General features: G+C 72.2%; 63 protein-coding genes (1 of these 63 cut by a window edge). 35 read left to right on the top strand and 28 right to left on the bottom strand.

Translation table 11 applies throughout. The features are described from left to right. From flgA to IM725_RS01175, 4 genes are all read left to right on the top strand, one after another. Positions 1-698, top strand: a 698-nt coding sequence (gene flgA / locus IM725_RS01160; RefSeq protein ID WP_193778730.1) for a flagellar basal body P-ring formation chaperone FlgA, incomplete at its 5' end; no start/stop codon positions are given. A gap of 114 nt (positions 699-812) precedes the next feature. Then, the gene (gene flgM, locus IM725_RS01165; protein WP_193778731.1) at positions 813-1,103 is read left to right on the top strand and encodes a flagellar biosynthesis anti-sigma factor FlgM; all 291 of its coding nucleotides are present in this window, start codon (positions 813-815) and stop codon (positions 1,101-1,103) included. 5 nt (positions 1,104-1,108) lie between these two features. Then, entirely contained in the window at positions 1,109-1,444 is a 336-nt protein-coding gene (locus IM725_RS01170) for a hypothetical protein (protein ID WP_193778732.1), read from the top strand. A 43-nt stretch (positions 1,445-1,487) separates the two neighbouring features. Next, entirely contained in the window at positions 1,488-2,708 is a 1,221-nt protein-coding gene (locus IM725_RS01175) for an MFS transporter (protein ID WP_193778733.1), read from the top strand. 20 nt (positions 2,709-2,728) lie between these two features. On the opposite strand, the gene IM725_RS01180 is transcribed toward IM725_RS01175, so the two are convergent. Next, positions 2,729-3,169 carry a phasin family protein gene (locus IM725_RS01180; protein WP_193778734.1) on the bottom strand — a complete coding sequence of 147 codons (441 nt, stop codon included), beginning with the start codon at positions 3,167-3,169 and terminating at the stop codon, positions 2,729-2,731. 152 nt (positions 3,170-3,321) lie between these two features. After that, the gene (locus IM725_RS01185) at positions 3,322-4,062 is read right to left on the bottom strand and encodes a LytR/AlgR family response regulator transcription factor (RefSeq protein ID WP_193778735.1); all 741 of its coding nucleotides are present in this window, start codon (positions 4,060-4,062) and stop codon (positions 3,322-3,324) included. Positions 4,063-4,274: 212 nt separating this feature from the next. Between IM725_RS01185 and IM725_RS01190 the strand changes: the two genes are divergently transcribed. Continuing rightward, complete coding sequence (locus IM725_RS01190; RefSeq protein WP_193778736.1) at positions 4,275-4,499, top strand: hypothetical protein; 225 nt, start codon at positions 4,275-4,277, stop codon at positions 4,497-4,499. A 6-nt stretch (positions 4,500-4,505) separates the two neighbouring features. Here IM725_RS01190 and IM725_RS01195 read toward each other — a convergent pair whose 3' ends face one another. From IM725_RS01195 to modA, 4 genes are read right to left on the bottom strand one after another with little or no spacing between them, the layout of a single operon-like run. Then, positions 4,506-5,309 carry a TOBE domain-containing protein gene (locus IM725_RS01195; protein ID WP_193778737.1) on the bottom strand — a complete coding sequence of 268 codons (804 nt, stop codon included), beginning with the start codon at positions 5,307-5,309 and terminating at the stop codon, positions 4,506-4,508. After that, complete coding sequence (gene modC, locus IM725_RS01200; protein ID WP_193778738.1) at positions 5,306-6,382, bottom strand: molybdenum ABC transporter ATP-binding protein; 1,077 nt, start codon at positions 6,380-6,382, stop codon at positions 5,306-5,308. Before modC ends, IM725_RS01195 begins: the two co-directional genes overlap by 4 nt. Continuing rightward, a complete protein-coding gene (modB, locus tag IM725_RS01205) occupies positions 6,379-7,062 on the bottom strand; it encodes a molybdate ABC transporter permease subunit (protein ID WP_193778739.1) in 684 nt (227 codons plus the stop codon). The genes modC and modB overlap by 4 nt, the downstream gene beginning before the upstream one ends. Next, positions 7,059-7,706: a molybdate ABC transporter substrate-binding protein gene (gene modA, locus IM725_RS01210; protein ID WP_321576180.1), complete on the bottom strand. Its 648-nt coding sequence runs from the start codon at positions 7,704-7,706 to the stop codon at positions 7,059-7,061. The genes modB and modA overlap by 4 nt, the downstream gene beginning before the upstream one ends. A gap of 30 nt (positions 7,707-7,736) precedes the next feature. On the opposite strand from modA, the gene IM725_RS01215 reads away from it, so the two are divergent. Genes IM725_RS01215 through IM725_RS01235 form a run of 6 tightly spaced genes read left to right on the top strand, consistent with a single transcriptional unit; the run spans position 7,737 to position 11,285 of the window. Next, entirely contained in the window at positions 7,737-8,093 is a 357-nt protein-coding gene (locus tag IM725_RS01215; protein WP_193778837.1) for a DUF1924 domain-containing protein, read from the top strand. Positions 8,094-8,103: 10 nt separating this feature from the next. Continuing rightward, positions 8,104-8,568 carry a diheme cytochrome c gene (locus IM725_RS01220; RefSeq protein WP_227753489.1) on the top strand — a complete coding sequence of 155 codons (465 nt, stop codon included), beginning with the start codon at positions 8,104-8,106 and terminating at the stop codon, positions 8,566-8,568. Next, positions 8,540-9,232: a cytochrome b/b6 domain-containing protein gene (locus IM725_RS01225; protein WP_193778742.1), complete on the top strand. Its 693-nt coding sequence runs from the start codon at positions 8,540-8,542 to the stop codon at positions 9,230-9,232. The genes IM725_RS01220 and IM725_RS01225 overlap by 29 nt, the downstream gene beginning before the upstream one ends. Before the next feature lie 17 nt (positions 9,233-9,249). Beyond that, entirely contained in the window at positions 9,250-9,915 is a 666-nt protein-coding gene (locus IM725_RS01230) for a winged helix-turn-helix domain-containing protein (protein ID WP_193778743.1), read from the top strand. Then, the gene (locus IM725_RS20685) at positions 9,912-10,178 is read left to right on the top strand and encodes a hypothetical protein (RefSeq protein WP_321576181.1); all 267 of its coding nucleotides are present in this window, start codon (positions 9,912-9,914) and stop codon (positions 10,176-10,178) included. The genes IM725_RS01230 and IM725_RS20685 overlap by 4 nt, the downstream gene beginning before the upstream one ends. A gap of 21 nt (positions 10,179-10,199) precedes the next feature. After that, positions 10,200-11,285, top strand: coding sequence for an ATP-binding protein (locus IM725_RS01235; RefSeq protein WP_321576182.1), 1,086 nt, complete (start codon positions 10,200-10,202; stop codon positions 11,283-11,285). On the opposite strand, the gene IM725_RS20580 is transcribed toward IM725_RS01235, so the two are convergent. The 13 genes from IM725_RS20580 to flhD form a co-directional block, all read right to left on the bottom strand. Then, complete coding sequence (locus IM725_RS20580) at positions 11,266-13,338, bottom strand: sensor histidine kinase (protein ID WP_193778744.1); 2,073 nt, start codon at positions 13,336-13,338, stop codon at positions 11,266-11,268. The two genes, IM725_RS01235 and IM725_RS20580, sit on opposite strands and share 20 nt — an antisense overlap. Positions 13,339-13,395: 57 nt before the next feature. Further along, complete coding sequence (locus IM725_RS01245) at positions 13,396-15,174, bottom strand: methyl-accepting chemotaxis protein (RefSeq protein WP_193778745.1); 1,779 nt, start codon at positions 15,172-15,174, stop codon at positions 13,396-13,398. A gap of 44 nt (positions 15,175-15,218) precedes the next feature. Beyond that, on the bottom strand, positions 15,219-15,935 hold the full coding sequence (locus IM725_RS01250) for an RNA polymerase sigma factor FliA (RefSeq protein ID WP_193778746.1): 717 nt from the start codon (positions 15,933-15,935) through the stop codon (positions 15,219-15,221). Positions 15,936-15,947: 12 nt separating this feature from the next. Then, positions 15,948-16,679: a MinD/ParA family ATP-binding protein gene (locus IM725_RS01255; protein WP_193778747.1), complete on the bottom strand. Its 732-nt coding sequence runs from the start codon at positions 16,677-16,679 to the stop codon at positions 15,948-15,950. Further along, positions 16,672-18,099 (bottom strand): flagellar biosynthesis protein FlhF, encoded by a 1,428-nt coding sequence (flhF, locus tag IM725_RS01260; RefSeq protein WP_193778748.1) that lies wholly within the window; start codon positions 18,097-18,099, stop codon positions 16,672-16,674. The genes IM725_RS01255 and flhF overlap by 8 nt, the downstream gene beginning before the upstream one ends. Then, entirely contained in the window at positions 18,096-20,189 is a 2,094-nt protein-coding gene (gene flhA / locus IM725_RS01265) for a flagellar biosynthesis protein FlhA (protein ID WP_193778749.1), read from the bottom strand. The genes flhF and flhA overlap by 4 nt, the downstream gene beginning before the upstream one ends. Then, on the bottom strand, positions 20,186-21,334 hold the full coding sequence (locus tag IM725_RS01270; protein ID WP_193778750.1) for an EscU/YscU/HrcU family type III secretion system export apparatus switch protein: 1,149 nt from the start codon (positions 21,332-21,334) through the stop codon (positions 20,186-20,188). Before IM725_RS01270 ends, flhA begins: the two co-directional genes overlap by 4 nt. A 132-nt stretch (positions 21,335-21,466) precedes the next feature. Then, positions 21,467-22,066 carry a protein phosphatase CheZ gene (locus tag IM725_RS01275; RefSeq protein WP_193778751.1) on the bottom strand — a complete coding sequence of 200 codons (600 nt, stop codon included), beginning with the start codon at positions 22,064-22,066 and terminating at the stop codon, positions 21,467-21,469. An 11-nt stretch (positions 22,067-22,077) separates the two neighbouring features. Further along, positions 22,078-22,470: a chemotaxis response regulator CheY gene (gene cheY / locus IM725_RS01280; protein ID WP_193778752.1), complete on the bottom strand. Its 393-nt coding sequence runs from the start codon at positions 22,468-22,470 to the stop codon at positions 22,078-22,080. Continuing rightward, positions 22,467-23,459 (bottom strand): flagellar motor protein MotB, encoded by a 993-nt coding sequence (motB, locus tag IM725_RS01285; RefSeq protein ID WP_193778753.1) that lies wholly within the window; start codon positions 23,457-23,459, stop codon positions 22,467-22,469. Before motB ends, cheY begins: the two co-directional genes overlap by 4 nt. Positions 23,460-23,469: 10 nt before the next feature. Then, complete coding sequence (gene motA, locus IM725_RS01290) at positions 23,470-24,339, bottom strand: flagellar motor stator protein MotA (protein ID WP_193778754.1); 870 nt, start codon at positions 24,337-24,339, stop codon at positions 23,470-23,472. Between the two features lie 189 nt (positions 24,340-24,528). Continuing rightward, positions 24,529-25,068, bottom strand: a complete 540-nt coding sequence (flhC, locus tag IM725_RS01295) for a flagellar transcriptional regulator FlhC (RefSeq protein WP_193778755.1) — start codon at positions 25,066-25,068, stop codon at positions 24,529-24,531. A gap of 38 nt (positions 25,069-25,106) precedes the next feature. Then, positions 25,107-25,442 (bottom strand): flagellar transcriptional regulator FlhD, encoded by a 336-nt coding sequence (flhD, locus tag IM725_RS01300; protein WP_193778756.1) that lies wholly within the window; start codon positions 25,440-25,442, stop codon positions 25,107-25,109. Positions 25,443-25,754: 312 nt separating this feature from the next. Here flhD and IM725_RS01305 point away from each other — a divergent pair, with 312 nt between their 5' ends. The 5 genes from IM725_RS01305 to IM725_RS01325 all read left to right on the top strand — a co-directional run bounded on the left by IM725_RS01305 (position 25,755) and on the right by IM725_RS01325 (position 30,690). Continuing rightward, complete coding sequence (locus IM725_RS01305; RefSeq protein WP_193778757.1) at positions 25,755-26,930, top strand: flagellin N-terminal helical domain-containing protein; 1,176 nt, start codon at positions 25,755-25,757, stop codon at positions 26,928-26,930. Positions 26,931-27,185: 255 nt separating this feature from the next. Then, positions 27,186-28,358: a flagellin N-terminal helical domain-containing protein gene (locus tag IM725_RS01310; protein ID WP_193778758.1), complete on the top strand. Its 1,173-nt coding sequence runs from the start codon at positions 27,186-27,188 to the stop codon at positions 28,356-28,358. Positions 28,359-28,377: 19 nt separating this feature from the next. Beyond that, positions 28,378-29,826, top strand: coding sequence for a flagellar filament capping protein FliD (fliD, locus tag IM725_RS01315; RefSeq protein WP_193778759.1), 1,449 nt, complete (start codon positions 28,378-28,380; stop codon positions 29,824-29,826). A gap of 91 nt (positions 29,827-29,917) precedes the next feature. Further along, the gene (gene fliS, locus IM725_RS01320) at positions 29,918-30,340 is read left to right on the top strand and encodes a flagellar export chaperone FliS (RefSeq protein ID WP_193778760.1); all 423 of its coding nucleotides are present in this window, start codon (positions 29,918-29,920) and stop codon (positions 30,338-30,340) included. Next, entirely contained in the window at positions 30,337-30,690 is a 354-nt protein-coding gene (locus tag IM725_RS01325; protein WP_193778761.1) for a flagellar protein FliT, read from the top strand. The genes fliS and IM725_RS01325 overlap by 4 nt, the downstream gene beginning before the upstream one ends. A 33-nt stretch (positions 30,691-30,723) precedes the next feature. On the opposite strand, the gene fliE is transcribed toward IM725_RS01325, so the two are convergent. After that, positions 30,724-31,062 carry a flagellar hook-basal body complex protein FliE gene (gene fliE, locus IM725_RS01330; protein ID WP_193778762.1) on the bottom strand — a complete coding sequence of 113 codons (339 nt, stop codon included), beginning with the start codon at positions 31,060-31,062 and terminating at the stop codon, positions 30,724-30,726. Positions 31,063-31,216: 154 nt separating this feature from the next. On the opposite strand from fliE, the gene fliF reads away from it, so the two are divergent. The 15 genes from fliF to IM725_RS01405 all read left to right on the top strand — a co-directional run bounded on the left by fliF (position 31,217) and on the right by IM725_RS01405 (position 44,979). After that, positions 31,217-32,923: a flagellar basal-body MS-ring/collar protein FliF gene (fliF, locus tag IM725_RS01335; protein WP_193778763.1), complete on the top strand. Its 1,707-nt coding sequence runs from the start codon at positions 31,217-31,219 to the stop codon at positions 32,921-32,923. Between the two features lie 11 nt (positions 32,924-32,934). Next, positions 32,935-33,942: a flagellar motor switch protein FliG gene (fliG, locus tag IM725_RS01340; protein WP_193778764.1), complete on the top strand. Its 1,008-nt coding sequence runs from the start codon at positions 32,935-32,937 to the stop codon at positions 33,940-33,942. Further along, a complete protein-coding gene (locus tag IM725_RS01345; protein ID WP_193778765.1) occupies positions 33,923-34,624 on the top strand; it encodes a FliH/SctL family protein in 702 nt (233 codons plus the stop codon). Before fliG ends, IM725_RS01345 begins: the two co-directional genes overlap by 20 nt. Positions 34,625-34,655: 31 nt before the next feature. Beyond that, positions 34,656-36,074, top strand: coding sequence for a flagellar protein export ATPase FliI (gene fliI / locus IM725_RS01350; protein WP_193778766.1), 1,419 nt, complete (start codon positions 34,656-34,658; stop codon positions 36,072-36,074). Then, complete coding sequence (locus IM725_RS01355) at positions 36,074-36,514, top strand: flagellar export protein FliJ (protein WP_193778767.1); 441 nt, start codon at positions 36,074-36,076, stop codon at positions 36,512-36,514. Before fliI ends, IM725_RS01355 begins: the two co-directional genes overlap by 1 nt. A 28-nt stretch (positions 36,515-36,542) precedes the next feature. Next, on the top strand, positions 36,543-37,739 hold the full coding sequence (locus IM725_RS01360) for a flagellar hook-length control protein FliK (protein ID WP_193778768.1): 1,197 nt from the start codon (positions 36,543-36,545) through the stop codon (positions 37,737-37,739). A gap of 100 nt (positions 37,740-37,839) precedes the next feature. Further along, positions 37,840-38,439, top strand: a complete 600-nt coding sequence (locus IM725_RS01365) for a flagellar basal body-associated FliL family protein (protein WP_193778769.1) — start codon at positions 37,840-37,842, stop codon at positions 38,437-38,439. Between the two features lie 7 nt (positions 38,440-38,446). After that, positions 38,447-39,454 (top strand): flagellar motor switch protein FliM, encoded by a 1,008-nt coding sequence (gene fliM, locus IM725_RS01370; RefSeq protein WP_193778770.1) that lies wholly within the window; start codon positions 38,447-38,449, stop codon positions 39,452-39,454. Between the two features lie 17 nt (positions 39,455-39,471). Beyond that, positions 39,472-39,894, top strand: a complete 423-nt coding sequence (gene fliN, locus IM725_RS01375; protein ID WP_193778771.1) for a flagellar motor switch protein FliN — start codon at positions 39,472-39,474, stop codon at positions 39,892-39,894. Between the two features lie 30 nt (positions 39,895-39,924). Next, entirely contained in the window at positions 39,925-40,200 is a 276-nt protein-coding gene (fliO, locus tag IM725_RS01380) for a flagellar biosynthetic protein FliO (protein WP_193778772.1), read from the top strand. Then, positions 40,197-40,937 carry a flagellar type III secretion system pore protein FliP gene (fliP, locus tag IM725_RS01385; protein WP_193778773.1) on the top strand — a complete coding sequence of 247 codons (741 nt, stop codon included), beginning with the start codon at positions 40,197-40,199 and terminating at the stop codon, positions 40,935-40,937. The genes fliO and fliP overlap by 4 nt, the downstream gene beginning before the upstream one ends. After that, on the top strand, positions 40,934-41,203 hold the full coding sequence (gene fliQ / locus IM725_RS01390) for a flagellar biosynthesis protein FliQ (protein WP_193778774.1): 270 nt from the start codon (positions 40,934-40,936) through the stop codon (positions 41,201-41,203). The genes fliP and fliQ overlap by 4 nt, the downstream gene beginning before the upstream one ends. Before the next feature lie 10 nt (positions 41,204-41,213). Then, a complete protein-coding gene (gene fliR, locus IM725_RS01395; protein WP_193778775.1) occupies positions 41,214-41,966 on the top strand; it encodes a flagellar biosynthetic protein FliR in 753 nt (250 codons plus the stop codon). Positions 41,967-42,989: 1,023 nt separating this feature from the next. Beyond that, entirely contained in the window at positions 42,990-44,324 is a 1,335-nt protein-coding gene (locus IM725_RS01400) for a glycosyl hydrolase family 8 (protein ID WP_193778776.1), read from the top strand. A 127-nt stretch (positions 44,325-44,451) separates the two neighbouring features. After that, the gene (locus tag IM725_RS01405) at positions 44,452-44,979 is read left to right on the top strand and encodes a GNAT family N-acetyltransferase (protein WP_193778777.1); all 528 of its coding nucleotides are present in this window, start codon (positions 44,452-44,454) and stop codon (positions 44,977-44,979) included. A 4-nt stretch (positions 44,980-44,983) separates the two neighbouring features. Here the strand turns inward: IM725_RS01405 and IM725_RS01410 are convergent, their stop codons facing one another. The 3 genes from IM725_RS01410 to IM725_RS01420 form a co-directional block, all read right to left on the bottom strand. After that, the gene (locus IM725_RS01410) at positions 44,984-45,994 is read right to left on the bottom strand and encodes an inorganic phosphate transporter (protein WP_193778778.1); all 1,011 of its coding nucleotides are present in this window, start codon (positions 45,992-45,994) and stop codon (positions 44,984-44,986) included. Positions 45,995-46,001: 7 nt separating this feature from the next. Then, positions 46,002-46,649 (bottom strand): DUF47 domain-containing protein, encoded by a 648-nt coding sequence (locus IM725_RS01415; RefSeq protein ID WP_193778779.1) that lies wholly within the window; start codon positions 46,647-46,649, stop codon positions 46,002-46,004. Positions 46,650-46,737: 88 nt separating this feature from the next. Then, complete coding sequence (locus IM725_RS01420) at positions 46,738-47,106, bottom strand: DMT family protein (RefSeq protein WP_193778780.1); 369 nt, start codon at positions 47,104-47,106, stop codon at positions 46,738-46,740. Between IM725_RS01420 and IM725_RS01425 the strand changes: the two genes are divergently transcribed. Then, positions 47,105-47,782, top strand: a complete 678-nt coding sequence (locus IM725_RS01425; RefSeq protein WP_193778781.1) for an RluA family pseudouridine synthase — start codon at positions 47,105-47,107, stop codon at positions 47,780-47,782. The two genes, IM725_RS01420 and IM725_RS01425, sit on opposite strands and share 2 nt — an antisense overlap. Before the next feature lie 16 nt (positions 47,783-47,798). On the opposite strand, the gene IM725_RS01430 is transcribed toward IM725_RS01425, so the two are convergent. The 3 genes from IM725_RS01430 to IM725_RS01440 form a co-directional block, all read right to left on the bottom strand. Continuing rightward, entirely contained in the window at positions 47,799-48,059 is a 261-nt protein-coding gene (locus IM725_RS01430) for a hypothetical protein (RefSeq protein ID WP_193778782.1), read from the bottom strand. After that, a complete protein-coding gene (locus IM725_RS01435) occupies positions 48,052-48,252 on the bottom strand; it encodes a hypothetical protein (RefSeq protein ID WP_193778783.1) in 201 nt (66 codons plus the stop codon). Before IM725_RS01435 ends, IM725_RS01430 begins: the two co-directional genes overlap by 8 nt. Positions 48,253-48,438: 186 nt before the next feature. Further along, a complete protein-coding gene (locus tag IM725_RS01440; protein ID WP_193778784.1) occupies positions 48,439-49,377 on the bottom strand; it encodes an SDR family oxidoreductase in 939 nt (312 codons plus the stop codon). Between the two features lie 41 nt (positions 49,378-49,418). Here IM725_RS01440 and IM725_RS01445 point away from each other — a divergent pair, with 41 nt between their 5' ends. From IM725_RS01445 to IM725_RS01455, 3 genes are all read left to right on the top strand, one after another. Next, a complete protein-coding gene (locus IM725_RS01445) occupies positions 49,419-50,498 on the top strand; it encodes a CDP-6-deoxy-delta-3,4-glucoseen reductase (protein ID WP_193778785.1) in 1,080 nt (359 codons plus the stop codon). After that, positions 50,495-51,472, top strand: a complete 978-nt coding sequence (locus IM725_RS01450) for a Bug family tripartite tricarboxylate transporter substrate binding protein (RefSeq protein ID WP_193778786.1) — start codon at positions 50,495-50,497, stop codon at positions 51,470-51,472. Before IM725_RS01445 ends, IM725_RS01450 begins: the two co-directional genes overlap by 4 nt. 94 nt (positions 51,473-51,566) lie before the next feature. Further along, positions 51,567-52,151 carry an outer membrane beta-barrel protein gene (locus IM725_RS01455; protein WP_193778787.1) on the top strand — a complete coding sequence of 195 codons (585 nt, stop codon included), beginning with the start codon at positions 51,567-51,569 and terminating at the stop codon, positions 52,149-52,151. Between the two features lie 40 nt (positions 52,152-52,191). On the opposite strand, the gene IM725_RS01460 is transcribed toward IM725_RS01455, so the two are convergent. Then, on the bottom strand, positions 52,192-52,908 hold the full coding sequence (locus tag IM725_RS01460) for an ABC transporter ATP-binding protein (RefSeq protein WP_193778788.1): 717 nt from the start codon (positions 52,906-52,908) through the stop codon (positions 52,192-52,194). Continuing rightward, a protein-coding gene (locus IM725_RS01465) for an ABC transporter ATP-binding protein (RefSeq protein ID WP_193778789.1) crosses the window boundary here: on the bottom strand, positions 52,905-52,978 show its 3' portion. Its footprint extends 730 nt past the window's final position; only the last 74 of its 804 coding nucleotides appear in the window; its start codon lies off the right edge, out of view; its stop codon occupies positions 52,905-52,907. Before IM725_RS01465 ends, IM725_RS01460 begins: the two co-directional genes overlap by 4 nt.

Genomic DNA, 52,978 nt, shown 5'->3' on the forward strand with positions numbered 1-52,978 from the left:
CCACCCTCCCCTTGCGGGCCGTCCCCCTGCTGGCCTGCGCGGCGCTGCTGGCGGCCGGGCCCGCGCGGGCCCAGGCCGTGGGTGGCGACGACGAATCGCTGCGCGGCTTCGTGGCCCGCCAGGTGGCCGCCCTGCATCCCGAGGCCACCCGCTTCGACGTGCAGCTGGGCACCGTGGAGCGCGCCGCGCTCGCGCCCTGCCGCCGCGCCGAGCCCTTCCTGCCCGCCAGCGCCCGCCTGTGGGGCCGCTCCTCGCTGGGCCTGCGCTGCACCGACGGCGCGACCTGGAGCGTGCTGGTGCCGGTGACCGTGCGCCTGTGGGGCCCGGCCCTGGTGGCCGCGGCGCCCCTGGCCGCCGGCAGCCTGCCCCAGGCGCAGGACGTGCAGGAGCAGGAGATCGAACTCACGCGCGAGGGCTCCGGCGTGCTGCACGACGCGTCCCAGGTGGCCGGCCGCCAGCTGGTGCGCCCGGTCGCCCCCGGCCAGGCGCTGCACGCCGAGATGTTCCGCCTGCCCCAGGTGGTGCAGGCGGGCGACCCGGTGCGCCTTCGCATCCAGGGCCAGGGCTTCGTGCTGACGGCCAGCGGCCAGGCGCTGGGCAGCGCGGCCGAGGGCCAGCCGGTGCGCGTGCGCAGCGAGCTGGGCCGGGTGCTCAGCGGTACCGCGCACGAGGGCCGCACGGTGGACGTGGCGCTCTAGGCCGGCCGGGAAAGCCTGAAATGGCCCGTTTTTTTCCGCTTTACCACCCTACAGTTCCCGCCCGGGCTGCCGAATAATGTGCTGCAGGCCTGTCCCCAGGCCCCGGAGAACCCCATGAAGATCGGATCATCCATCGACCTTTCGCCGGCAGCGGACACCCAGCTGCGGGCCGGCAGGTCCGCCCCGTCCACGGCCGCCGCCGCCCCGGTGGCGGGCGCCAGCGACCAGGTCAGCGTGTCGGCCGCGGGCGCCCAGCTGGGCGGCCTGGGCAGCAGCGACTTCGACCACGCCAAGGTGGAGCAGATCCGCCAGGCCATGCGCGAGGGCCGCTTCCACGTGAACGCCGGCGCCATCGCCGACCGCCTCATCGCCGACGCCACCGCCCTGCTCGGGCCGCGGGCCTGAACGCCATGACGCTGGACTGGCGCGTGGCCGTGGCGGCGGTGGACGCCGCCCTGGACCGCCAGGAGGCGGCCTTGCTGAACGGCCTTGCCGACGACCTGCCGCGCCTGTCGCGCGAGCTGCAGGCCGCCGTTGGCGCCCTGGCCCGCAGTGGCCGGCCCGGCGCCGAGGCGCGCCCGGCCCTGGAACAGCTGGCCCAGCGCGCCCAGGCGCAGCAGGGCATCGTGGCGCGCCGCGGCGCGCAGGTGGAGCAGGCGCTGGCCGCCATCGGCCAGGCCCTTCCCGCCCTCGCGACCCGGCACGCCCAGCGCACCTACGGCGCCAGCGCCTTCGCCGGCGCCTGAGCGCCCGGCCCGGCGCGGGCTTGTGGCAAGCTCGCGCTCTCCCATGAATTCCTCCCCTCCCGCCCCGCAGGGCGGCGCGAACGCACCCGCGGGTGCCATCCACCGCACCATCGCCCTGCTTTCGGCCGCCGCCTTCCTCAGCGGCGTGGCGCTGCGCATTTGCGACGGCCTGCTGCCCCGGCTGGCCGCCGACTTCCAGCTGAGCGCCGGCAGCGCGGGCCGGGTGGTGATCATGTTCTCCATCGCCTACAGCCTGATGCAGCTGCTCTTCGGCCCGCTGGGCGACCGCCTGGGCAAGGCGCGCATGGTGAGCTTCGCCGTGACCGGCTGCGCCGTGCTCGCGGCCTGCGCCGGGCTGGCGCCGGGCTTCGATGCGCTGCTGGCGGCGCGCGTGGGCTGGGGCATGGCCGCCGCCGGCGTCATCCCCCTGGCCATGGCCTGGATCGGCGACGCCGTGCCCTTCGAGGAGCGCCAGCCCACGCTGGCCCGCCTGCTGCTGGGCACGCTCTCGGGGATGATGGCCGGCCAGCTGGCGGGCGGGCTCTTCGGCGACAGCGCGCTGGGCTGGCGGGGTGCCTTCCTGAGCCTCGCGGCCTGCTACGCCGTGGTGGGCGCGCTGCTGCTGTCGCAGCGCCGGGCCATGGCCGCGGCCTCGCCGCCGCCCGGGGCCGGCCACGTGCCCATCCAGCGCCAGTGGCGCGCGGTGCTGGCCTCGGCCTGGAGCCGCACCGTGCTGCTGGCCGTGCTGGCCGAGGGCGTGTTCCTGCTGGGCGCGATGCCCTACCTGCCCACCTTCCTGCACCAGCGCTTCGGGCTCAGCCTCTCGGCCGCGTCCGGCATGGTCGCGCTCTATGCCCTGGGCGGGCTGGTGTACGCGCTCTCCGCTCGGCGCCTGGTCGCCGCGCTGGGGCAGCGGCGCATGGTGGCCATCGGCGGCTGCGTGATGGGCCTGGGCTTCCTGGCGTGGTGGCTCTCACCCTGGGCCTGGGCGGCGGCGCCGGTGGCGCTGGCCGTGGGCTTCGGCACCTACCTGTACCACAACACCCTGCAGACCCTGGCCACGCAGATGACGCCCGAGGCGCGCGGCACGGCGGTCGCGCTGTTCGCCTTCGCATTCTTCTTCGGCCAGGCGCTGGGCAGCTCGGCCTTCGGATGGGCCTTCGACCACTTCGCCGCGGCGGGGCTGCTGCTGCCGCCCGCGCTGGGCCTGCCGCTGGCGGGCTGGGCCTTCGCCGGGGCGCTGGCGCGCCGCGAACGGGCCTGAGAGGGCGCGCGGCCGCCGCCTCAGTCCAGGCTGGCCGAGAACGGCGACTGCCACACATCGAAGGCCGACTGCAGCGGATTCACCGCGCGGGTGCCCAGCATGCGCATGGCGCACTGGCCCAGCTTGACCTGCGACTGCAGCGCGATGGAACTCATTTCCATCCAGTAGCGCGCGCCCTGCTCCAGGTCGAACTTGCCGACCTCGGCCTCCAGCGAGATCGCGTCGGCCGGGGCGGCCTGCGCCAGCCGACGCGAGGCCGACTGGTGGAAGGCGGCGGCCTCGCGGGCGGTGCGGGCCTGCATCTCGCGCAGGGCCTCGAAGCTCTCGAAGAGCGCGGACATCATGTCGGTCGCGACGACCAGTTCCTGGCGCCACAGGTCGCCGGTGGCGCCGGCCGCCGCGCTGGCCATCGCGCCATTGCCCCGGGCCGGCCGTGCCGGCGCCTTGCTTGCAGTGCTCATGCTGTATCCCTTCTGGCTGGACGGACGAGGTGCCGCCGGTGGGCGCGTGGCCGCCCGGCGGATGTCGCTTCCAGTGTGGGTGGGCCGCCGGCCGCCCGCCATGACCTGGCGCAAGGAATGCGGCAGGGCCGGCCCCTCCGGGCCCGTGCAGCTCAGCGGAAGCCTTCGCCGAAGAAGTCGGACTCGTAGGGCCGCGACACGGGCAGGCTCTCGGCGCGCCCGCGCAGCCGCAGCACCAGGCGGCCGCCCGGGTCGCGCCGGGCCAGTTCGATGCGCTTGAGGTTGACGATGCAGCCGCGGTGGATGCGCAGGAAGCTGGCCTTGTCCAGGGCTTCCTCGACGCTGCCGATGCCCATGCGCAGCAGGCCCTCCCAGCCCTCGCGCACCATCACACGGGTGTACTTGCGGTCGGCCAGGAAGTAGTCGACCTCGGCCAGCGGCGACCACACCAGCGCGGTGCCGCGGAACATGCACAGGGCCGAGCGTTCCTGCGCGCGCACCACGGGCGCGGGCTCGGCGAGCAGCGCCTCGGCCTTGGCCAGCGCCTGCGCCAGGCGCTGCGCGCGCAGGGGCTTGAGCACGAAGTCGACCGCGTCGCAGTCGAAGGCGCGCACCGCGAAGATGGGGTCACCCGTCACGAAGATGCAGGGCACGCGGCGTGGCTGGGCCTGCACGATGTCCAGCGAGGTCGCGTTGCCCATGCGCACGTCCAGAATGGCGAGGTCGGGCGGATCGCCGGCCAGCGCCTCGCGCACCTGGGCCGCATCGCTGGCCCGCACGAGCTGCCAGTGCGGCCTCAGCCGCGCCACCGCGTCGGCCATCGCAGCGAGTTGCTGGCGGTCGTCCTCGCCCAGCAGGACCCGCAGCGGACCCTCGGCAGTGTCTTCGCGCATCCCTGGGGTAGCGGCCATGTTCAAGGCATTACAGCACATGCGGATGAGCTGGTGAGTGGTGTCCTACCCGGGCTGCGCACGGCGGACGACAGGCGGCCCCCGGGGGCCGCCGCAGACTTCGCGCTGAAAGGGGGGCGATCACTATGCATCCGTGGCGCTTGGGGTTCGGCAGCGTGGTGATGGCGGTGTCGGCTGTGACGTGGATCACACGCGTGCCCGCTTCCGTGCAGCCCGGCGCGCGCGGCTTCGTGCTGGCCTCGGCCGGGCGCACCGCGCCGGCCGCGGTGGGCAACGCGCGCTGCAGCGTGCCCGCCCGGGACGGCGGCGCCGCGCCGCTGCTGACGCCGCTGGAGCCGCAGGTGCTGCCCTCGCGAACCGTGGTGCTGGTGGACAGCCCGGTCGCGCTGGCCAGCAACGCCACCCCCCACGCGCACTGAGCGCGTCTAGCCCCGCACCGCCAGCAGCACCGCCGAGGCCGGGAACACCGCCACCGCGGGCGCAGCGACGCGCAGGCCCAGCGCCTGCACGCCCTCGTGCGTGACGCTGGCACTGATGACGTCGCCGCCCGGCAGCGTGAGCACCACCAGGCAGGACACCGCGCCCTTCTCGATGCGGGCCACGGTGCCGGCGAGCTGGTTGCGCGCCGACAGCTTCCAGCCGCCGAGCTCGCCGAACAGCACCACCGAGGAGGCTTTGACCAGCGCCAGCGCCTCCTGGCCGCTGGCCAGGCCCAGGGTGCGCGCGGCCTCGGCCGTGAGCGTGGCGGCCAGGGTCGCGCCGGATTTCAGCGCGATGGACACCTCGGCCGACACCGGGCCGGTGACGACCGCGGTCAGGGTGCCCGCGAACTGGTTGCGTGCGCTGGTCTTCATGGTCATCCTCCTCAACAGGCCGGCGAGCGCCGGCGATTCATCCAGGGCCTCTTCCTCGCGGCGCAGGAAACGCTCCATGCGCTGCTCGAGCCGCCGCCAGGCGGCCAGCAGTTCCAGGCCGGCCGGGGTCAGGCGCGTGCCGCCCCCGCCGGCGCCGCCGGTGGCCGCCGCGTAGAGCGGCTCACTCGCCAGGTTGGAGGCGGTCTCCAGCACCAGGCGCGCGCCCTTGTGGCTGAGGCCGGCGACACCGGCCGCGCGGTGCACCGAGCCCGAGTCGTGGATGGCCTGCAGCAGCACGAAGAAGCGCGCGTCCAGCCGCCCCGCCAGCCGCAGCTGGGCCGAGAGCAGGCCGCCGCTCTGCGCGGGCTGGCTCATTCCAGCAGCGCCACGCTCTTGACCAGCGCCCAGACCGGCTGGCCCGGGGCCAGCGCGAGCGCGGCGACCGAGCGCCGCGTGAGTTGCGCCAGCAGCTGCACGCCGCCAGCGCGCACGCGCACCAGCGCCAGGGCCGGGTGCGCGTCGTCGGCGATCGCATCCACCACGCCCGCGAGCTGGTTGCCGATGCTGCTGCGCTCGGGCGGCGTGAGCGCCAGGCTCACGTCGCGCGCCAGCACGCGCACGCGCACCGGCGCGCCCACCGGCTGGCCCGGGTCGCGGGCCCAGAAGTCGCACGGGCCCTGCGGCACGTGCAGCCGCGCGAGCTGCCACTGCGCGTCGCGCGCCGCCACCTCGCCCTGCAGCACCACGCCGGCCTCGTCGCCCAGCGCCAGCGGCGGGTCCAGCCGGGCCAGCACCTGCGAGAGCGGCCCGCTGGCCTGCACGCGGCCGGCCTCCATCAGCACCAGGTGGTCGGCCAGGCGCGCCACCTCGTCCATGGCGTGGCTCACGTAGACCACGGGCAGCGCCAGGTGCCGCTGCAGCCGCTCCAGCCAGGGCAGCACCTCGGCCTTGCGGCGCGGGTCCAACGCGGCCAGCGGCTCGTCCATCAGCAGCAGGCGCGGGCTGCCCGCCAGCGCCCGCGCGATCGCGACCCGCTGGCGCTCGCCGCCCGAGAGCGTGGCGGGCGCGCGCTGCATCAGCGGCGTGATCCCCAGCAGCTCCACTGCCTGCGCCAGCGCCATGCGCCGCTCGGCCGGCGGCGTGCGGGCCAGCCCGTACTGCAGGTTGGCCTGCACGCTGAGGTGCGGGAACAGCGCGGCCTCCTGGATCACGTAGCCCAGGCCGCGGCGGTGCGTGGGCACGAAGCAGCCGGTGGCATCGTCCTGCCAGGGCACGCCGTCGACGACGACGCGCCCCTGGGCCCGCTCCAGCCCCGCCAGCGCCCGCAGCAGGGTGGTCTTGCCGCAGCCCGAGGGGCCGGCCACCGCGCTCACGCCGCGCGAGGGCAGCTGCAGCGCGGCCTCCAGGCCGAAGCCGGGGCGCGCCAGGCGCAGCGCGAGCTCGATCATGCGGCGCGCCCGTGGCGGCGGCCGTCGCGCCGGTACAGCGCCAGCAGCACCGCGAGCGAGAAGGCGAACAGCACCGCCGCCAGGCCGTGCGCCTGCGCCAGCTCGCCCGCCTCCACGTGGTCGTACAGCAGCACCGACAGCGTGCGGGTGCGGCCCTCGATGTTGCCGCCCACCATGAGCACGATGCCGAACTCGCCCACCGTGTGGGCGAAGCCGAGCACCGTGGCCGTGAGCAGGCCGGGCCGCGCCAGGGGCAGCGCGACGCTGAAGAAGCGGTCCGCCGCGCCGGCGCGCAGCGTGGCCGCGGCTTCCAGCACGCGCTCGTCGATGGCCTCGAAGGCCTGCTGCAGCGGCTGCACCACGAAGGGCAGCGAGCACAGCACCGAGGCCACCACCAGGCCACCGAAGCTGAAGGGCAACAGGCCCAGGCCCAGCGCCTGCGTGGCCCGCCCGGCCAGGCCCTGCGGGCCCATCAGCACCAGCAGGTAGAAGCCCAGCACGGTGGGCGGCAGCACCAGCGGCGTGGCCACCAGCGCGGCGGCCAGCGCCCGCAGGCGCGAACGCGTGCGCGCCAGCCACCAGGCCAGCGGCGTGCCCAGCAGCAGCAAGAGCAGCGTGGCCACGCCCGCCAGCGCGGCGGTGAGCCGCGCGGCCTGCCATTCGGCGGCGCCGAAGCTCATGGCAGACCGTAGCCCCAGGCCTGGATCTCGGCCCGCGCGGACGGGCCGCGCAGCCAGTCCAGCAGGGCGCGCGCGGCCGGGTTGGCGGCGCCGGGCTGCAGCAGCACCGCGTCCTGGCGGATGGGCGCATGCAGGTCGGCCGGCACCGGCCACAGCGAGCCGCCCGCGGGCTTGCCGGGCACGCTCACCTGCGACAGGGCCACGAAGCCCAGCTCGGCATTGCCGCTGGCGACGAACTGGAAGGCCTGGGCGATCGATTCCCCCACCACCAGCCGGTCGGCCAGCGCCGCCTCCAGGCCGCGCGCGTGCAGCACCTGCATCGCCGCCTCGCCGTAGGGTGCGAGCCTGGGGTTGGCGATCGCCAGGTGGCGAAAGCGCCCCGTGGCCAGCACCGCGCCCTGGGCGTCGACCAGGCCGGGCGTGGCGCTCCACAGGGCCAGCCGCCCCAGCGCGTAGGTGAAGCGGGTGCCGGGCACCGCCAGCCCCTGCGCTTCCAGAAAGCGCGGCGTCTGCTCGTCGGCCGCCAGCAGCACGTCGAAGGGGGCGCCGGCCTGCACCTGCGCCCGGAACTTGCCGGTGGCGCCCGGCGTGATGCGCACCGCGTGCCCGGTCGCGGCCGTGAAGGCCTGGGCGATGCGGGCCATGGGGGCGGCGAAGTTGGCGGCCACTGCGAGCTGCACCTCGCCGGCGCGGGCCAGGCCGAGACGCCTGCCGCGCTGGCGGCCGCCTACGCCCGGGAGGCTGGCGCACCGCCCTCGGCCGAGCGCGGCCAGCAGTTCTTCACCACCCGCCATGGCGCCGAATGGGCCTGTGCCAGCTGCCATGGCGCGGTGCCCGTGCAGGCCGGCCGCCATGCCGCGACCGGCCGCACCATCGCCGCGCTGGCGCCCGCCGCCAACCCGGCCCGGCTGACCGATCCCGCCAAGGTCGAGAAATGGCTGGGCCGCAACTGCAAGGACGTGGCCGGCCGGGCCTGCAGCGCGCAGGAGAAGGCCGACGTGTTGACATGGCTCAACACGCTGCAGCCCTGAGGCGATGACCATGAAATCCCGCAACCACCCCGTGACCCGCCGGTTCGCCGGGCTCGCCGTCTGGGCGCTGTGCGGCGCGGCGCTGGCCGAAGGCGGCCGGCCCGCGGTGCCCCTGCTGCCCAGGTACGTGCAGGAGTGCGCCGCCTGCCACGTCGCCTACCCGCCCGGCATGCTGCCCGCAGCGTCCTGGGAGCGCCTGATGAAGACCCTGCCGCAGCACTTCGGCAACGACGCCTCGCTGGACGCCGCGACCCAGCGCGATCTCTCGCGCTGGCTGCAGGCCAACGCCGGCGGTGGCGCACCGCCGCCGCAGGACCGCATCACCCGCAGTGCGTGGTTCGTGCGCGAGCACAACGAGATCCCGGCCGCCGTGTGGCAGCGGCCCGCCATCCGGCAAGCATCCAACTGCGCGGCCTGCCACACCCGCGCCGACCAGGGAGATTTCAATGAACACACCGTCCGCATCCCCCGCTGACGGCCGCGTCCTCGTCTGGGACGCCCCCGTGCGCGTCTTCCACTGGCTGCTCGCGGCCAGCTTCGCCGGCGCCTGGCTCACGGCCGAATCCGAAACCTGGCGCCTCGTGCACGTGACGCTGGGCTACACCCTGGCCGGCCTGGTGGCCTTCCGCGTCGTCTGGGGTCTGGTTGGCACGCGGCACGCCCGCTTCAGCGATTTCGTGCGCGGCCCGGCCGACATCTGGCGCTACCTGCGCTCGCTGGCCACGGGGCACCCGGAACCCCATGCCGGACACAACCCGGCCGGCGCCCTGGCCATCGTGGGCCTGCTGGTCCTGGCGGCGGCCACGGCGGCTACCGGCTGGGCCAACGATGTCGACCTGGGCGGCGAGTGGGTGGAGGAGCTGCATGAAGGCCTGGCCACTGCCATGCTGGTGCTGGTCGTCGTGCACGTGGCCGGCGTGCTCATCGGTAGCTTCGCCCACCGCGAGAACCTGGTGCGCGCCATGGTCACCGGCCGCCGCGCCGCGCCGCCGGCCGAAGCCATACGCTCCGCGCGCCGCTGGGTGGCGGTGCTGCTGGTCGCCGCCGTGGCGGGCTTCTGGGCCTTCCAGTGGCAGTCCGCCGGCTCGATCACCGGGGCGACGGGCCAGGCCGGCGTCGCCCGCGACGCCGACGACTGAGAACGGGGCCGCGGGCGATGCGCATCCTGCTGGTGGAAGACGACGTCCTGCTGGGCGACGGGCTGCGGGCCGGCCTGCGCCAGCAGGGCTTCACGGTCGACTGGGTGCGCACCGGCGACGCGGCCGAACGTGAGCTGCGCAGCGGCGCCTACGCGGCGGCCGTGCTGGACCTCGGGCTGCCCAACCTGGACGGGCTGCAGGTGCTGGAATCGGTGCGCCGCGCCGGCGTGGCGGTCCCCGTGCTGGTGCTCACCGCACGCGACGCGGTGCCCGACCGCATCCGCGGCCTGGACGCCGGGGCCGACGACTACATCGCCAAACCGGTGGACCTGGGCGAGCTGGGCGCGCGGCTGCGCGCGCTGGTGCGCCGCGCCCATGGCCAGGCGCACGACCTGCTGCGGGCCAGCGGCGTGCAGCTCGACCCCGCCGCGCGCAGCGTCACCCAGCACGGCGTGCCGGTGCCGCTGGCCTCGCGCGAGTTCGACCTGCTGGAGGCGCTGATGCGCAACCCGGGCCGCGTGCTCACCCGCGAACAGCTGGAGCAGCACCTGTACGCCTGGGGGCGCGAGGTCGAGAGCAACGCCGTCGAGGTGCACGTGCACCACCTGCGCCGCAAGCTGGGCGCCGGCATGATCCACACCGTGCGCGGCGTGGGCTACATGCTGGCCGGCTCGCCCGCATGAACGCGGCCCCGGCCGCGGGCCGCACCCGCACCCCGTCGATCCAGCGCCGCGTGCTGGCCCTGGTGCTGGCCGCGTCGGCGGCCCTGTGGCTGGGCGCCGCCGCCCTCACCTACCTGGACGCCCGCCACGAGCTCGACGAGCTGCTGGACGCCCACCTGGCGCAGGCCGCCGCCCTGCTCGCCGTGCAGCAGTCCGGCGAGCAGGAGGCGCAGCGCGACGACGCGCCGGTGCTGCACCGCTACGCGCCGCGCGTGGCCTTCTAGGTCTTCGACGAGGGCCGGCTGGTGCTGCGTTCGGCGAACGCACCGGTCACGCCGCTGGTCGCCGCCGACCCGCGGGCCGGCGACCACTTCAGCAGCGTGGACGTGGACGGCCAGCCCTGGCGCGTGTTCCAGGCCACGGCCCGCCAGGGCGAGCTGCGGGTCATCGTCGGCGAACAGGCCGCCGCGCGCGGCGCCATCCTGCGCGCCGTGCTGCGCAGCACGCTGTGGCCGCTGCTGGTGGCGTTGCCGCTGGGCGCGCTGGCGCTGTGGTGGAGCGTGCGCGCCGGCCTCGCGCCGCTGCATGCGCTGGGCGTCGCCCTGGCGCGGCGCTCGCCCGACGACGCGCAGGCCTTCACGCTGCCGGCCGCACCGGCCGAGATCCGGCCGGTGCTGGACGCGCTCAACGGCCTGCTGGAGCGCATCGCCGTCCTGCGCGCGGCCGAGCGGCGCTTCATCGCCGACGCCGCCCACGAGCTGCGCACCCCGATCGCCGCCATCCGCGCCCAGGCGCAGGTGGCGATGGGCGAGCCGGACGCCGCGCTGCGGACGCACGCGCTGCAGGCCACCTTGGCCGGCTGCGACCGCGCGGCCCGGCTGGCCGACCAGCTGCTGCAGCTCTCGCGGCTCGAATCCGGCGCGGCGCTGGCCTGTCAGCCGCTGGACCTGGCGGCGCTGGCGCGCCAGGCCCTGGCCGATGCGACACCCGCCGCCCTGGCGCAGGGCCAGGTGCTCTCGCTGGAGGCGGCCGGGCCGGTGACGATGCAGGGCGACGCCACGCTGCTCGGCCTGCTGCTGCGCAACCTGGTGGACAACGCGGTGCGGCACGCCGGCCCGGGCGCGCAGGTGGTGGTCACCGTGGAGGCCGGGGCCGGCCGGGCGCGCCTGGCCGTGGACGACAGCGGCCCCGGCGTCGCCGAGGAGGCGCTGCAGCGCCTGGGCGAGCGCTTCTTCCGCGTGCTGGGCACGGCCGCGAGCGGCAGCGGGCTGGGCCTGTCCATCGTGCAGCGCGTGGCCCAGGCGCATGGCGGCACGCTGGCGCTGCGCCGCTCGCCGCTGGGCGGGCTGGGCGCGCAGGTGCTGCTGCCGCTCAGGCCGCCGGCAGGGTGAAGAAGAAGGTGGCGCCGCGGTCCACCGCGGCCTCGGCCCAGACCCGGCCCCCCAGCCGGGTGATCGCCCGGTGCACGATCGCCAGGCCGATGCCGCTGCCGGGGAACTCGCTCACGGTGTGCATGCGCTTGAAGGGCTTGAACAGGCCGGCGGCATGCGCCATGTCGAAGCCGGCGCCGTTGTCGCGCACGTAGCAGCCCACCATGCCCGGCTCGGCGGGCTCGAAGGCGCCGATCTCGATCACCGGCTGTGCCACCTGCGAGGAGTACTTGAGCGCGTTGTCCAGCAGGTTGGCGATGGCGGTGCGCAGCAGGGCCCGGTCGCCCCGGGCCTCGGGCAGGCTGCCGATGCGCCAGGTCACCTCCTGCCCGGCCTGCGGCCCATGCCCCCACTCGGCGACCATGCGGGTGAACTTCTCGTGCAGCCCGATGCGCACCGGGTGCAGCTCGGCGCGGCTGATACGCGCCAGCGCGAGCAGGCTCTCGATGATGGCGTTCATGTCCTGCGCCTGCCGCCGCACCGCCTCCACCCAGCGGCGGGTGCGCTCGGGCGCGTGCGCCAGCTCGCTGGAGAGCAGGTCGGCGTAGGAGACCAGCCGGCCCAGCGGGCTGCGCAGGTCGTGCGCCGCCGAGTACGAGAAGGCCTCCAGGTCGGCGTTGGCGATGCTCAGCTCCCGGGTGCGCTGCTGCACCCGGTGCTCCAGGTCCTGGTTCAGCGCCTGCAGGGCCTCGCGGTCGGCACGCTGCTGGGTCACGTCCTCCACGTGCGAGAGGATCAGCGGCGGTGCGTCCGGGGCCTCGCGCATCAGCGAGGCCCGGATGTGCAGCCAGGCCTCGCTGCCGTCCTTGCGCAGGATCTGCCGCGTCTCCTCGATGCGCTCCAGCGTGCCGGAGGCCAGCTGCTGCAACAGCGCGCGGCGGTTGGCGCGCACCGGCTCGGGCGTGTGCAGTTCGCTGGGCATGGCCAGCAATTCCTGCAGGCTGTAGCCCAGCAGCGTGCACATCGCCGGGTTGGCATGCAGCCAGCGCCCCTGCACGTCCATCAGCACGATGCCGATGCTGGAGGCTTCCATGGCGGTCGCATAGCGGCGCTCGAAGCGGGCCGCGTCCAGCATCGCGCCGTCCAGCCGGCGCAGGTAGCGCGCCAGCAGCACCACCAGCAGCACCAGCCCGCCCGCGAGCACCAGCGCCACCAGGGCCCGGCTGCGGGCCCGTGTCCAGACCGGGGCCAGCAGGGCCGACTTGTCCAGGCCGCGCGCGATGATGAGGCCGGAGCCCGCCATCACGCGCCAGCTGAAGACACGCAGCACGCCGTCCACGGCCGAGCGCACCTCGGCGCTGCCGGTCGGACCGGTGCGGGCCAGCACGAGCTCGCGCACGCGCGGGTTGGCGGGCAGGCGCAGCAGCGCGCGGCCGGTGGCCGGGTCCAGGATCACGGTGGTTCCCCGGTACACCGAGGAGGCCGGGCCCAGGGCCTGCGCCAGCTGGGGCAGCCGCAATTCGGCGCGCACATAGCCCGGCACCGCACCGCGCACTTCGCACCAAAGCGGCAGCACGAACTCGCCGTCCACCGCGCTGGGCTCGGCAAAGCCCAGCAGCAGCTCGCGCTCGCCCAGGTGGGCCACGGCGATGCCGACCTGCGTGCCCGCGCGCAGGCCGCGGCGGCGCACCGGGAAATCGGCCGAGGACGCGAGCACGCCGCCCACGCCGTCGGTGTAGAGCAGGCGCGCCGCGCCGGTGGCATCCCAGAGCTCGCGCCGCAGCTGCTCGTGCAGCACCGCCTCGTCGGAATGCGCCGGCAGCAGCTGGGGATCTTCCAGCAGCAGGGCGGCGGAGATGGTGGCGTTGGCGGCGTCACGCAGGGTGGCCGACCAGGCGCTCTCCAGGGCCTGCAGCTCGGCCGCCGAGCGGGTGTCGCTGTCCTGCAGCACGGCGTCGTGGTCGCGCCAGGTGTCCAGCACCGTGACGCCGATGACCGCGGCCAGGAGGATGCCGGTGAGCAGCGCGAGGAATCTCTCGCGCCCCCGGCGGGACTGCTTCAGGCGGGACTGCATGTTGAGCTGGAGTATGTCGCCAACTCATGCATGCGGCCAAGCCCCGCCCCCCTGCGTTCAGAAACTCTGCCAGTCGTCGTCGGTGCCGGTGCGGGCCGCCGCCGGGGCGGCGGCCGGCAGGGCGGGCACGGTGCGCGAGGCCGGCGCGCGGCTGGCTGCGCCCGGCCGGGGGGCGGCCAGGGCCGCGGGCCGGGGCGCGGCGAGGCCGGCGGGCCGCGCGGCCGGCCGGGCCAGCGCCAGGGTGGGCGCCATGGGCGCGTTGGCCGCCGGGCTGCCGGCGACGCGGAACACGGAGACCGCGCCCACCAGCTGCGCGGCCTGGGACTTCAGGCTGTCGGCGGCGGCGGCGCTCTGCTCCACCAGCGCGGCGTTCTGCTGCGTGGCCTGGTCCATCTGGTTCACGGCTTCGCCGATCTGGGCCACGCCGGCGCTCTGCTCGCGGCTGGCGGCGGCGATGCCCGCCATCAGCTGCGTCACGCGCGAGATGGAGTCGACGACCTCGCCCATGGTCGCGCCGGCCTGGTCGACCAGGGCCGTGCCCTGCTCCACCCGGCCCACGCTGTCGGTGATGAGGGCCTTGATCTCCTTGGCGGCGTCGGCGCTGCGCTGGGCCAGGTTGCGCACCTCGCTGGCGACCACGGCGAAGCCGCGGCCCTGTTCGCCGGCGCGGGCGGCTTCCACCGCCGCGTTCAGGGCCAGGATGTTGGTCTGGAAGGCGATGCCGTCGATGACGCTGATGATGTCGGCGATCTTGCGCGAGCTCTCGTTGATGCCCTTCATGGTCTGCACCACCTGGCCGACCACCTCGCCGCCGCGCGCGGCGACGCCCGAGGCCTGCTCCGCGAGCGCGTTGCCCTGCTCGGCGTTGTCCGCGTTCTGCTGCACCGTGCCGGCCAGCTGCTTCATGGAGGCGGCGGTCTGCTGCAGCGCGGAGGCCTGCTCCTCGGTGCGGCTGGAGAGGTCCTGGTTGCCCTGCGCGATCTGCGCGCTGGCCGTGGCCACGCCGTCGGCGTTGCCGCGCACGCCGCCGACGATGGCCGACAGGCTTTCCTGCATGCGGCGCAGCGCGGCCAGCAGGCTGCGGTCGTCGCCCGGACGGGTGTGGATGGCCAGGCTCAGGTCGCCGTCGGCGACGCGCCGGGCCAGCGCCACGGCGTCGGCGGGCTCGCCGCCGATCTGGCCGGTGACGTTGCGCACGATCAGCAGCGCCAGCACGCAGGCGATCACGAGCGACAGCCCGCCGATGGCGAAGATCCAGGTGCGGGCGGTGTCGTAGGCATGCGCCGCCTCGGCGGCGGCCACCTTGCTGCCCTTGTCGTTGATGTCGACCAGGGCGCCCAGCTCGCTGGCCATGGCGGTGAAGGCACTGCTGGAATCGCCGTGGAACAGCGCACGGCCGGCGGGCGCGGCCTTCTCGCCGCCGCGCGCGAGCTCGATGAGCCGGGGCCGCAACGCGATCCAGGCCTGGCGGTGCCTGGCGAACTGCTCGAAGTGCTGCCGCTCGTCGGCCGAGCTGATCAGGGGCTCGTAGCGCGCGAGCAGGCCCTGCTGCACCACGCGCAGCTCGTCCAGCTTCTTGACCTGCGAATCCAGGTCGGCCGCGTCCAGGGCCAGCAGCAGGTTGGCTTCCGCGCGGCGCAGCTGGTTGGCCGTGGTGCGGATCTCGCCCAGCACCTTGATGCTGGGCAGCCAGTTGCCGGCGATGTCCTGCGCGGCGGCGTTGACCTGGACCAGCCGGTTCAGGGCGACGCCGCCGACCAGCAGCGTGAGGGCCAGCATGACGGCGAAGGCGAGTCCCAGCTTGGTGCTGAGTTTGGTGGAACGGGTGGCATTCATGACGGGGCTCCGGGGATCGGGAGGGGACAGGTGCGCGTGTGGGCCTACCACGCCTTGAGGCGGGCCCGCAGCCGCGCCACCGATTGGCTGTGCAGCTGGCAGACCCGGGATTCGGTCACGCCGAGCACGGCGGCGATTTCCTTCAGGTTCATGTCGTGCTCGTAGTACATGCTCATCACGTACTGCTCGCGCTCGGGCAGGTCCTCGATGGCCGCCACCAGGGCCTCGCGGAAGCGCCGGTCGGAGAGCTTGGCGGCCGGGTCGGCCGAGGCGTCGGGCTCGACGTGGCGGTCCAGGTAATGGGTGTCGTTGTCGTCGGCTTCGTAGTCGTCGGTGTAGACCAGCTGCGCGCCGCGCACGTCCACCAGCATGTCGTGGTAGTCCTCCAGCGTGACGCCCATCTGCTTGGCGATCTCGCTGTCGCTGGGCGCGCGGCGCAGCCGGTGCTCCAGCACGCGCACCGCCTCGGCGATGTCGCGCTGGCTCTTGCGCACCGAGCGGGGCACCCAGTCGGTGCCGCGCAACTCGTCCAGCATCGCGCCGCGCACGCGTTGCAGGGCGAAGGTCTCGAACTGCGCGCCATGGCCGGCCTCGTAGCGCTGCATGGCCTCCATCAGGCCCATCACGCCGGCCTGCACCAGGTCGTCCAGCTCCACGTTGGCCGGGAGCCGGCCCACCATGCGCGTCGCGGCACGGCGCACCATGGGCAGGTACTGCTCGATGCTGGCCTGGGAGTCCAGGGTTCCTTTGGCGGTGTACATGGTTCTTCTTCCTCAGTGCAAAGGCATGACGGCGGTTTCGAGCAGGGACTGTGCGGCCAGGCGCAGCCCGGCGGCATCCGGGGAGTCGACGCGGCCGGCGTAGCGCACGTCCACGTCCAGGAAGCGCAGCGCGGCCGCGGCGATGCGGGCGTGGTCGGTGCGGGCCTGGGCCTCGTCGGCCGCGCCCTGCACCACGCAGGCGAAGCGGCGGTAGCCGAAGCCCTCGGCCAGCTGCTTGACCAGCCCGTAGGCGTGCACGGTGCCGGCGGTGCCGGGAAACAGGCTCACGATGGGCACGCTCTCCTGCGGCGCGGCCAGGCAGGCGAGCTCGCCGGCGGGCATGGCGAGCAGCAGCTCGTCGAAGCCCTGCTGCAGCCGCGAGAAGGCCTCCAGCAGGCGCCAGGAGGGTTCGCCCGAGGCGGCGAAGGCTTCCACGCCGCGGTCGGCGCGCAGCACCCAGACGCCGCCGGCGGCGGGCTGGGCCACTTCGTCGAAGGCATGGTCGCCCTGCAGCAGGTCCATCAGTTCCAGGCGCGGACGCAGGCCGAAGGCCGAGGTGACCGCGCCGCGGCCGGCGTCCACCACCAGGGTGCGGCGCCCCAGCGAGGCCAGGGCCTGCGCCAGCTGGGCGATCCAGGGCGCTGGGCCCTGGTGCTCGGCCAGGGGGAAGGCCAGCACGCCCAGCGCCGGCGGCGCCATCAGCGCGCGCAGGCCGGCCGCCTGGTCCAGTCCGCCATCAAGCATGACGCGCTCCGGGGCCGCTGCGGCCGTCGCTGGGGGTGGTGACCAGCAGGCCCAGTTCGGCGTCGTCGGCCGCCCAGGCGCTGCTGGCCGGCTTCATCAGCGCCTTCTGAACCAGCACGCGGGCGTCGGCGGCATGCCAGTCCTCGGGCACGCGCTGGCCGTTGGCGAAGCCTTCCACCCGCAGCTTGTGGCGGATGGCGACGTCGACGGCGGCGCCGGTCTTCACGGCTTCGTCCAGCTTGCTGATCACGCAGCGCGTGCCGTTGCCGGCGCCATAGGCGACGGCCACCTCGTCCAGGGTTTCGGCCTGCGCGGCGGCGTTGAGCACCACCATGCGCTGCAGGCGGCCGGCCGGCAGCGCGGCGAAGAGTTCGGACAGGCGCCGGTCGCGCTGGCCCACGCCCACCGTGTCCACCAGCACCAGCTTCTTGCCGGCGAAGAGGTTGAGCAGGTCGGCCAGCGAGGCGCCGTCGCGCGCGGTGTGCACCGGGATGTTGAGCAGGCGGCCGAAGGCGCGCAGCTGGTCGCTGGCCGCCATGCGGTAGGTGTCCACCGTGATCAGGCCCACCGAGGCCGCGCCGTGGCGCGCCGCGAAGTGGGCCGCGATCTTGGCGCAGGTGGTGGTCTTGCCGACGCCGGTGGGGCCCACGAGCGCGAAGGCGCCGCCCTGGGCCAGCAGGGAGTCTTCCTCGCCGGTGCAGCGCAGGTTGTGCGAGAGAACGTCCAGCAGCCACTTCTCGGCCTGCGCCTCGCTGCCGTCCTGCGGCGCGCGCTGCACCAGCTGGCGGGCGATGGCGGTGGAGAAGCCGTTGCCCAGCATCAGGCGCAGCAGGTGCGTCTGGGTGGGGCTGCGGCGCACGCTGTCGAACCAGGACAGGCCGGCCAGCTGCGAGCTGATCATGCTGCGCATGGCGCGCAGCTCGGCCATCAGCGCCGCCGGGTCGGGGCCGATCTGCGCGGCCTCCTCGAAGGCGCGCACGGCGGCCGGCTGCGGGCGCAGAGACTGCATCTCCTGCGACAGCGCCTCGGCGGCGAAACGGCCCGGCTCCACCGGCGCGACGCGCGGGACGGCTGGCGGCGGCTCGCTGGCCTCGAAGGACGGCGCGGGCGGCAGGGCCGCCGGCTGGGCGGCGCCGGCGAGCAAGTCCTGGCGCTGGCGCTCGCGCACGAATTCCTGGAAGGACACGGTGCTCATGGGCGCGGCGGCATCGGCGGGCGTGGCCTCGGCCCGGCGCACCGAGCGCACGGGCGCGGCGGCCGGCGCAGGCAGGGCCGCGGCCTCGGCGCTGGGCATGGCCAGGATCTCCACGCCGCCCGGCACCGGGCGGTTGGAAAGCACGACCGCGAGGTCGCCGAAGGCGGCCCGGGCCTGGGCCATGGCCTCGCGGGCGTTCTTGCCGACAAAGCGTTTGACGTTCATGGTGTCACTCCGATCACGCGCTGGATCTGGATGGAATGGCTGCGCGGAATTTCCGAATGGGCGAGCACGTGCAGCCGGGGGGCCTTGCGGCGAAGCAGTCGCGCCATGGCGCTGCGGATGCGGTCAGGCACCAGCAGGCAGGCGGGCAGGCCCGACTCCTCCTGTGCCTTGGCGGCCTGGGCGGCCTGCTCGCAGAGCAGCTCGCCCATGGCGGGGTCCAGGGGGGCCGGCGACTGCGGCGCGAGCGCCTGCACCAGCACCTGCTCCAGGCCGGGTTCCACGGCCAGGATGCCGAGCTCGCGCACCGGGCCGTACAGCGTCTGCACGATGGCGGGGGCCAGGCCCACGCGCACCAGCCGCGTCATCTCCTCGGCGTCCTGCACATGCGCGTTCTCGGCCAGCAGCTCGAGGATGCCGCGCAGGTCGCGGATGTGGATGGTCTCGTCCAGCAGGTTGCGCAGCACCTTCTGCAGCGTGGCCAGCGGCACCATCTTGGGCACCGTCTCGTCGACCAGCGCGGGCGCGAACTTCTTGGTGTGGTCCAGCAGCTCCTGCACCTCGCCGCGGCCCAGCAGCTCCGCCGCGTGGGACTGCATGACGTGGTTCAGGTGCGTGGCCAGCACCGTGGCGGCGTCGACCACGGTGTAGCCGGCGGCCTGCGCGCCCTCGCGCAGCCGGGCCTCGATCCAGACCGCGTCCAGGCCGAAGGCCGGGTCCTTGGTGGCGGTGCCGGCCAGCGGCACCTTGATGTGGCCGGGGTTGATGGCCATGTACATGCCCGAGAAGGCCTGGCCCTCGCCCACCACCACGCCCTTGAGCAGGATGCGGTAGGCCGAGGGGTGCAGCTCCAGGTTGTCGCGGATGTGCACCGCCGGGGGCAGGAAGCCGACCTCGCCGGCGAACTTCTTGCGCACGCCCTTGATGCGGGCCAGCAGGTCGCCGCCCTGGTTCTTGTCCACCAGCGCGATCAGGCGGTAGCCCACTTCCAGGCCCAGCGTGTCCACCGGGGTGACGTCCTCCCAGCTCGCCTCGGCGTTGGCCTGCGGCACCGGGGGCGCGGCGGTCGGGTCGGCGGCCTTGGGGCGGGCGGCGATGCGGGCCAGCGCCCAGGCGCCCCAGCCGCAGGCACCGGCCAGCACCAGGAAGGGGATGTGCGGCATGCCGGGCACCAGGCCCAGCACCGCGAGCACACCGGCCGTCAGGCCCAGCGCGCGCGGGATGGAGAAGAGCTGCGCCGCCACCTGCTTGCCGATGTCGTCCTCGCCCACGCGCGAGACGATCAGGCCGGCGGCGACGGAGATCACCAGCGCCGGCACCTGGGCCACCAGGCCGTCGCCGATCGCCAGCAGGGTGTAGTTCTCGACGGCGGTGCCGAAGGGCAGGTTGTGCTGCAACATGCCGATGGCCAGGCCACCGATCACGTTGATGAACAGGATCATGATGCCGGCGATCGCATCGCCGCGCACGAACTTGGAGGCGCCGTCCATGGAGCCGTAGAACTCGGCCTCCTGGGTGACTTCGCTGCGGCGCTGGCGGGCCTGCTTCTCGTTGATGCTGCCGGCGGCCAGGTCGGCGTCAATCGCCATCTGCTTGCCGGGCATGGCGTCCAGGGCGAAACGCGCCGACACCTCGGCGATGCGGCCCGCGCCCTTGGTGATGACCACGAAGTTGATGATGGTCAGGATCGCGAACACCACGATGCCGACCGCGAAGCTGCCGCCGATCAGGAAGTGGGCGAAGGATTCGATCACCTGGCCGGCGGCGCCGGTGCCGGTGTGGCCGTTCAGCAGCACCGCGCGGGTGGAGGCCACGTTCAGCGACAGGCGCAGCAGCGTGGTCACCAGCAGCACGCTGGGGAAGCTGGCGAATTCCAGCGTGCGCTGGGTGTAGCTGGAGACGATCAGCACCACCAGCGCCAGCGCGATGTTGAAGGAGAACAGCAGGTCCAGCGCGAAGGGCGGCAGCGGCACCAGCATCATGGCCAGCACCATGACGATGAGCGCCGGCGCGCCCAGGGCGCGCGGGTGCGGCATCAGGGCCATCAGGCCGGGCTTGCCGGCGGCGGGCGCGGGCAGCGTGGGCGTGCTCATGCCTCAGCCTCCTCGGCGGCCTGTTCCTTGGGGTCCATGCCGGCCGGCACCTCGATGACGGGCTCGGCCGGCGGACGCAGCGCGGTGCGCAGGCGGTACACCCAGGCCAGCACCTGCGCGACGGCGTTGTACAGCTCGACCGGGATCTCGCGCCCGACCTCGCCATGGCGGAACAGCGCGCGCGCCAGGGGCGGCGCCTCCAGCACCGGCACGCGCGAGGCGGCGGCCACCTCGCGGATCTTGAGCGCCAGCAGGTCCGCGCCCATGGCCACGATGCGCGGCGCGCCCGGGCTGTGCTCGTCGTACTGCAGCGCGACGGCGTAGTGCGTGGGGTTGGTGACGACCACGCTGGCCTTGGGCACGTCGGCCAGCATGCGGCCGCGCGAGAGCTCGCGGGCGCGGCGGCGGCGCTCGCCCTTCATGTGCGGGTCGCCCTCGGATTCCTTGTTCTCCTGGCGCGCTTCCTCGTGCGTCATGCGCATCTCGGCGCGGAAGTTGAAGATCTGCAGCGGCACGTCGGCCAGGGCCGACAGCACGCACACGCCCACCAGCAGGGTGAGGCCGCTGGCCAGCCAGGCGCTGCCCTCGGCCAGGCCCTGGGCCAGCGGCACGCGGGCCAGCAGGTCGATATCCTGCGCGTGATGGGCGACGTACCAGGCGCCGCCGCCGACCAGGCCGGCGGCCATCGCGACCAGGCGCAGGTGGCCCAGCAGGTGGCGCCAGCCCAGCATGCGCGAGATGCCGGCCAGCGGGTTGACGCGGTCGAATTTCGGCTCCAGCGCCTGCAGCGTGAAGTTCCAGCCGCCCACGGCCACGGCCGCGGCGGCCAGCGCCAGCGCGAGCGCGCCGGCGACCGGGACGATCAGTTCCAGGCCCTGCAGGCCGAAGGCGGCGAGCCGGGGGGCCAGGCGGCCGGTCTCGAAGGCGGCCTGGCGATCGAAGGTGAGGCCGGCGGCCACGATGGCCAGGGCCTGGCGGCCCAGCCAGGGGCCACCGGCGGTGAGCAGGCCCAGCATGCCCAGGATGGCGGCCAGGTGCGCCAGTTCGCGCGAGCGCGGCAGCTGGCCCTCTTCACGGGCTTGCTGCAGACGCCGCTCCGACGCCGGGAGGTGGCGGTCTTCGCGACTGGCTTCGGAGGCGGACATGGAACGCTGGCTTGCAGGGGTAGTGCAGCCATTGTTCTGTCGCGCGCGACTTCCTTAAGGGTGGAAGAAAGGGGGGAAACCGGGGTTTCTCGGCGCCCCGGGTCGCCGGCGGCCCGCGGGGCCGCGGGCGGATCAGAACCCCAGGCTCTCCAGCAGGTCGTCCACCCCGGCCTGGTCGGTCACCACGTCGGTGCGGCCGGTGGCATCGGCCACCGGGCCGTCCAGCATGCCGTGCTCGGCCACCACCTCGGGCGGGGAGGCGTCCAGCAGGAGCTTGAGCAGCTTGTCCTCCAGGTCGGCGGCGGTCTGCACCACCTTGCCCACGGTCTGGCCGGTCAGGTCATGGAAGTCCTGGGCCATCATGATCTCCGTCAGCTGGGTGTGCGTCGCCTCGGCGTTGTCGCGCACGAACTTCGTGAAGTCGCGCAGCGCGCCGGCGGGGGGCCGCCCGCTGTCCAGCATGGCCTCCACCCGGGTGACTTCGTCCAGCAGCAGGCCCTGCCGGGCCTGGGCCGCGTCCACGGTGTTGAGCACCTTCTCGGCCGCCTCGCCCGTCACGCGGGCGATGAAGGACAGGCGCGAGCGGGCGTCCGGCAGCCGGCCCAGCGAGGACTGGATCTGCTTGTCGTAGCCCAGCTCGCGCAGGGCGTCGTGCAGCTGGCGGGTGATCTCGCCCACCCGCTGGTAGAAATGCTGGGCCTCGTCGGGCTTTGCGGTGAGTACTTCGGCCATGGGGTGCTCCTTCAGGCCGCGGCCAACTTCTGCAGGATCTTGGTGACCTTCTCTTCCAGCGTCGCCTTGGTGAAGGGCTTGACGATGTAGCCGGAGGCGCCGTTCTGTGCCGCGAGCACGATGTCCTCCTTGCGCGCCTCGGCGGTGATCATCAGCACCGGCAGGGATTTGAGCTGGGGATCGGCACGAATCTGCGACAGCAGCTCGAAGCCGTTCATGTTCGGCATGTTGATGTCGGACACGACGAAATCGAAGTCGCCGCCGCGCAGCTTCTGCAGGGCCGCCACGCCGTCCTCCGCCTCGTCGGCGTTGGCGTGGCCGGCTTCCTTGAGCAGGTTGCGCACGATGCGTCGCATGGTGGAAAAGTCGTCGACGATCAGGAACTTCAGATCGGGGGTGCTCATGGCTTGGCTCCGGGGACGTTGGAAGGGGTGGCGTCGGGCTGGGCCGCCGCAGGGGCGGCCTCGCCTTCGCGCTGGCTGAGGATCTTCTCGAGGGCCTGGGCCTCGGACACCGGCACTTCGGTGCCGGAGGCCCAGCGGGCGCTGCCCAGCTGGCCGAGGACCAGGATGGAAATGCGGCGGTTCAGCGGACTCTGCGGGTCGGCCGCGTCGAAGGGCACGGAGGAGCCCAGGCCGAGCACGCGCACCACGCGGTCCTCGGCCAGGCCGCCGGCGAGCAGCTCGCGGCGCGAGGCGTTGGCACGGTCGGCCGACAGCTCCCAGTTGGAGTAGCCGCGTTCGCCGCCGCTGTAGGGCGAGGCGTCGGTGTGGCCGGACAGCACCACGCGGCCGTCCGCATCATTGACCAGGCGGCCGATGTTGCGCAGCAGCTCGCGCATGTAGTCCTTCACCCGGGCGCTGCCGCTGTCGAACATGGGGCGGCCCTGCTCGTCCACGATCTGGATGCGCAGCCCGTCCGGCACGATGTCCATGCGCAGCTGCTTCTTCAGGCCCGCCAGCACGGCGTTGGCCTGCATGGCGCCCTCGATCTGCGATTGCACCTTCTTCATGCGGTTGGTGTCGGCGGCCTCGACCTCCGAGCGCAGGGCTTGCAGGTTGAAAGTCTTGCTGGGCGCCTCGATCTCGCCGCGCTTCACGCTGCCGTTGGTGCGGGTGAGGATGGTGCCGCCGCCCTTGATGATGGAGGAGGAATCGCCCGAGCCCGAGCCCCCGGTGAGCGCCACCTTGAGCGGGCTCTGGAAGTAGGCGGCGATGCCCTGCAGGTCGCCCTGGGCGGTGGAGCCCAGCAGCCACATCAGCAGGAAGAAGGCCATCATGGCGGTGACGAAGTCGGCGTAGGCGATCTTCCAGGCGCCGCCATGGTGACCGCCGTGGCCGCCCTTCTTGACGCGCTTGATGATGATGGGCTGGAGTTTTCCGGGGGCGCTCATGGTGCTTCCTTCAGGCGGGCTTCTTCTGGCCCTTGACGTGGCCTTCCAGCTCGGCGAAGCCGGGACGCTCGGTGGAATACAGCACCTTGCGGCCGAACTCCAGGGCCACCGCCGGGGCGTAGCCCTGCACGCTGGCCAGCAGCGTGGCCTTCACGCACTGCAGCTCCTTCGTGGCCTCGTCGACCTTCTGGTTGGCCAGCTGGGCGAGCGGGCTGACGAAGCCGTAGGCCAGCAGGATGCCCAGGAAGGTGCCGACCAGGGCGCCGGCGATCATCTGCCCCAGCACGGCCGGCGAGGCGCCGACCGAGGCCATGGTCTTCACCACCCCCAGCACGGCGGCCACGATGCCGAAGGCCGGCAGGCCGTCGCCCACGGTCTGGATCGCGCTGGCGGGAACCGAGGCCTCGTGGTGGTGGGTCTCGATCTCGTTGTCCATCAGGTTCTCGATCTCGTGCGCGTTCAGGTTGCCCGAGACCATCATGCGCAGGTAGTCGGTGATGAACTCCATCAGGTGGTGGTCGGCGCTGATGATGGGGTACTTCCTGAACAGCGCGCTCTCTTCCGGCTTCTCGATGTCCGACTCGATGGACATCAGGCCTTCCTTGCGTGCCTTGACCAGCACGTCGTAGAGCAGCGACATCAGCTCCATGTAGCGCGCCTTGCTGTACTTGGAGCCCTTGAGCAGGCTGGGCACGAACTTGAAGGTGGCCTTGATGGTCTTGCCGCTGTTGCCGACCAGGAAGGCGCCGATCGCGGCGCCGGCGATCACGAACAGTTCGTGCGGGGCGGCGTGGACGATGACGGCGAAGTTGCCGCCGGCCAGGGCATAGCCCCCCAGCACGCACCCCAGCACCATCACATAGCCTGCAATCACGAACATGGATGAATCACTTCCCTTGTGGCGGCAGCGGCGGGACTGCCGGGCTGCACAGCCAAGGTTTCGGCAGCAGGGCGGGGTTCTTGAGCGGGAGGGCCTGGCCGGGCTGCCGAAAACACGGGACGAAAAAAAACCCCCCATGGCGGGGGGCGGGAGAGAAGCAGGCGAATCGGTTCCGGGGCCGGGCGCGTGTCAGCGGATGGCGCCGACGCGGCGGCTCTTGCCGGCGCGGGCGGGCGGCTCGCACAGGCCGCACACGAAGGGCTTGTAGCGGTTGTCCCACTCGTGGGTGTGGGTGACGAACTGGCCGTTGCAGTGGCCGCAGCGGGTCAGGCACAGCATGTCGCTGTCGACGAACTTCACCAGGCGCCAGGCGCGGGTGATGGACAGCTGCGGCTCCACGCCCATGATGCGCGATTCCTCGCAATACAGCTGCCAGGCCTTGATCAGGAGGTCCACGCTCTCCAGGGCGCTGGTCTTGTTCAGGTTCTCGTGGATGTTCATGAACAGCGAACTGTGGATGTTCGGCTGCCACGAGATGAACCAGTCGGTGGAGTACGGCAGCTGGCCCTTGGAGGGCGACTCGCCGGTGACTTCGCGGTACAGGCGGACCAGGCGCTCGTGCGACAGGTTGGTCTCCGCCTCGAGCACTGCCATGCGCGCGCCCAGCTTGATCAGCTCGATGGCGCGGGTGACGTCCAGGTTCTCGTCCAGCAGGCTCTTGGATTTCATGGCTAGCTCCTCGGGATGCGTAAGATGCGTGGGCCGCCTCAGTTGGCGAGGCCGGCGCCGACCTGGCCGGCCATCAGCACGCTGGCGTGCAGGCGGTCCACGTTGGCGTCCATCTCGGCGCGGGGGGCGTGGCTGTCGGTCAGCAGGCCCCAGATCAGCTCGTCGCCGAAGCGCACGGTGCACAGCAGCACGTTGCGCGAGGCCACGCGCACCAACTGCTGCGGGGACATCTGCATCAGCAGCTCGGCGACGTCCTCGGTGATGCCCAGGCGGTACAGGGCCTGGGCCTTGTCGCCGCGGATCATGGCCTGGGCGAGCATCAGGTACGAGAGGTTCAGGTCACGGATCTCGTTGGTGAGTTGGTGCGAGGTCATGGGGGCTCCGGAGTAAGTTGTTTCGGATTGCTGCTTCAATGTGACGAAGTGTGAGCAACGTAAACGCAAACTGAATACGCGCTTTGCTCATGACCCCTAAGGAAATTGCCTAGGGGTTGAAAAACAGGCAAGCACGCCCTCAAGCCCTTGTGACGGCGAACGGCCGCCGGGGACTTGACAAGCCGCAAAAGAAATTCCTCAAGCCGCGCGGCAACGCGCCGAAGACTGCTGGCAACGGGGCGTACCCCGCCAGGGCCGCGACAGATTCGCGGTGTTCAACCAGGGCCCAGGCCCGTTTTGAGGATCTCGTCCATGTCTTCCATCATCAACACCAACCTCGCGTCGCTCAACACGCAACGCAACCTGTCGACCTCGCAGTCCTCGCTGAACGTGTCGATCCAGCGCCTGTCCTCCGGCCTGCGCATCAACAGCGCCAAGGACGACGCCGCCGGCCTCGCCATCGCCGAGCGCATGAACGCCCAGGTCCGCGGCCTGACGGTGGCCGCCCGCAACGGCAACGACGGCGTCTCCCTGGCGCAGACCGCCGAAGGCGCGCTGGGCAAGATCGGCGACATGGTGCAGCGCATGCGTGAACTGGCGGTGCAGGCTTCGAACGCGACGAACAGCGCGAGCGACAAGCAGGCCCTGCAGGGCGAAGTGACGCAGCTGAAGTCGGAAATCGATCGCGTCTCCCAATCGACCAGCTTCAACGGCACGCGCCTGCTGGACGGCAGCTTCACGGCCGCTTCCTTCCAGGTCGGCTCCAACGCGGGCGACACCATCACCGTCGGCCAGATCGCCGACGCCCGCCTGCAGACCCTGGGTGGCGTCCAGACCACCAGCACCGTGGGCTCCGCCGTGACGTCCACCACCACCGGCCTGGATCTCACGTCGGCCGAGCTGACCATCACCTATGGCAGCGGCTCGACCCAGAAGATCGAAGTCGGCGCCGCCTCCTCGGCCAGCGAGCGCCAGGCCCAGATCGTGGACGCGGTGAACGCCAGCTCCAGCACCACGGGCGTCACGGCCTCCTTCGACAGCACCACCAACAAGGTGACCCTGAGCTCCGCGCAGAGCGCCGGCGTGACGGGTACCACCTTCTCGGTGCAACAGACCGGCAGCGGCACGGGCACGACCGGCTTCACCACCACGGCAGCCACCAGCGGCACTTTCGTGAACTCGGCCATGGACTCGCTCGACGTCTCCAAGGACCCGATGAGCGCCATCAAGCAGTGCGACGAGGCACTGAACACCATCAACGGTGCCCGCGCCAACCTCGGTGCCCTGCAAAGCCGCTTCGAGAGCGCGGTCTCCAACATCCAGATCGCGTCCGAGAACACCACGGCGGCCCGCTCGCGCATCATGGACACCGACTACGCCGCGGAAACCGCGAACCTGTCGCGCAGCCAGATCCTGCAGCAGGCCGGCAACGCGATGCTGGCCCAGGCCAACCAGCTGCCCCAGCAGGTCCTCGCGCTGCTGCGCTGATCGCCTAGTAAGGCAAGGAAGGTGGCCCCTCGCCGCCCTCTGCACGGACCGGTCTCCCGCCGAAATGGCGGGGGATTGGGCCGTTTCTCCGCGTTTTGGCAGGCTGGGTTTTGCCCGAAAGTCCGGATACCCACCCCGCCATGGCACTTGCCATGGTGGCGGGCGTTCCGGAAACCTGCGCGGACGGCGCCAGCGACAGTCGTGCGTCTCGGCCCAGGCGGTCCGGTTGAAAACCTGTTTTCGATTGGAGCCACCATGCCTTCCGTGATCAACACCAACCTGGCTTCGCTGAACACCCAGCGGAACCTCAACACCTCCCAGTCCTCGCTGAACACCTCGATCCAGCGCCTGTCCTCCGGCCTTCGCGTGAACAGCGCCAAAGACGACGCCGCAGGCCTGGCCATCGCCGAGCGCATGAATTCCCAGGTGCGCGGCCTGAACGTGGCCGCCCGCAACGCCAACGATGGCGTCTCGCTCGCGCAGACGGCCGAAGGCGCGCTGGGCAAGATCGGCGACATGGTTCAGCGCATGCGTGAGCTGGCAGTGCAGGCTTCGAACGCCACCAACAGCGCCAGCGACAAGCAGGCCCTGCAAGGCGAAGTGGGCCAGCTGAAGGCTGAAATCAGCCGTGTTTCGCAGTCCACCACCTTCAACGGCACCCGACTGCTCGACGGCAGCTTCTCGGCCGCCACGTTCCAGGTGGGCGCCAATGCAGGCGACACCATCACCGTGGGCAACATCACCGACGCGCGCCTGCAGACGCTGGGCCAGATCAACAACTACACCGCCTCGTCCACCGCGCTGGGCGCAACGCCCAACCTGGCCGCCAGCTCGCTGACCATCACCTACAACGGCGGCACCACGCTGGCGGTGAACATCGCGGCGGCCTCCTCCTCCAACGACCGCCAGGCGCAGATCGTGGATGCGATCAACGCCAGCTCCAGCACCACCGGGGTCACGGCGGTCTACGACGCCACCAACAAGGTGGTCAACGTGAGCTCGACCCAGGGTCAGTTCACGATCGCCCAGACCACCGCATCGACCACGACCGCTCCCGCGGTGGGCGACACGGGCTTTGCCGTGGCGGGCGTGGCCAGCAGCACGACCCCCACCTCGATGACAATGGACACCCTGGACGTGTCCCAGGACCCGATGTCCGCCATCAAGATGTGCGACGCCGCCCTGAACTCCATCAACGGCGCCCGCGCCAACCTCGGCGCCCTGCAGAGCCGCTTCGAAAGCGCGGTCTCCAACATCCAGATCGCCGCGGAGAACACCACCGCCGCCCGCTCCCGCATCATGGACACCGACTACGCCGCGGAAACCGCGAACCTGTCGCGTGCCCAGATCCTGCAGCAGGCCGGCAACGCCATGCTCACGCAAGCCAACCAATTGCCCCAGCAGGTGCTCCAGCTGCTCAAGGGCTGACCCAGAGAAGGACTGATCCATGGTCTCCTCCGTCTCCTCCAGCGGCGCCCTGATGTCCAGCGCCGGCATCGGCAGCGGCCTCGATGTCAACAGCATCGTGACCGCGCTGATGTCGGTGGAGCAACAGCCGCTGACGATGTTGCAGGCCAAGGCATCGACCATGAACACCGAGGTGTCCGCCCTCGGCCAGCTCAAGAGCCAGATCGCCAACCTGAGCGACGCGGCGAACAAGCTCACCACGGCTTCCAACTGGAACCCCATCGGGGCCACCAGCAGCGACACATCCAGCGTGGACGTGAGCGCGGACAACACCGCCAGCGCGGGCCAGCACTCGGTGCAGGTGCAGCAGCTCGCGTCGGCGCAGGTGCTGGCCAGCGGCGCCTTCGCCAGCAGCGCCACCACGGTGGGCACGGGCACGCTGACGCTCCAGCTGGGCAGCACGGCCGCCGACGGCAGCTTCACCCCCGGCGCCGCGGCCGCGGTGAACATCACGATCGGCGCCCAGAACAACACCCTCTCCGGCGTGCGCGACGCGATCAACGCCGCCAACGCGGGCGTCACGGCCAGCATCGTCACCAGCCCGGCCGGCGCCCAGCTGGTGCTGCGCAGCGCCAGCGGCGCGGCCAGCACCGTGAAGATCACGGCGGCCGACGACGACGGCAACAACACCGACGCGAACGGCGTCTCCGCCCTGGCCTACGACCCCGCCGCCGCCGCCGGCAGCGGGCGCAACCTCACGCAGACCCAGGCCGGCCAGGACGCGAAATACACGCTGGACGGCATCGCGCTGACCAACAGCTCGAACACCGTGACCGGCACCCTGCAGGGCGTGACCCTCACGCTCAAGCAGGTCAATGCCCAGCCGGCCACCGTGACCACCAGCGTGCAGACCTCGGTGATCCAGGGCAACGTGAACAGCTTCATCGGCGCCTACAACGCCCTGAACACCTTCCTGCACCAGCAGACCCAGGCCGACCCGACCGGGAAGGCCAACGGACCGCTGCAGGGCGATTCGGGGGCGCTGATGGTGCTGAACCAGATGCACCAGATGCTGTTCGGCACGGTGAGCGGCCTGGGCTCGCCCAACAGCCTGAGCGCGGCCGGCATCTCGCTGCAGGCGGACGGATCGCTCTCCCTGGATTCGTCCAAGTTCTCCAAGGCCAGCCCCGCTGCCCTGCAGGCCCTCTTCTCCCAGGCCCAGACCGGCGGCGACCCGAACACCGCCGGCATGGCCGTGCGCTTCAAGACCTGGGCCCAGGCCCTGAGCGGCTCTGATGGCGGGGTGCAGGGCGAACTGGACAGTCTCGCGCGCAGCCAGAAGGACAACCAGAAGCAGCAGGACGACCTGCAGACCCGCCTGGACGCCACCCAGGCCCGCCTGCAGGCGCAGTACCAGGCCCTGGACACCACCATGTCCAACCTGAACGCGCAGATGGCGCAGATGAAGCAGGCCCTGGGCCTGGCCTGAGGCCGGTGGCCACCCAGGCGGGCGGGTCGCCGGCGTCCGGGCTCAAGCTCCGGGCCATGGTGCCGAAATAAACGGCAAGGAAGTACAAACCATGTTCACTGCGCCGCTCCAGCCCATCGAACAGTACCGCCAGGTCAACACCGTGACCGCGGTGTCGCAGGCCGACCCGCACCAGCTGGTCATGCTGCTGTTCGACGGCGCCATGGCCGCCGTGCTGCAGGCCCGCCACGCGATCGCCACCGGCGACAAGGCCGTCAAGCACGCCACCATCTCCAAGGCCATGCGCATCATCGACGAGGGCCTGAAGGCCTCGCTCGAGAGCCACGGCGACCCCCAGCTGGGCGACAACCTGCGCGCGCTCTACGAGCACATGGTCTCCCGCCTGTTCATCGCCAACCTGCACGACAGCGAGGTGCCGCTGGAGGAGGTGGCACGCCTGCTGGGCGAACTGCGTTCGGCCTGGGCCGACATCGCACCGCGGCCCGTGGTCAACCGCACGGACCTGCAGGCATGAAGGGGATCACCATCATGGACAGGCATGCGCCCAGCGAGCTCCTGCGCCACTACGCGGCGCTGGAAGCCGCCAGCCACGACATGCTGCGCGCCGCGCGCGAAGCCGACTGGGACACGGTCTGCCGCCTGGAGGGCGCCTGCGCGGTGGTGATCGCCCGCCTGCGCGACCTGGTCGCGCAGCGTGCGCCGGATGCGCACGAGCAGGCCGAGCGCATGCGCATCCTGCGCACCATACTGGCCAACGACGCCGAGATCCGGCGCATCTGCGCCGCCCCGCCGGCGACGGACCCCTCGGCCATGGCCTCCATGCAAGAAGGCTGGGTCGCGGAACCCAGCCCCTGGATGCACTGAACCCCCGCGCCCGCGCCGCGGGCCGCAGGCCGCTCAGACCTGCATGTTCATGATGTCGCTGTAGGCCGAGACCAGCCGGTTGCGCACGTGCAGGGCCGACTGGAAGCCGATCTGCGACTTCTGCATCGCCACCATGGCGTCTTCCAGGCTGACCTTGGACGGGTCGGCCTGGAAGGCTTCGGCGAGTTCGCCGGCCTGGTTCTGGGCGCTGCTGACCGACTGCAGCGCCTGCTGCAAGGCATTCGAGAACGACACCTGCGTGCCGGCCGCGGCCGGCGCGACTGAGAGGCCGCCGCCCTGGGCGGCCTGGTTGCGCTTGAGGGCGTCGAGCAGGGGCGAGGGCAAGCCGGTGGAAATGGATGAAATGGCCATGGCGTCAGCTCCTGGGGATGGGGTGACTGTAGGGGCCGGGTACCGGACGCAGTGGCCCGAACAGGACGGCAAAACCGGCGCATATCGGCAGAAGAGTCCTTGACTTGAGGGCCAAGAATGCAAGGGCAGGAAAAAAGCACACCAACGCCCATCCATGGACAACCGCATCCCCCCCGCCCCCGCCGCCGTCGTCAGCGATGCCGTGCAAATCGGCTCGGTCACGCACCGCCTGATGGCCCTGCCCCAACGCAGCAAGCTGGCCCTGGCCGGCGCCGCCGTCGCCCTGGCGGTGCTGGTGGCCACCGGCATCTCGGCCGGCCGCGAACCCGAGTGGCGCGTGCTCTACGCCAGCGTGGGCGACAAGGACGGCGGCGCCATCATCACGGCGCTCGGCCAGCTCAATGTGCCGCACAAGTTCTCCGAAGGCGGCGGCGCCATCATGGTGCCGGCCGACAAGGTGCACGAGGCCCGCCTGCGCCTGGCCTCGCAGGGCCTGCCCAAGGGCGGCACCGTGGGCTTCGAGCTGATGGAGAACCAGAAGTTCGGCACCACGCAGTTCCAGGAGCGGCTGAACTTCCAGCGCGGCCTGGAGGGCGAGCTGGCGCGCTCCATCATGTCGCTGTCGGCCGTGCAGGCGGCGCGCGTGCACCTGGCGCTGCCGGCGCAGACCGCCTTCCTGCGCCAGGAGCAGAAGCCCTCGGCCTCGGTGCTGCTCACCCTCTACGGCGGCCGCAGCCTGGAGCGCGGCCAGGTCGCCGGCATCGTGCACCTGGTCGCCTCCAGCGTGCCCGAGCTGGACCCCCGCGCCGTGAGCGTGGTGGACCAGAACGGCAGCCTGCTGTCCGACACCGGCGAGGCCGTCGCCGGCCTGGACAACGCCCAGCTGCAGTACGTGCGCCAGACCGAGCAGGGCCTGTCGCAGCGCATCATCGCCATCCTGGAGCCCATCGTGGGCGCGGGCAACGTGCGCGCGCAGGTCACCGCCGACATCGACTTCACCCAGACCGAATCCACCGCCGAGCTGTACGCGCCCAACCAGGGCGGCGCCCCGGCGGCCGTGCGCAGCCAGCACCTGTCCGAAGCCCCGGGCGGCCCCGGTTCGGGCGGCCTGGGCGGCGGCACCCCCGGCGCCCTGTCCAACCAGCCCCCGGCCACGCCCACCTCGCCGGTGAATGGCGCGCCGCAGGCCCTCACGCCGCCCACGCCCCCGGTGGCGGGCGCCACGGGCGTCAAGCGAGACGCGCAGACCAACTACGAGGTCGACAAGACGGTGAAGGTGGTGCGCAACGCCACCGGCAGCCTGAAGCGCCTGAGTGCGGCGGTGCTGGTGAACAACGTCGCCCGCGCCGCGCCCGACGGCAAGGCCGCCGCCGCCCAGGCCCTGAGCGCGCAGCAGATGGAACAGGTCAACGCGCTGGTGCGCGAGGCCATCGGCTTCAGCAAGGACCGCGGCGATTCCGTGCAGGTGGTCAACGCGCCCTTCACCGCGCCCGTGCCCGTGCCCGGCACCGAGCTGCCCTTCTGGCGCCAGCCCGAGACCCTGGACATGGCGCGCAGCTTCGCGCCCTGGATCGGCCTGCCCCTGCTCGCGCTGATCGTGATCCTGGGCTTCGTGCGGCCGGCCATGCGCGCGCTGCGCAGCCCGCCGCCGCGCCGCCTGGTCGAAGCCACCGTGGCCGACCCGCTGGCCCTGGACGCCCCCGCCATCGCCGAGGGCGGCGCACCCGCGCTGCCGCCCGCCGCCCAGGCCGCGCGGGCCCAGGGCCGCACCCAGCAGCTCGAGGCCATCCGCCAGATCGCCCGCCAGGACCCGGCCACCGTGGCCAACGTGGTCCGCAACTGGGCCAGCCAGCCCACCTGAGGACCAGCGACATGGCCAGTGCATCGGAAGACGAAGGCCTGCACGCGGGAGCGATCCTGCTGCTGGCGCTGGGCGAGGACTGCGCCGCCGAGGTGTTCAAGCACCTCTCGCCCAAGGAAGTGCAGCGCCTGGGCGAGCGCATGGCGCGCCTGACCACCGTCGCCGCCTCGCAGTTCGAGGAGGTGCTCGCGCGCTTCGAGAACACCGTGGACACCCACCGCTCGCTGGTCAGCGACACCGGCGCCTACGTGAGCAACGTGCTCAAGCTGGCGCTGGGCGACGACAAGGCCGGCCTGCTGATCGACCGCATCGTTCAGGGCCGCGACGTGAGCGGCATCGAGAGCCTGAAGTGGATGGATTCGGGCGCGATCGGCGAGCTGATCCGCAACGAGCACCCGCAGATCATCGCCAGCATCCTGGTCCACCTGGACCGCGACCACGCCTCGGGCGTGCTGCAGGAATTCGACGAGCGCCTGCGCAACGACGTGGTGCTGCGCATCGCGACGCTGGACGGCATCCAGCCGAACGCCCTGAAGGAACTCAACGACGTGCTGTCCAAGGTGCTGGCCGGCGGCGACCGCGTGCGCAAGGCGCCGCTGGGCGGCGCCAAGACGGCGGCCGAGATCCTCAACTTCCTGGGCAGCTCCGTGGAATCCTCGGTGCTGGGCGCGATCCGCAACGAGGACGCCGACCTGGCCCAGCGCATCGAGGAACAGATGTTCACCTTCGTGGACCTGCTCAAGCTGGACAACAAGGGCATGCAGCGCCTGCTGCGCGAGGTGCAGGGCGACCAGCTGGTCACCGCGCTCAAGGGCGCGGAGCCCGAGATGCGCGAGAAGGTGTTCAGCAACATGAGCTCGCGCGCGGCGGAGACGCTGCGCGAGGACCTGGAGTCGCGCGGGCCGGTGCGCCTTTCCGACGTGGAGACGCAGCAGAAGGAAATCCTGAAGATCGCCAAGCGCCTTTCGGACGAAGGCGAGATCATGCTGGGAGGCGGCAGTGACGAGAGCTTCGTCTGAGGCCGCGGCGCCCGCCGCCGCACCCGCCAGCCGCGTGATCGCGGCCGAGGCGCTGGGCGAGGTCAGCCCCTTCGACCTGAGCGAGCTGCAGGGGGGCCAGGTGCCGCGCCGGCGGCTGACCATGCGCGACCTGTCCAACGACGTGGCGCGCGCCGCCTACGCCCTGGGCCACCAGCGCGGCCACGCGCAGGGCGCGCAGGCCGGGCTGCAGCAGGGCTTCCGCGAAGGCTCGCGCGCCCTGGAGGATTACCAGTCGCGCACGGCGGCCGACCTGGCGCGCCAGGTGCAGCAGCTGATGGACGGCTTCCGCGCCGAGATGGCGGGACTGGAATCGCAGGTGGCGAGCGACCTGGTGTCGCTGGCCATCGACATCGCGCGCCAGGTGCTGCGGCGCGAGCCCGCCACCGACTCCCAGGCCCTGCTGCCGGCCGCCCGCGAGGCCCTGCGCACGCTGGGCGAGAACGCCGGCCAGCTGGAACTGCAGCTGCACCCCGCCGACGCCGGCCTGCTGCGCAAGGGCTTAGCGGCCCAGGGCGTGCAGGCCCGCATCCAGGAGGACGCGAGCCTGCCGCGCGGCAGCTGCCGCATCGAGGCCGACACCGGCGTCGCCGACGCCGGCTTCGAGGCCCGCTGGCAGGCCGTGATGGCCGCGCTGGGCCGCGACGAGGAGCCGCTGCCGTGATGCACGCTTCTCAAGCCCCTGGGGGCGCCGCATGAGCGTGCTGGCCCAGAAGCTCTCCGAACACCTGCGGGCGCACAGCCGGCTGGTCGCCCCGGGCAGCATCCCGCTGGACACCGGCGGCCGCCTGGTGCGCGTGTCCGGCCTCGTCATGGAGGCCACCGGACTGCACCTGCCGCTGGGCAGCATCTGCCGCGTCACCGACGGCGCTCGCAGCACCGAGGCCGAGGTCGTGGGCTTCGGCAACGGCCGCCTGCACCTGATGCCCACCGGCGACATCCAGGGCCTGTCGCCCGGCGCGCTGGTGGAGCCCCTGCGCTACCCCTTCGAAGGCCTGCATTTCGGCCGCGCCCTGCCCGAGCGGCCCGCGCACGCCAACCGGCTGCGCCGCCTGCCCATGGGCGAGGCGCTGCTGGGCCGCGTCATCGACCCCTCGGGCGCGCCGCTGGACGGCCGCGGCCCGCTCTTCGGCACCCGCACCGAGCCGCTGGACCGCGAGCCCATCAACGCCATGGACCGCGACCCGGTGCGCGAGCCGCTGGACGTGGGCGTGCGCGCGATCAACGCCCTGCTCACCGTGGGCCGCGGCCAGCGCCTGGGCCTGTTCGCCGGCTCCGGCGTCGGCAAGTCGGTCCTCATGGGCATGATGGCGCGCTACACCCGCGCCGACGTGACCGTGGTCGGGCTGGTCGGCGAGCGCGGCCGCGAAGTGAAGGAATTCGTGGAGGACATCCTGGGTGAGGAGGGCCTGCGCCGCGCCGTGGTGGTGGCGGCCCCGGCCGACCTGCCGCCGCTGATGCGCATGCAGGGCGCCTCCTACGCCACCGCGCTGGCGGAATATTTCCGCGACCGCGGGCTGAACGTGCTGCTGCTGATGGATTCGCTCACCCGCTACGCCATGGCGCACCGCGAGATGGCGCTGGCGCTGGGCGAGCCGCCGGCCACCAAGGGCTATCCGCCCTCGGTGTTCGCGCGGCTGCCGCAGCTGGTGGAGCGCACCGGCAACGGCCTGCACGGCTGCGGCTCCATCACCGCCTTCTACACCGTGCTGACCGAGGGCGACGACCCGCAGGACCCGGTGGCCGACAACGCCCGCGCCATCCTGGACGGCCACATCGTGCTCTCGCGCGCGATCGCCGAGCAGGGGCACTACCCCGCGATCGACATCGAGCAGTCGATCTCGCGCGTGATGCACAACGTGACCGATGCGCAGCAGCTGCGCGAGGCGCGCATGCTCAAGGCGCTGTATGCGCGCTACCAGCGCAACCGCGACCTGCTGGCCGTAGGCGCCTACGTGCCCGGCGCCGACCCGCAGACCGACCTGGCCATGCGCATGCAGCCGCAGATGGCGGCCTTCCTGCAGCAGGACATGCGCGAGGGCGCCTCCATCACCGACAGCCGCGCCGCGCTGGCGGCGATCATGGCCCTGGCCGTGCAGCAGGGGGCCGCCTGATGGACCACCTGCTGCCCACGCTGATCGAGGGCGCCACCGCCGCACGCGACAAGGAGTCCGCGCGCCTGCAGCAGCTGGTGCAGGCGCTGCGCCAGTCCGAGGCCACGCTGGCCCGGCTGCGCGAGTTCCGCGTCGAGTGCCTGGCGCGCTCGGCGGCCGGCAGCCTGGGCCGGGCGGACGCGGTCTCGCTGCAGACCTACCAGGGCTTCATGGCCCGGCTCGACCAGGCCTTGCTGCTGCAGGGCCATGACCTGGAGCGCAAGCGCCAGGCCGTCACGCTGCAGCAGCAGCGCCTGGCCGCCAGCCAGCAGAAGCTGCTGGCCTTCCAGACGCTGGTGCGCCGCCGCGCCGCCGTGCACGCCCTCAAGGAATCGCGGCGCGCCCAGCGCGAATGCGACGAATTCGCCGCCCGCGCGCTCGCCCGCGCCACGGGCCCCTGACCCCACCTGCCGAGACGCCATGACCTCCATGACCTCCCCTGCCGCCCACGGCGCCCCTGCCAGCCACGCGCGTGCCGGCGCGGCCCAGGCCGGTGCCGCCCACGGCGCCCGCGCCGTCGCCTCGCTGACCGATGCGGCCGATGGCGGCGGTGATGCCTTCTCCGCCATGCTGGACGCGCTCGCGGCCGCCACCGGGGACGCCGGCACGGACGGCGCGCTGGGCACGGCCGCCGGGGCCGCCACCCCCAACAGCGCGGACGCGGGCACCGCCACCAGCGGCGCAGGCACGGCCCTGGCCGCCGTGCCGGGGCAGCTCCCCCTGGGCACCCTGCCCCTGCCGCACTGGCTGGCGCTCGCGCAGGCCCAGGCCCAGGCGCAGGGGCCTGGCACCGCACCCGGCTCACCGGGCCATGCACCGGCCGGCCACGGCAGGGGCAGCGCCACGGGCACCGCAGCCACCAGCGCCCTGGCGGACGCTGCCGATGGCGTCGCCTCGGGTCCGGCGGCCGCGGCGGCCGCGCACCACACCGACAAGGCCCTGGCGCAGCCCCCCGGGCTCGCGATCGCCCTGGACCGCGCGGCGCCCGCCGCGGACCCCGCCCTGCAGGCCGCCCCGGCCTTCGCTGCCGCGCTCGCCGCCGCCGGCGATGCGGCCCGCGGCAGCGCGCCGGCCAAGGAGCAGGCCGCCCCCGGCGGCCCGGACGCCACCGCACTGGCCGCCGCGCTGGGCCCGGGGCAGGCCGCTATGCCGGACGTGGCCGCCGGCACGCCCGTGCACCAGGCCGCCCTGCCCTCGCACCCGCTGGACGCCCGCTTCGCGGGCGACCTCGCGGCGCAGGTGGACCTGATGGCCGGCGCCGGCGTGCAGCAGGCCGAGCTGAGCCTGAACCCGGCCGACCTGGGCCCGATCCGCATCGAGCTCACGCTGCAGGCCCAGGTGGCCGACATCCATTTCAGCGCCGCCCACGCCACCACGCGCGAGGGCATCGCCCAGGCCCTGCCGGCCCTGCGGGAAATGCTGGCCGCGCAAGGCCTTTCGCTGGGCCAGGCGGGCGTCGGCCAGCACGCGCAGGCAGGCCAGCAGGACGCGCAGGCGCAGGCCCAGGCCGCGCGCGCGACGCGCAGCCGCGCCGCCGCGGGCCCGTCCGCCCTGGGCGCCGCCGCGCCTGTGCGGCACAGCGTGACCCTGCGGCCCGGCGCCGGCGTGCTCGACCTCTACGCCTGAGCGCCGCGGGGCGCGCCGAAAACACCCGGGTTTCCGGCCCTTATCCCGGGTTTGCCGGCGGCACTGCGTTCGCACAATGGCTTCCATCCAGGAGCCTTCCATGTCCGACGCCGCCACACCCCCGAAGAAGAAAAGCAAGCTGCTCCTCATCGCCCTGGGCACCCTGCTGCTGGCCGGCGGCGCCGCCGGGACCACCTGGTACGTGATGGGCGGCAGCCACCACGAAGCCGCGGCCGAGAAGAAGGAGCCGCCCAAGAAGCCGCTCTACACCACGCTGGAGACCTTCACCGTCAACCTGCAGGACCCGCGCGGCGAGCGCTTCGCCCAGGTCGGGGTGACGCTGCAGTTCGAGGACCCCGAGCTGGAGATGAAGATCAAGGACCGCCTGCCGGCGATCCGCAACGAGATCCTGCTGCTCCTGTCGTCCAAGGAGATGGAGGACCTGCTGAGCGTGGAAGGCAAGCAGCAGCTGGCCGAGCAGATCCGCGAACGCTCGGCGCTGGCGCTGGGCATTCCCGTCGTGCAGCACAACTACACCCGCGTGCCGCCGGCCATGGCGGCCGCCTCCGCGGCCTCCGGCGCCGCGGCGCCCGCGGCCCTGGCCGCCGCCGAGACCCCCAAGGCCGAGGGCGGCACCAAGGTCGCGGGGGTCGAGAACCCGATCCGCGGCGTGCTGTTCTCGCAGTTCATCGTCCAGTAAGACGCGCATGGCCCAGCACGCCCTCTCCCAGGAAGAAGTCGACGCCCTGCTGGCTGGGGTGAACGGCGAGGACAGCGCGAGCGACGACGCGCCGCAGGAGGCGGGGGGCGTACGCAGCTACGACCTCTCCAGCCAGGAGCGCATCGTGCGCGGGCGCATGCCCACGCTGGAGATCGTGAACGAGCGCTTCGCCCGCAACTTCCGCATCGGCGTCTTCAACTTCATGCGCCGCAACCCCGACATCTCGGTCGGCCCGGTGCGGGTGCAGAAGTTCAGCGCCTTCCTGCGCAACGTGGCGGTGCCCACCAACATCAACATCATGCACGTGCGGCCGCTGCGCGGCTCGGGCCTGCTGATCTGCGATCCCAAGCTCGTGTTCACGGTGATCGACAACCTGTTCGGCGGCGCCGGCCTGCCCACGGCGCGCATCGAGGGCCGCGAGTTCTCCGCCACCGAGCAGCGCATCATCCTGCGCCTGGTGGAAGTGATCGCCGGCGAGTACGCCAAGAGCTGGTCCAGCATCTACCCGATCGAGCTGGAGTACGCCCGCTCGGAGATGCACACGCAGTTCGCCAACATCGCCACGCCCTCGGAAATCGTGGTCACCACCAGCTTCGAGATCGAGTTCGGCGACAGCGGCGGGGCCATGCACATCTGCATCCCCTATTCCACCTTCGAGCCGATCCGCGAGATCCTGTACTCGCCGCTGCAAGGCGACAACGGCGGCCCCGACCGCCGCTGGCTGTCCCTGCTGACGCAGCAGATCCAGTCGGCCGAGGTCGAGATCGCCGCCGAGCTGGGCTACAGCCAGGCCACGGTGCGCGAGCTGATGTCGCTCAAGGTGGGCGACTTCGTCGAGCTGGACCGCGCGCCCACGCTGACCGCCAAGGTCGACGGCGTGCCCGTCTTCGAATGCGACTACGGCACGCTGGGCCCGCACTACGGCCTGCGCATCCGCGAGTTCCTCACCCAGCACGCGCTGCCCAACGACGGCAGCGCCCCGCTCAAGCCCTGACAGCCCAAGGAAGCACCATGTCCACCGCAGAGACCACCCCCCAGGACGAGATGGCCGACGACTGGGCCGCAGCGCTGGCCGAGGCCGAGGCCACCGGCGGCGCGCAGAACGCCGTGGCGACCGCCGACAGCCCAGCCGTCTTCCCGCGCCTGGGCGCGGGTGCGCCCGGCGCCCAGCGCGAGGACATCGACCTGGTGCTGGACATCCCGGTGCAGCTCACCGTCGAGCTGGGCCGCACGCGCATCCCGATCAAGCACATCCTGCAGCTGGCGCAGGGCTCGGTGATCGAGCTGGATGCCCTGGCCGGCGAGCCCATGGACGTGCTGGTCAACGGCTTCCTCATCGCCCAGGGCGAGGTGGTGGTCGTCAACGACAAGTTCGGCATCCGCCTCACCGACATCGTCACGCCGTCCGAGCGCATGCGCCGGCTCAGCCGCTGACCCCCTTCCCCCTTTCGAAGAAGTCCCCACATGGCCTCGACCGCCTGGTCCTTCCTGATGCTGCTGCTGGTGCTGGCGCTGATTCCCGGCGTGCTGTGGCTGCTCAAGCGCGTGCAGACCTTCCGCCCGCCCGGCGCGCCGCGCGAGCTGGAGGTCACCGCGCAGGTGGCCCTGGGCGCGCGCGAACGGGTGGTGCTGGTGCGCATGGCCGACCGCACCCTGGTGCTGGGCGTCACGCCGCAGCAGGTGACCCTGCTGGCCGAGCAGGCCTCGCCGGTCTTCCAGCGCGAGCGCGGCACGCCATGAAGCGCCTCGCCACCGGCCTGCTGCTGGCCGCCTCGGGCGCCGCGGCCTGGGCCCAGTCCACCCCCTTCGGCTTCACCGCCCAGACCAGCGGCGCCACCACCACCTATTCGGTGCCGGTGCAGACGCTGCTGATCTTCGGCGCGCTGTCCTTCCTGCCCGCGGTGCTGCTGCTGATGACCAGCTTCACCCGCCTGATCATCGTGCTCAGCCTGCTGCGCCAGGCCCTGGGCCTGCAGACCACGCCGCCCAACCAGGTGCTGGTGGGGCTGTCGCTGTTCCTCACCTTCTTCATCATGGGCCCGACGCTGGACAAGGTCTACAACGAGGCCTACAAGCCCTACAGCGAGCAGAAGATGGCCTTCGAGGAGGCCGTGGCACGCGGCAGCGACCCGCTGCGCGCCTTCATGCTCAAGCAGACCCGCGAGGCCGACCTGGCGCTGTTCCAGCGCATCGCCGGCCAGCCGGCGGCCCCCAAGGCGGCCGACGTCCCGCTGCGCATCGTGGTGCCGGCCTTCGTCACCAGCGAACTGAAGACCGCCTTCCAGATCGGCTTCATGGTCTTCATCCCCTTCATCGTGATCGACCTCATCGTCGCCAGCGTACTCATGTCCATGGGAATGATGATGCTGTCGCCGGTGCTGGTCGCCCTGCCCTTCAAGCTCATGCTCTTCGTGCTGGCCGACGGCTGGAACCTGCTCATCGGCTCGCTGGTGGCCAGCTTCGGGAGCGCCTCGTGACGCCCGAATCCGTGCTCACCTTCGGCCGCTCGGCCATGGAGATGCTGGTGACCGTGTGCGCGCCGGTGCTGCTGGTGGCCCTGGTCGTCGGCCTGGCCGTGAGCCTGTTGCAGGCCGTCACGCAGATCAACGAGGCCACGCTGTCCTTCCTGCCCAAGCTGCTCGCGGTGCTGGCCACCCTGGGCATCGCCGGGCCCTGGATGATGACCCTGCTGGTGGACTGGATCCGCCAGGTGATCCTCAGCATTCCCGGCTCGGTGGGCTGAGCGCCGCGCCATGGTCACGTTCAGCCAGCTGCAGCTGGACACCTGGCTGGCCGGGCTGCTGTTGCCCTTCCTGCGCGTGCTGGCGCTGTTCAGCGCGGCGCCCCTGCTCTCGCACCGGGGCTTTCCGGTGCGCGCGCGGGTGGCCGCTGCCTTCGCCATCGCGGTCGCGGTGGCGCCCTTCGCGGACGTGCCGCCCGGCCTCTCGCTGGGCAGCGCGGCGGGGCTGGGCCTGGTCGCCCAGCAGGTGGGCATCGGCCTGGCGCTGGGCTTCGCCGCGCGGCTGCTGTTCGCCGTGTTCGAGATCGCGGGCGAGCTGATCGGCCTGCAGATGGGCTTCTCCTTCGCCGGCTTCTTCGATCCGCACGGCGGCAGCGAATCGGCGGTGGGCAGTTGGCTGCACACGCTGGCCATGCTGCTCTTCATCGCCGCCGACGGGCACCTGCTGCTGGTGGAGGCGCTGGTGGCCACCTTCCGCAGCCTGCCCATCGCGGCCGACCCGCTGGGCGCGATCAGCCTGGTGCGCATCGACCTGCTGGGCTCGGACGTGTTCCGGCTCGCGCTCACGCTGGCGCTGCCGGCCACGCTGCTCATGCTCTTCGTCAACCTGGTGCTGGGCTTCACCTCGCGCGTGGCGCCGCAGCTGAGCATCTTCTCGGTCGGCTTCCCGGTCACGCTGATCGCGGGACTGTCGGCGCTGGCTTTCGGGGTGCAGCACATGGTCGGGCCGCTGGACGAGGCGCTGCGGACTTTCATCGCGCGCTGAGATGGGCACTGTCGGCTGGGCGCCGGCTGGCCTGCAGAGCGCCTGCTGGTTTGCTTCTGCCTGCTGCCCTGCGGGCGGCGGATGCCCTGGCGGGCGGCCTCCCCACTCTCCCCCCGCCCTCTCGCCCCAGTGGGGCGAGAGGGAGCCCAACACCCATCTGGTTGTCGCCCTCCGGCGACGGAGAAACCGGCGTGACGCCGCCACCACCCGGGCCCACCACGGCCCGTGCCCGCTGTTGGGGCCACCGCCAACGGATGGGCGCCGAGCCGGGGCCCGCTGCGCTTCGCCCTCTGACCTTCAATTCCTGTTCGGCGTGGGGAGCCGGCTGCATAGAAATGGCGATACCCGCCACGGCGAGAGCCCACCACGGCCCAAGCCTACCGTGCGGCCTCAGCTGATCTGATTAGGGCCCGGCTCAGCGGCCTAGCGGATCGGCGGGTCGGCAGGTCGGCAGGTCGGCAGATATGTGACTCAGTGACTCAGTGGCCCGGTGGCTCGGTGGCTCGGTGGCTCGGCGCCCGGGCGTCGGCCGGCGGCCCCAACAGCAGGCACGGGCCGTGGCGGGCCCAGGGGGTGGCGACGCAACGCCTGTTTCTCCGTGGTCGGAGACCGGCAACCCGATGGGTGTTGGGCTCCCTCTCGCCCCACTGGGGCGAGAGGGCGGGGGGAGAGTGGGGAGGCCGCCCGCCAGGGCATCCGCCGCCTGCAAGGCATCAACGCACTCAACACAACAACCTTCTGCTGAGGACCAGCCGCCGGCAGAGCAATCGCAAGCCACACCGCTGAGCTTCGCGCCCCGCGGAACGCGCCCGAACGCTCAGCGGTGGCGTGAACATTCGTAAGGCTTATCGCTGAGCCTGCTTACGAATCCGGTTGAGTCGCTGGGGGGCAGCCCAGCCGGGTGTGAACTCTTCCACACAACAAACTCGGCACTTCGTTACGACTGCAGGACGGCCGGAAGGCGGATGTCGGACGTCTCCTACTAGAGTCGCGCCTTTCGTTGAGCTTGAACCGAAAGAGATGATGAAACGACGCCTGTTCCTGCAGTCCGGCTCCGCCGCCTTTGCCCTGTCCATCGCCGGTTGCGGCGGCGGGGGCGGTGGCAGCCCGGCCGCAGCGAGCGCCGCTTCGGCCGATGCCGCCGCTGCGACCTCGACCGCCGCCACCAACGCCACCCCCGCCGCGCTGTCGCGGGTCGCCCCCGTGCGCGGCTACCCCTTCGGCAGCCGCCTGAAGCCCTATGTCGCCGGCATCCACCCCTCGGTGGCCGCCGCCACCATGGACGCGACCCTGGCCGCGCAGTACGACGCCTGGAAGGCCGCCCGCGTGGTGGCCGCCGACAACGTGGTGCCGGGCGGCAAGGCCGTGCTGTTCAGTTCGAAGTACCTCACCGTCTCCGAAGGCATGGGCTACGGCATGCTGCTGGCCGTGGTCTTCGCCGGCCACGACCCGCAGGCGCAAGCCCTGTTCGACGGCCTGCTGGCCGTGGTGCGCGCCCGCTACGCCTACGGGGTGGTGACCTACGACCCCAACGGCAAGTACCTCATGGAATGGCAGCTCAACGCCGACGGCAGCTCCGCCGGTGGTGGCTGGAACGCGATGGATGGCGACCTGGACATCGCCATGGCGCTGCTGATGGCGGACCGCCAGTGGGGCTCGGGCGGTGCCTGGGACTACCTGCAGGAGGCCAAGAACACCATCGCCGCGCACAAGTCCTTCAACTTCAACGCGGACGGCGCCAGCAAGGGCACGCGCTTCGGCACCAACAACCGCAGCTCCGACTACATGGTGGGCCACTTCCGCGCCTTCCTGGCCGCGACGGGCGACACCTTCTGGCAGCTGGCGATCGACAAGGCCTTCGCCACCCTGGACCACCTGCAGACCACCTACGCCCCGGCCACCGGCCTGGTGCCCGACTTCGTGATGAACACGAACACGGGCGACCCGATCCCGTCCACCGGCTACATCGGCGACGGCAACGACAAGGAAGGCTTCTACTGGTGGAACGCCTGCCGCGACCCCTGGCGCTTCGCCTCGGACTACGTGCTCTCGGGCGACACCCGCTTCGCGCTGGTGACGGCGCGCATGCTGGACTTCTTCAAGGACTCGACCGGCGGCGACCCGACCGGCATCGGCTGCGGCTACACGCTCTCGGGCACCAAGCTGGACGCGAACAACGGCCCGGCCTTCATCGCCCCGATCTGCGCCGGCGGCTGCGTGGACGCCCGCTTCCAGACCTTCGTGGACGCCACCTGGGACTGGAACACCAAGAACCTGACGACCAACTACTACGACGCCGAGCTGCAGCTGCTCTCGCTGGTGGTGGCTTCCGGCAACTGGTGGTCCACGGCCGCCTGACGGGCCTGCCTCCTCCGGGCGGGCGAGGCCCGTGGCCCGGCTGTGCATGGCCCCATGCACAGCCGGCATTTCCCATGGCCCCGGTGCCGGCCCCAAGATGAGCCGCTCATCCCACAAGGAGCGCAGCATGGACACCGCCACCGCGGCAGGCATCCTCATCCGCAGCATGGAACCGGACGACGCCGCCGGCGTCTCGGCCCTGATCGGCCTGCCGGGCACCTTCGAGGGCACGCTGCAGCTGCCCGACATGCCCGTGGCCTCGCGCACGGAGCACTTCGCCAAGGTCGACACCCAGGCCTGCAAGCTGGTGGCGGTGCTGGGCGGGCGCATCGTGGGCAGCGCCGGACTGTATGTCGTGGGCGGCCTGCGCCGCGCCCACGTACGCAGCCTGGGCCTGGCACTCGCCGAGGAGGTGCAGGGCCAGGGCCTGGGGCGGCGCATGATGGAACGGCTGCTGGACTGGGCCGACAACTGGGCCCAGGTGCTGCGCATCGAGCTGCACGTGCACGCCGACAACCCGCGCGCGATCGCGCTCTACCGCGCGATGGGCTTCGAGGAGGAAGGCCGCCACAGGGGCTACGCCTTCAAGGGCGGGCGCTACGTGGACGGCCTGTCGATGGCGCGGCTGCATCCCAGCCCGCCGCGCATCGGCTGATCGGTCAGAAGAGCTGGCCGCTGATCCAGTAGGCGATCGCCGCCATGAAGGCGCTGGCCGGGATGGTGAGCACCCAGGCCCAGATGATGTTGCCGGCCACGCCCCAGCGCACGGCGCTGGCGCGCTGCGTCGCGCCCACGCCCACGATGGCGCCCGTGATGGTGTGCGTGGTGGACACCGGCACCCCCAGGGCGGTGGCGATGAACAGCGTCAGCGCACCGCCGGTCTCGGCGCAGAAGCCGCCGACCGGCTTGAGCTTGGTGATCTTCTGGCCCATGGTCTTCACGATGCGCCAGCCGCCGAACAGCGTGCCCAGGCCCATGGCCGTGTAGCAGCCCAGGATCACCCAGGAGGGCGGCGTCTTGTCGCCGGCGGCCACGTGGCCGGTGGCGATGAGCAGCATCCAGATGATGCCGATGGTCTTCTGCGAATCGTTGCCGCCGTGGCCCAGGCTGTAGGCGCCGGCCGAGGCCAGCTGCAGCCGGCGGAACCAGCGGTCGACCTTGGCCGGCGTGGCGCGCCGGAAGATGTTGGCGACCAGCACCATCATCAGCGAGCCCAGGACGAAGCCCAGGGCCGGCGACAGGAAGATGAAGACCACGGTCTTCCAGATGCCGGCGCCGATCAGCGAGCCCGAGCCGGCCTTGGCCATCACCGCGCCGACGATGCCGCCGATGAGCGCGTGCGAGGAACTGCTGGGGATGCCGTAGTACCAGGTGATGACGTTCCAGATGATGGCGCCCACCAGGGCCCCGAACACCACGTGCACGTCCACCACGCCGGGCTCCACGATGCCCTTGCCCACGGTCGCGGCCACGCTGAGGTGGAAGACGGCGATGGCGAGCAGGTTGAAGAAGGCGGCGAAGGCCACCGCGGTGGTGGGCTTGAGCACGCCGGTGGACACCACGGTGGCGATGGAGTTCGCCGCGTCGTGGAAGCCGTTCATGAAGTCGAAGGCCAGGGCCAGGACGACCAGCATGATCACCACCCCCAGGGCGGCCTGTGCGGTATCCATGGCCGGCTCAGGAGTTCTCGAGGACGATGCCCTCGATCACGTTGGCGACGTCCTCGCACTTGTCCGTGATCGTCTCCAGCAGCTCGTAGATGGCCTTGAGCTTGATGACCTCGCGCACGTCGGGCTCCTCGCGGAAGAGCTTGCTCATGGCGGAACGCATCACGCGGTCGGCGTCGGACTCGAGCTTGTCGATCTCCTCGCAGGTCTTGAGCGCCGCCTCGGGCGTGCCCTTCTCGCTCAGCTTGGCCAGCATGCCGACCGCCTCGCGCATGCGCTCGCAGCACTTGACGCTGAGCTCGGTCAGGCGGGAGATCTCCTCGGTCATGTGCCGCACGTCGTACAGCGCCATGGTTTCGGCCGAGTCCTGGATCAGGTCGGCCACGTCGTCCATGGTGTTGATGAGCGTGTGGATCTGCTCGCGGTCGATCGGCGTGATGAAGGTCTTGTGGATCAGCCGGTTGACGTCGTGCGTCACGCGGTCGGCGGCGCGCTCGGCGTTGTCCACGTCGCGGTTGTATTGCTCGCGCAGGTGCGCGTCACCGTAGTTCGCCACCAGCTGCGAGAAGGCACGCGCGGCCTCGACCACACGGTCCGCGTGCTGATTGAACATTTCGAAGAAGTTGCCCTCGCGCGGCAGGAGCTTGCCCAGCAGCATGGGGTCGCCTTTCTTTATATGACAATGGAATGACAGGCGGGAGTGTAACTGCGCCCCCGCCCGGCCCTGCCGCGGGCCAGGCCCACCGTCAGGCGCCGCGGAAGACGAAATACACCGCGCCGACCAGGCACAGGCCGGCCCACAGGAAGTCCAGGCGCGGCGGCTGGTCCAGGTAGATCCAGGCGAAGGGCACGAACACGCACAGCGTGATCACCTCCTGGATGATCTTGAGCTGCGCGACAGTGAGGCCGGCGGACTCGAAACCGATGCGGTTGCCCGGCACCTGCAGCATGTATTCGAAGAGCGCGATGCCCCAGCTCACCAGGGCGGCCACGTACCAGGGGGAGCTGGCCAAGTTCTTGAGGTGGCCGTACCAGGCCATGGTCATGAAGCAGTTGGACGCCACGAGCAGCAGCACGGTCTGCACGGTGAAGGGAATGCCTGAGAGGAAATTCATGGCCCGATTATGGGAAGCGCCGCCCGCGCGCGCAGGCCTGGGGTTGCTGCATGCGGATGGGCTGCTGCTGGTGCTGGACAAGCCGGCGGGCCTGCTGGCCGTGCCCGGCCGCGGCGCGGACAAGCAGGACTGCCTGGCCGCCCGGGTACAGCGCCTGTACCCGGAGGCGCGCATCGTGCACCGGCTGGACATGGCGACCTCGGGCCTGCTGCTGATGGCGCGCGGGCTGATGGCGCAGCGGCAACTGTCGGCCGCCTTCGAGCAGCGCGAGGTGGCCAAGCGCTACCAGGCCGTGGTCGCGGGCCGGCTGGCGACGCCTGCGGACGCGGACGACGAGGGCTGGTCCTGCATCGCGCTGCCGCTGGCGGCCGACTGGCCGCGCCGGCCCATGCAGAAGGTGGACACCACGCACGGACGGCCCAGCCTCACGCGCTGGCGGGTGCTGGGCCACGGGGACGGGACCACGCGGCTGGAGCTCGAGCCCCTGACGGGACGCACCCACCAGCTGCGCGTGCACCTGCAGGCCATCGGCCACCCCATCCTGGGCGATGCGCTGTACGCGCCGCCGCAGGTGCAGGCCGCGGCACCGCGCCTGCTGCTGCATGCCAGTGAACTGGGCGTGGCGCACCCCGGCAGCGGCGAGGCCCTGCGCTGGCGCAGCCCGCCGCCCTTCTAGCGGACGGGCGCGGGCCTCAGCCCTCGGGCGGGCGCGCCACCATCACCTCGTACCAGCGGCCCCAGGCCGCGTCGGTGTCGCGGCGAGCCTGCAGCCAGGTGGCGAGCTCGTGCGAACGCAGCAGCGCCGCGCCGCCCTCGGGCCCCAGGCTCTCGCGGTGGCGCACGAAGGCGCCGCGGGCGACCGCCTCCAGGCCTTCGATGCGCAGGGCCGCGCCCTCCACCAGGGCCAGCTCCTGGGCCCACCAGTTCGTGGATTCCTCGAGGGCCTCAGCCATTGCGGCATTCCTCGCGGCAGCGGTACTGGCGGGCGCCGGCCATGACCACGGGGCGCAGCAGGGAGCGCGGGCGGTGGCGGCCGCACAGGATGCAGCTCATGGTGCCGGACTCGCCCAGGTAGGGGCTGCCGCCCACCTTGCTCTCGTAGCGCAGGCCATCCTGGTGGATGACCGTCTTGAGATCGTCGCGCATGGGTTCTCCTTGGCAGGAGGCCACCGCAGGGCGTTGACGACCGCGCCGCGGGACTCCTGCGGTGCGCTGTCAGGGTCCCGGCGGCTGCGGTGAGCCGAGCATCCGGCCAGGGCACGAAGCAGGCCGTCCAGGAGAAGTGACCCACTATACGCGAGCCGCACGGGCGGTTGGCGCGCGGCCAGCCCTTCAGCGCGGCGCGTCCTGCAGGCCTTCGCGCACGCCGGGGTAGCGCAGCCGCAGCCCCAGTTCCTCGCGCAGCCTGTCGTTGCGCAGGCGGCGCGACTCGGACATGAAGCTCAGCAGCATCAGCGGCAGCGTGGCCTGGGCGGCGTCGCGCGGCACGCGAGGTGGCCGCGGCAGGCCGTACAGGTCGGCCGCCAGGTCGAAGTAGTCGCCCATCTTCAGCTGGCTGTCGTCGCTCGCGTGGTAGACCCGCTGCGGCCGGCCGCGCCAGAGAGCGGCGACCACGGCGCGCGCCAGGTCGTCGGCGTGGATGTGGTTGGTGTAGACGTCGTCCTCGGGCGCGAGCACGGGCGTGCCCTTCTGCAGCCGGTCGCGCGGCGTGCCGCCCACCCGGTCGGGGGCGTAGATGCCGGGGATGCGCAGGATGCTGGCGCGGCTCGCGCCCGCGCGGGCGAAGTGGCGCACGGCGCGCTCGGCATCCACGCGGCGCTGCGCGCGGGGCGTGCGCGGCGCCACCGGCCGCGACTCGGGGACCCAGTCGCCGCCGCAATCGCCGTACACGCCCGAGGTCGAGCCGTAGACCAGCGAGACCGGGCGGCTGCGGCGCAGCAGCACCGCCATCAGGCGCGCGGTGCGCGGGTCGCGCCACCATAGGGCCTGCTCGCCTTCGCCCGGCGGCGGTGCCAGGTGCACGACCCGGGTGGCGATGCCCGCCAGCCGCGCCAGCGTCGCGATGTCGTCCAGGTTGCCGGCCAGGGGCAGCAGGCCGCGCTCGCGCAGCTGCGGCGCGCGCGCCGGGCTGGAGGTGAGGGCGCGCAGGCTGACGCGGCCGCGCAGCTCGCGCGCCACGCGCAGGCCGACGTCGCCACAGCCGACGATGAGGACGCGTTCACGGCGAAAGCGCGCGGGCAGCGCGCCGAGTGGGCTCTGGATTGAAGGCAAAATCGTGGGTTCTTCCGCTAACAGCTCACTAGGATAACGAAATGACGAGTGCCGCAGCCGGCCCCTTCCAGGTCAAGGTGGAACCCAGCGGGCGCAGCTTCAGTGCCGAGGCCGGCGAGGCCATCCTCGCGGCCGCGATCCGCCAGGGCGTGGGCATGCCCTACGGCTGCAAGGACGGCGCCTGCGGCTCCTGCAAGTGCAAGAAGCTGGAAGGCAGCGTCGTCCACGACCCGCACCAGAGCAAGGCGCTGTCGGCCGAGGAGGAGGCCCAGGGCTACATCCTCACCTGCTGCGGCGTGCCCCAGTCCGACCTGGTGCTGGAGTCGCGCCAGGTCACCGACGAGAGCGCCTTCCCCGTCCGCAAGATGCCCTCGCGCGTGCTCTCGCTGGAGAAGGTGTCGCACGACGTGATGCGGGTGCGCCTGCAGCTGCCGGCCAACGACACCATCCGCTACCACGCCGGCCAGTACATCGAATTCATCCTGCGCGACGGCGCGCGCCGCAGCTATTCCATGGCGAACGCGCCGCACACCCTGCTGGCCCCCGTGGCCGGCACCGTGCCGGCGGGCCCCGTGGTCGAGCTGCACATCCGCCACATGCCCGGCGGCAAGTTCACCGACCACGTCTTCACCGCCATGAAGGAGAAGGAGATCCTGCGCTGCGAGGGCCCCTTCGGCAGCTTCTTCCTGCGCGAGGACTCGGCCAAGCCCCTGGTGCTGCTGGCCTCGGGCACCGGCTTCGCCCCCATCAAGGCGCTGATCGAGCACATGCAGTTCAAGGGCATCGCCCGCCCGGCCACGCTGTACTGGGGCGGCCGCCGGCCGGCCGACCTGTACATGGACGACTGGGTGCGGGCCCGCCTGGCCGAGATGCCCCAGCTGCGTTACGTGCCGGTGGTCTCCGACGCGCTGCCCGAGGACAACTGGACCGGGCGCACCGGCTTCGTCCACCGCGCCGTGATGCAGGACTTCCCCGACCTCTCCGGCCACCAGGTCTACGCCTGCGGCGCGCCCATCGTGGTGGAGTCCGCGCGCGCCGAGTACGGCGCCGCCTGCGGGTTGCCGGCCGAGGAGTTCTTCGCCGATTCCTTCACCACCGAAGCCGACAAGCACAGCGCATGACGGACCGCCGCCACTTCCTGCTCACCAGCGCCGCCGGCACGGCCGCGCTCGCCCTGCCCGCCCTGGCCCAGCCGGGCGGCAAGCCGATCCGGCTGGTCGTGCCCTACGCGGCGGGCGGCCCCATCGACGCCACCGCGCGCGTGCTCGCCGAGCATGTCAGGGACACCCTGGGCACGGTGATCGTGGACAACCGGCCCGGCGGCGGCGGCAACATCGGCGCCGACATGGTCGCCAAGGCGGCCCCGGACGGCAGCACCCTGGGCATCGCGGCCGTGGCCACGCATGCGATCAACCCCTGGCTGTTCCCCCGCATGCCCTACGACGCGCTGCGCGACTTCACGCCCATCACGCAGATGGTGCGGGTGCCCAACGTGCTGGTGATGAACGCCGAGACCGCGGCCCGCCTGAAGATCCACAGCCTGGCCGACCTGATCGCCTATGCCAAGGCCCACCCGGGCAAGCTCAACTACGGCAGCGGCGGCAACGGCAGCGCCGGCCACCTGGCGGGCGAGATGTTCAAGCAGGGCGCCGGCATCTTCGCCGTGCACATCCCCTACAACGGCGGCAACCCGGCCCAGCTGGCGCTGCTGTCGGGCCAGGTCGACTTCAACTTCGACAACCTGGCCACCGCCGCCCCCAACATCCGGGCCGGCAAGCTCAAGGCCCTGGCCGTCACCACGCTGCGCCGCTCGCCGGCCCTGCCGGACGTGCCGCCGGTCGCCGACACCCTGCCCGGCTTCGCGATCGACACCTGGTGGGGCCTGGTGGGCCCGGCGGGCATGGCGCCGGAGCTGGTGCACAAGCTGAACGCGGCCTTCACCGCCGCGCTGCGCGCGCCCGAGGCCCAGGCCCGCTTCGCCGCCCTGCTGGCCGAGCCGGTGCCCAGCACCCCGCAGGAGTTCGGGGCCTTCATGAAGGCCGAACTGGCCAAGTACCAGCGCGTGGTGAAGCTGTCCGGCGCCAAGGTCGACTGAATCCCGGCCGTCCTACAGGCCCCGTGGGACCCGTCCTACGCGACAAATCCCGTACGGCTCTGTACAGTGGCTCTTCAACCACCGGGAGCAGGTCATGGGCGTGGGACGTTCGATGGGGCTGGTTCTGGCATCCTTCCTGGGCATGGCCACGGGCGCCGCGCACGCGCAGGCCGCCCCCGGCTCCGGCCTGGCCCCCGGGCGCTACCTGGGCCTGAGCCTGGGCACCGACCGTTTCGGCGTCGCCTGCGACCAGAGCACCCAGCTGCTGTGCACCCGTGACGACCGCGCGGCGCGCCTGACCGCCGGCACCGACCTGGGCAAGCACTGGGGCGCCGAATTCTCCTGGGTGGACATGGGCCGCGTGCCCCGGCTGGGCGGCGAGACGCACGCCCAGGGGCTCAACTTCAGCGTGGTGGGACGGGCACGGCTGGCGTCCTCGGTCGGCGTGTTCGGCCGCCTGGGCACCACCTACGGCCGCACCGACAGCAGCGTCATGGGCGCCGCGCCGGCAGGCAACGCCGAAACCGGCTTCGGCCTGGCCTGGGGCGGCGGCGTGAGCTACGACATCACACCGCGCCTGTCGGCCACCCTGGAGATGGACAGCCAGGACTTCCGCTTCCCCGGCGGCTCGCGCGACCCGGTGCGCTCGACCAGCCTGGGGCTGCGCCTGCGCTACTGAAGCCGCGCAGGCACGGGGAGGCCGCGCCGGCGCGGGGGCCTCACTCGCCCAGGTAGGCGGCGCGCACCTTGGGGTCGTCCAGCATCTGACGGGCCTCGCCGCTCATGGTGATCATGCCGGAGTCCATCACGTAGCCGCGGTCGGCGATGGCCAGCGCGCGGCTCGCGTTCTGCTCGACCAGCAGCACCGTCACGCCCTGGGCGTAGACGTCCTTCACCACCTCGAAGATCTTGTCCACCATGATGGGCGACAGGCCCATGGAAGGCTCGTCCATCAGCAGCACCTTGGGCCGGCTCATGAGCGCGCGGCCCATGGCCAGCATCTGCTGCTCGCCGCCGGACATGGTGCCGGCGAGCTGGTCGCGGCGCTCCTTCAGGCGCGGGAAGATGGTGAAGACCTTGTCGATGTCCTGGGCGATGCCGGCCGTGTCCTTGCGGATGTGCGCGCCCATCTGCAGGTTCTCGGTGATGGTCATGCGCGTGAACACGCCACGGCCTTCCGGCACCATGGCCAGGCCCTGCTTGACCAGGTCCCAGGGGCCGCGGCCGCGGATGCTCTGGCCCAGGTACTCGATGTCGCCGGCGTTGATCGGCAGCAGGCCGGTGATGGCCTTCATGGTGGTGGTCTTGCCGGCGCCGTTGGAGCCGATCAGGGTGACCAGCTCGCCCTCGCGGACCTCGAAGTCCACGCCCTTGACGGCCTGGATGCCGCCATAGGCGACCTTCAGGCCCTTCACCTTCAGCAGCGTCTGGCTCATGCTGCGTCTCCCTCGCCCTTGGCGGGCGCGTTCGTGTGGCTGTGGCCCAGGTAGGCCTCGATCACCTTCT

The organism is Ramlibacter aquaticus (assembly GCF_015159745.1).
Classification (GTDB): Bacteria; Pseudomonadota; Gammaproteobacteria; order Burkholderiales; family Burkholderiaceae_C; genus Ramlibacter; species Ramlibacter aquaticus.

What these genes read in the sequence shown, in the direction of transcription:
- flgM (WP_193778731.1), top strand. Translation starts at nt 813, where the DNA reads ATGAAGATCGGATCATCCATCGACCTTTCGCCGGCAGCGGACACCCAG.
- IM725_RS01170 (WP_193778732.1), top strand. Translation starts at nt 1,109, where the DNA reads ATGACGCTGGACTGGCGCGTGGCCGTGGCGGCGGTGGACGCCGCCCTG.
- IM725_RS01175 (WP_193778733.1), top strand. Translation starts at nt 1,488, where the DNA reads ATGAATTCCTCCCCTCCCGCCCCGCAGGGCGGCGCGAACGCACCCGCG.
- IM725_RS01180 (WP_193778734.1), bottom strand. Translation starts at nt 3,169, where the DNA reads ATGAGCACTGCAAGCAAGGCGCCGGCACGGCCGGCCCGGGGCAATGGC.
- IM725_RS01185 (WP_193778735.1), bottom strand. Translation starts at nt 4,062, where the DNA reads ATGCGCGAAGACACTGCCGAGGGTCCGCTGCGGGTCCTGCTGGGCGAG.
- IM725_RS01195 (WP_193778737.1), bottom strand. Translation starts at nt 5,309, where the DNA reads ATGAGCCAGCCCGCGCAGAGCGGCGGCCTGCTCTCGGCCCAGCTGCGG.
- modC (WP_193778738.1), bottom strand. Translation starts at nt 6,382, where the DNA reads ATGATCGAGCTCGCGCTGCGCCTGGCGCGCCCCGGCTTCGGCCTGGAG.
- modB (WP_193778739.1), bottom strand. Translation starts at nt 7,062, where the DNA reads ATGAGCTTCGGCGCCGCCGAATGGCAGGCCGCGCGGCTCACCGCCGCG.
- modA (WP_321576180.1), bottom strand. Translation starts at nt 7,706, where the DNA reads ATGGCCCGCATCGCCCAGGCCTTCACGGCCGCGACCGGGCACGCGGTG.
- IM725_RS01220 (WP_227753489.1), top strand. Translation starts at nt 8,104, where the DNA reads ATGAAATCCCGCAACCACCCCGTGACCCGCCGGTTCGCCGGGCTCGCC.
- IM725_RS01225 (WP_193778742.1), top strand. Translation starts at nt 8,540, where the DNA reads ATGAACACACCGTCCGCATCCCCCGCTGACGGCCGCGTCCTCGTCTGG.
- IM725_RS01230 (WP_193778743.1), top strand. Translation starts at nt 9,250, where the DNA reads ATGCGCATCCTGCTGGTGGAAGACGACGTCCTGCTGGGCGACGGGCTG.
- IM725_RS20685 (WP_321576181.1), top strand. Translation starts at nt 9,912, where the DNA reads ATGAACGCGGCCCCGGCCGCGGGCCGCACCCGCACCCCGTCGATCCAG.
- IM725_RS20580 (WP_193778744.1), bottom strand. Translation starts at nt 13,338, where the DNA reads ATGCAGTCCCGCCTGAAGCAGTCCCGCCGGGGGCGCGAGAGATTCCTC.
- IM725_RS01245 (WP_193778745.1), bottom strand. Translation starts at nt 15,174, where the DNA reads ATGAATGCCACCCGTTCCACCAAACTCAGCACCAAGCTGGGACTCGCC.
- IM725_RS01250 (WP_193778746.1), bottom strand. Translation starts at nt 15,935, where the DNA reads ATGTACACCGCCAAAGGAACCCTGGACTCCCAGGCCAGCATCGAGCAG.
- IM725_RS01255 (WP_193778747.1), bottom strand. Translation starts at nt 16,679, where the DNA reads ATGCTTGATGGCGGACTGGACCAGGCGGCCGGCCTGCGCGCGCTGATG.
- flhF (WP_193778748.1), bottom strand. Translation starts at nt 18,099, where the DNA reads ATGAACGTCAAACGCTTTGTCGGCAAGAACGCCCGCGAGGCCATGGCC.
- flhA (WP_193778749.1), bottom strand. Translation starts at nt 20,189, where the DNA reads ATGAGCACGCCCACGCTGCCCGCGCCCGCCGCCGGCAAGCCCGGCCTG.
- IM725_RS01270 (WP_193778750.1), bottom strand. Translation starts at nt 21,334, where the DNA reads ATGTCCGCCTCCGAAGCCAGTCGCGAAGACCGCCACCTCCCGGCGTCG.
- IM725_RS01275 (WP_193778751.1), bottom strand. Translation starts at nt 22,066, where the DNA reads ATGGCCGAAGTACTCACCGCAAAGCCCGACGAGGCCCAGCATTTCTAC.
- cheY (WP_193778752.1), bottom strand. Translation starts at nt 22,470, where the DNA reads ATGAGCACCCCCGATCTGAAGTTCCTGATCGTCGACGACTTTTCCACC.
- motB (WP_193778753.1), bottom strand. Translation starts at nt 23,459, where the DNA reads ATGAGCGCCCCCGGAAAACTCCAGCCCATCATCATCAAGCGCGTCAAG.
- motA (WP_193778754.1), bottom strand. Translation starts at nt 24,339, where the DNA reads ATGTTCGTGATTGCAGGCTATGTGATGGTGCTGGGGTGCGTGCTGGGG.
- flhC (WP_193778755.1), bottom strand. Translation starts at nt 25,068, where the DNA reads ATGAAATCCAAGAGCCTGCTGGACGAGAACCTGGACGTCACCCGCGCC.
- flhD (WP_193778756.1), bottom strand. Translation starts at nt 25,442, where the DNA reads ATGACCTCGCACCAACTCACCAACGAGATCCGTGACCTGAACCTCTCG.
- IM725_RS01305 (WP_193778757.1), top strand. Translation starts at nt 25,755, where the DNA reads ATGTCTTCCATCATCAACACCAACCTCGCGTCGCTCAACACGCAACGC.
- IM725_RS01310 (WP_193778758.1), top strand. Translation starts at nt 27,186, where the DNA reads ATGCCTTCCGTGATCAACACCAACCTGGCTTCGCTGAACACCCAGCGG.
- fliD (WP_193778759.1), top strand. Translation starts at nt 28,378, where the DNA reads ATGGTCTCCTCCGTCTCCTCCAGCGGCGCCCTGATGTCCAGCGCCGGC.
- fliS (WP_193778760.1), top strand. Translation starts at nt 29,918, where the DNA reads ATGTTCACTGCGCCGCTCCAGCCCATCGAACAGTACCGCCAGGTCAAC.
- IM725_RS01325 (WP_193778761.1), top strand. Translation starts at nt 30,337, where the DNA reads ATGAAGGGGATCACCATCATGGACAGGCATGCGCCCAGCGAGCTCCTG.
- fliE (WP_193778762.1), bottom strand. Translation starts at nt 31,062, where the DNA reads ATGGCCATTTCATCCATTTCCACCGGCTTGCCCTCGCCCCTGCTCGAC.
- fliF (WP_193778763.1), top strand. Translation starts at nt 31,217, where the DNA reads ATGGACAACCGCATCCCCCCCGCCCCCGCCGCCGTCGTCAGCGATGCC.
- fliG (WP_193778764.1), top strand. Translation starts at nt 32,935, where the DNA reads ATGGCCAGTGCATCGGAAGACGAAGGCCTGCACGCGGGAGCGATCCTG.
- fliI (WP_193778766.1), top strand. Translation starts at nt 34,656, where the DNA reads ATGAGCGTGCTGGCCCAGAAGCTCTCCGAACACCTGCGGGCGCACAGC.
- IM725_RS01355 (WP_193778767.1), top strand. Translation starts at nt 36,074, where the DNA reads ATGGACCACCTGCTGCCCACGCTGATCGAGGGCGCCACCGCCGCACGC.
- IM725_RS01360 (WP_193778768.1), top strand. Translation starts at nt 36,543, where the DNA reads ATGACCTCCCCTGCCGCCCACGGCGCCCCTGCCAGCCACGCGCGTGCC.
- IM725_RS01365 (WP_193778769.1), top strand. Translation starts at nt 37,840, where the DNA reads ATGTCCGACGCCGCCACACCCCCGAAGAAGAAAAGCAAGCTGCTCCTC.
- fliM (WP_193778770.1), top strand. Translation starts at nt 38,447, where the DNA reads ATGGCCCAGCACGCCCTCTCCCAGGAAGAAGTCGACGCCCTGCTGGCT.
- fliN (WP_193778771.1), top strand. Translation starts at nt 39,472, where the DNA reads ATGTCCACCGCAGAGACCACCCCCCAGGACGAGATGGCCGACGACTGG.
- fliO (WP_193778772.1), top strand. Translation starts at nt 39,925, where the DNA reads ATGGCCTCGACCGCCTGGTCCTTCCTGATGCTGCTGCTGGTGCTGGCG.
- fliP (WP_193778773.1), top strand. Translation starts at nt 40,197, where the DNA reads ATGAAGCGCCTCGCCACCGGCCTGCTGCTGGCCGCCTCGGGCGCCGCG.
- fliR (WP_193778775.1), top strand. Translation starts at nt 41,214, where the DNA reads ATGGTCACGTTCAGCCAGCTGCAGCTGGACACCTGGCTGGCCGGGCTG.
- IM725_RS01400 (WP_193778776.1), top strand. Translation starts at nt 42,990, where the DNA reads ATGAAACGACGCCTGTTCCTGCAGTCCGGCTCCGCCGCCTTTGCCCTG.
- IM725_RS01405 (WP_193778777.1), top strand. Translation starts at nt 44,452, where the DNA reads ATGGACACCGCCACCGCGGCAGGCATCCTCATCCGCAGCATGGAACCG.
- IM725_RS01410 (WP_193778778.1), bottom strand. Translation starts at nt 45,994, where the DNA reads ATGGATACCGCACAGGCCGCCCTGGGGGTGGTGATCATGCTGGTCGTC.
- IM725_RS01415 (WP_193778779.1), bottom strand. Translation starts at nt 46,649, where the DNA reads ATGCTGCTGGGCAAGCTCCTGCCGCGCGAGGGCAACTTCTTCGAAATG.
- IM725_RS01425 (WP_193778781.1), top strand. Translation starts at nt 47,105, where the DNA reads ATGGCCCGATTATGGGAAGCGCCGCCCGCGCGCGCAGGCCTGGGGTTG.
- IM725_RS01420 (WP_193778780.1), bottom strand. Translation starts at nt 47,106, where the DNA reads ATGAATTTCCTCTCAGGCATTCCCTTCACCGTGCAGACCGTGCTGCTG.
- IM725_RS01430 (WP_193778782.1), bottom strand. Translation starts at nt 48,059, where the DNA reads ATGGCTGAGGCCCTCGAGGAATCCACGAACTGGTGGGCCCAGGAGCTG.
- IM725_RS01435 (WP_193778783.1), bottom strand. Translation starts at nt 48,252, where the DNA reads ATGCGCGACGATCTCAAGACGGTCATCCACCAGGATGGCCTGCGCTAC.
- IM725_RS01445 (WP_193778785.1), top strand. Translation starts at nt 49,419, where the DNA reads ATGACGAGTGCCGCAGCCGGCCCCTTCCAGGTCAAGGTGGAACCCAGC.
- IM725_RS01450 (WP_193778786.1), top strand. Translation starts at nt 50,495, where the DNA reads ATGACGGACCGCCGCCACTTCCTGCTCACCAGCGCCGCCGGCACGGCC.
- IM725_RS01455 (WP_193778787.1), top strand. Translation starts at nt 51,567, where the DNA reads ATGGGCGTGGGACGTTCGATGGGGCTGGTTCTGGCATCCTTCCTGGGC.
- IM725_RS01460 (WP_193778788.1), bottom strand. Translation starts at nt 52,908, where the DNA reads ATGAGCCAGACGCTGCTGAAGGTGAAGGGCCTGAAGGTCGCCTATGGC.